Source organism: uncultured Nocardioides sp. (assembly GCF_947488025.1).
In the GTDB taxonomy this organism is placed as follows: Bacteria; Actinomycetota; Actinomycetes; order Propionibacteriales; family Nocardioidaceae; genus Nocardioides.
The window spans coordinates 115,344-170,240 of the sequence record NZ_CANKYS010000009.1 but is presented as its reverse complement, the minus strand read 5'-3'; the positions used below and the strand labels follow the sequence as shown (position 1 = coordinate 170,240).

The window sequence follows — 54,897 nt, the reverse complement described above, 5'->3', positions numbered from 1 at the left end:
CCGGCACCGTCATCGGCGCCGGCCACAACACGCGCGAGGCCCACCACGACCCGACCGGCCACGCCGAGGTCGTCGCCCTCCGCGCCGCCGCCGCTGCCCGCGGCGAGTGGCGGCTCTCCGGCTGCACGCTCGTCGTCACCCTCGAGCCGTGCACGATGTGCGCCGGTGCCGTGGTGCTCGCCCGGGTCGACCGCCTCGTCTTCGGGGCGTACGACGACAAGCTGGGCGCCGTGGGCTCGCTGTGGGACGTCGTGCGCGACCGTCGGCTCAACCACCGGCCCGAGGTCGTCGCCGGGGTGCTGGCCGCCGAGTCCACCGCCCTCCTCGACGGCTTCTTCGCCCGCCACCGCACCTCGGTCCCCCAACCCGGTATCTAGGGACGAAACGGTAGGTGTCTGGGCCCCAGCGCCACCGTTTCGTCCCTAGATACCGCCGGCGAGCGGCCGTACCCTCGCACGGTGAGCACCGTCCGCCGCGCCACGGTCGAGGACGCGGCCGTCCTGGGCCGGCTGCTGTGGGACTTCAACACCGAGTTCGACACCGAGACCGACGAGGCGGACGTGCTCGCCCGTCGGTTCGCCCGGCTGATGGGCCTCGACGGGGTGCTCGCGGTGCTGGCGGAGGACGACGGGGCGGCGGTGGGCTTCGCCCTGGTCACGCTGCGCCCGGCCATCTGGTTCGACGGCCCCGTCTCGCAGCTCGAGGAGCTCTACGTCGTGCCTACCCTCCGCTCGGGTGGCATCGGTACGCAGGTCCTCGGCCTCTGCCGCAGCCTGGTGCGCGACCTGGGGTCGCCGGAGATGCACATCAACGTCGACGAGGTCGACACCGACACCCGCCGCTTCTACGAGCGCCACGGCTTCCGCAACATCGAGGACGGCACCGACTACCGGACGCTCTGCTACATCGGCCCGACCGCCTGACCCGCTGACACCATCTCCTCGACGCCCTCCGCGAGGCACTCCTCGAGCGCGACGAGGTCGGCGACCGCGCTGCCGTCGACGTTGACGCCGATGCACGCGGTGTCGCCGCAGGTGACCAGGCAGACGGTCAGCGCCGCGCCCGGCAGCGGCCCCAGGACGTACATCCCCTGCACCTGCGCACCCGCCATGTAGCGCCGGCGTGGCGGCCCGGGGAGCGTGAGGACGAAGGCGTCCGGCGCTGCAGCGGTGCGCAGCGCGGACGCGCCGACGAAGGACGGCATCCGGTTCATCAGCGGGGCGGCGGCGTCGAGCACCTCGAGGGCGCGCTCGGTGTGCAGCGACAACACCTCCCCCCGCACGGCGGCGACCCGGTCCACGGGGTCCTCGATGGCGAGCGGTCCGGAGATCAGCGCGCCGGCGAAGCGGTTGCCGAGGTCGTCGGCGCGGTCGAGCGAGACGCGCACCCCGACGGGGATCTCGGCGACCGTGCTGCCGCGGCGCGCGTGGTAGCGGCGCAGCCCGCCGAGGACCAGCGCGACGGCCGCGTCGTCGAGGGTGCCGCCGCCGAGGCGGGCGACCTCGCGCATCGGGTCGATCGGCGCGTGGAGGGTGAGGAACGACCACATCCGGCCGGTGCGCGGTGACAGCTCCGGCGAGGGCGGGGCCGTCCGGGTGAGCAGGCGCCGCACGGAGGCGCCGTAGCGCAGCGCGGAGGCGAGAACGACCTGCGGGCGGGCAGCCGCGGTGCCGACGCGCCGCGCGCTCGCGAGCGTCGACGCGGGGAGCGACGCGATGTCGGCGCGCAGTCCCGTCACGGCCAGGTCGACCGGACCCGGCTCCGGCAGCGCGTCGACCTCCTCGTGGACCGGCTTGCGCGGGGTGTGGTCGCGCCGGCCCGACTGGAGCATCGAGAGCAGCTGGACCATGCCGAGGGGGTCGGCGAGCGCGTGGTGGATCTTGAGGACGTACGCCGCCCCGTCCGGCATGCCCTCGAAGAGCACTCCCTCCCACAGCGGCCGCGTGCGGTCGAAGGGGCGCAGTGCCATCTGCGCCGCGTGGACCAGCATCTCCTCGCGGTCGGCGACCCGCTCGCGGCGCAGGTGGTAGGCGAGGTCGAAGGTCGGGTCGTCGGCCCACGTCGGCGCCGCGGTCGGCACGGCCGGCTCGACGACGCGCTGGCGCAGGCGGCGTACGAGCCGGGTGCCCCACTCGGTGGCGGCGACGAAGCGGTCCCAGTCGGGCGCCCGGTCGAGGTCGATCACGACGGTCGAGGTCGAGGACTGCACGGGGTGGCGCTCGGCGCGCCACAGCAGCGTCTGCATCGGCGTCAGCTCGGGCGTGGCCGACCACCCGGTCACGGAGGCCCAGCGCGCGAGGTCGTCGGTGTCCATCGAGGAGTCACTCATGTCGGGGTCCCCGCGGCGTTGTTCGGGGGAGCGAAGCGGAGGAGAAGAAGGGCGTGGGGTGACTTCACTTTGGCCACCTCGCGAGGGTCTCCTCGAACTTCGCGCGCAGCGCCGCGATGCGCTCGCTCATGTCGTCCACGCTCCAGTCGGTCTCGGGCTCCAGCACGCACACGTCCACGACGCCGGGGTTGAGCACGAGCGAGCTGCGGCGCATCAGCTCGCCGGTGTTGCGCAGCACGATCGGCACGACCGGCACCCCCGCCTGCGCGGCGAGGTGGAACGCGCCCTTGCGGAAGGGGCCCAGGACCGGCGTCGCGGACCGGGTGCCCTCGGGGAAGATCATCAGGGACGTGCCGGAGCGGATCCGCTCCACGACCCCGTCGAGCGTCGCGCGGGCCGACGCCGAGTCGGAGCGGTCGATCCAGGCGGGGTCGATGACGACCGAGCCGACAACGGCCCGCGGGTCCCAGCGCGCCTCCTTCTTGGCGACGATGGTGAAGTCGCGCTCGAGGAGCCGGCCGAGGACCGGGATGTCGAGCGCGCTCTGGTGGTTGGCCACGAAGATCGCCGGCCGGTGGGTCCAGAGCCGCTCCTGGTGGAGCACGTCCATCGACACCCCGGCCAGCGCCATCGGCAGCTGGGTGGCGAGGCGGATCGCGGCGTTGCGCCCTTCCTTCAGGTCGCCGCGCGCCATCCCGTAGGCGAGGCCGAGGCCGACACCGGCGTTCATGCCGGCGAGCGCGGCCGCCGTACGACCGGCGGCGATCAGCGAGCCGCCGACCGGGTCGCTGAGGTCGAGCACGGGCCAGCCCAGGCGCGCCGCGGCGGCGCGCAGGTCGCGGTGCGGGTTGAGGGCGGTGGGGTGGCCGACGGAGGACAGGAAGGCGACGTCCTCGTAGCCGTTGCCGTAAGCGTAGGACCGCGCGAGGTCGACCGCGTGCTCGCGCGCGAAGGTGCGTACGCCGCTGGCCTTGTGCCGTCCCCACAGCATCGGGCCGTCGGTGGCGCCGGTGAACTGGCCGTCCTCGACGACGAGCCGGGTGCAGACGAGGTGCTCGACGCCGAGGTCGCGGGCGACGGGCGCGATCTGGTACTTCGTGGCCGCCGAGGCGACCGCGACCGTGTGGCCGGCGCGCTGGTGCGCCATCACGAGGGCGCGGGACTCCCGGCGGATGGTGCCGGCGATCTTGGATCGGAACAACCGCTCGCCGAGGTCGGCGAAGGCCTCCTCGGACTCGCCGCGCATGGCGGCGAAGGCGACGTGGGCGATGCGGGTCGGGTCGCCACCGAGCTCGCCGTCCACGGCGGTCACGACGGTGCGCAGGAACTCCGCCGGCGAGACGTCGCGGCCCTTGAGCCGGTCGCCGTAGAAGGTGGCGGCGGTGTAGCCCGCGACGAGCGTGCCGTCGAGGTCGAAGAACGCACCGACCGCGGGCCCCTGGGGCCCCGCCTCGATGGCCTCGATCGCCTCGGTGACCGCGGCGGAGAGCCCGCTCACGCGTTCTCCCGCTTCGACGACTGGGGCTGCGGGACGGGCGGCGGGACGACCTGCACCGGCTCACCGGCGATCTCGCCGATGATGGTGACCCGGCGCACGGAGTCGCGCAGCTCGGCGGCGAACGCCTCGCGCGCCGACCCGACGCCCTCGCCGCCCTCGAGCAGGCCCTTGTGGCGCGCGAGCGCCAGGGCCGTGCGGAACAGCTCCAACGAGATGGACTCCTCGCTCGCGACCCGGCGCTGGAGCGCCCACTGCTGGCCGACGGCCAGCGAGTCGGCGAGCAGGTCGGCCTCGTCGACCGGCCCGTCACCGTGGTCGGCGAGCCGGTCGGCGACGACGAGGTAGGCGTCGAGGAAGGGGCGCAGCACGAGGTGGGCGAGGTGGGGCCGCGCGCCGACGAGCAGCTCGCGCGCCTTGACCGGCGACATCTCCGTCACGCCCTCGCCGACCAGCAGCCGCAGCTCGGTGCGCAGGTCGTCCTCGAAACCCGCACGGGAGGGGAAGAAGAACTCGAACTTCAGCAGGTCGCGCATCCGCTTCGCCTCCTCCCAGCCCACCTGCAGCTCGCCGCCGGGCGGCAGCTCGGTGCCCGGCTCGAGCTCGCTGACGGTCAGCAGGGCGAGCTCACCGATGGCGCGCTCGACGAGGATGTGGATCACGGTGTTGCGGTAGAACGCGGCGACGAGGTGCTGGTCGTCGCCGATCTTCCACACCGGCTCGGTGCCCTGGTCGTACGCCGTCAGCACCCCGCTGCGGGTCAGCTCGGCCAGCGCCCGGCGGATGGTCGCGCGGTCCCGCAGGTCGGCGGCACCGGCGACGGGCCAGCGACGAGCGTCGATGTAGGCGGCCAGTGGCTCGACGGTGTCGAGCACCTCGTCGACGGTCAGTGCGCGGTCGGCTCCCAGCAGGGCGAGCGAGACGATCGCGGTGGTGGTGACCGGGGTGGCGCGGTTGATGCGGTGGGAGATGTCGAGCGCGACCCGCTCGACGGCCTGGTGTCCGGTCACGCCCTCGGCAGCGAGCTCGGCCATCCGCTCCCGCAGCGAGAACGGCTCGCCGACGGTGAGGTAGGCCCGCCCGAGCCGGTTGCGCTGCAGCCGCGCAAAGCGCACCAGCCAGCGCCAGTCCTCCGGCGTCTTGTTGGCGCCGCGCGCCTCCTCGGTCATCAGCGAGACCTCGTGCAGCTGGTCGTAGACGACCGACAGCGGGACCACCTGCACGTCGGGGGCGTCCGGGTCGAAGGCGTCACCCTCGCCCTGCACGGTGTCGGTGAGGTACTTCAGGATGCCGTGGACCGGCGGGCGCAGCTTGCCGGTGCGGGTGCGGCCTCCCTCGATCGACCAGGCCAGGTTGCGCTTGTTGGTGACCATCTGCCGGATGTAGGACCGGAGCGCGAGGCGGTAGACCGGGATCTCCTGGGTCGCCCGCCGGATGAAGATGAGGCCCGTGCGGCTGGCCACCGTGCCGATGATCGGCAGGTTCAGGTTGGCGCCGCCGAAGGTGTAGGTCGGCGAGAAGCGCCGCGACGACAGGGCGTTGGGGATGACCATGCCGTCGAGGTAGGACCGGTGGCTGAAGGCCAGCGCCAGGCTGTGGGAGCGGTCGAGGCGCCGCAGCTCCTGCATGTCGTCCTCGTCCACCAGGACGTCGTACGCCCTCAGGAACCAGTCGCCCATCCGCGCCCACCCCTGGGCGGTGCGGTCGTCGTGGGCGGCGGCCATCTCGTGGAGGTAGCCCTTGACCTCGCTCCAGACCTCCTCCTCGTCGCGACCCTGCTCCTCGGCCGCCGCGGCGACTGCGCGTTGGAAGCGCTTGTCGTGGAGCAGCTCGGTGACCTCGCGCGGCGGCGCGGCGGGCAGCCGCTCCCCCACGCTCCGGGGCAGGGCGGCACGGGCGAGGTCCCGCACACGACGGACGGCGGTCACGGTCCCTCCTTCCCGCCGCGGCTCGGCGCGAGCAGAGGCGTGCGCCGAAAGTTACCGTCGTACGCCTCCGCTGGCCATGGCTCACCCGTCACTGCTGGACCACCGCCGGTTTTCGGCTCGCGCGTCTCCTCCGGTAACGTTCCGCCCGGTGGCGTGTCCGAGCGGCCGAAGGTGCATCACTCGAAATGATGTGTGGGGTCAAACCCACCGTGGGTTCAAATCCCACCGCCACCGCCAGGAGGTCCTGGCGAAATTCAGGACCGTCTAGTGACGAAATCCCGCCCAGGGTTCACTTGGGCGGGATTTCGTGCGTCTGTGGGGGCCTCGCGGGCTGCCCCGAGGGCGACCTATCCGACCCGATACTTCGCCGAAGTGTCGGAAGTGGACCCCTCTGCGAGTCCGCCCGATCCGACCACCGCTGGAAGCACGTCGAGCCTGACAGCGGGGTGCTGTCAGGCTCGAACGGTGGCGCTAGGTACAGACGGGGTCAGGCTGTCGGCCCCCCAGGTGGACCGGTCGCGGCGAGGGGATGCCCGTCGTCGTCCAGCTCGACGAAGCCACGGCTGGCGACGTCCATCGTGGTGAGCGGGTCCCGGGTGTCGCGGGTTCGACGCGCCCAGCTCAGGAGGATGCGCAGGTTGGAGGCGGCGACGGCGATGGCGAGCAGGAGGGTGGTCTTCACCAGGCCGTGCTGGCGGGTCCAGCCGCGCTGGATGCCGCCACCGTCGGCGGTCTTGAGAAGTCCGAAGGAGCGTTCGACGTCGCTGCGGCGGTTGTAGGACAGCTGCCATTCAGGGCTGCCCCAGTACTCGCGCTGGCGGAGCTTGGGTTCGACGGTGGGCTTGAGCGTGATGGTGGTCTGGGCGCAAGCCTTGGGCAGCTCGCCGGCCTCGTTGACCGGCGGGGCGACCTCGGGCACGTCGTCGTAGTCGGCGGAGAGCGGGCAGCCGCCGCACTTGAGCTTGCCGGCGCGGGAGGGGCAGGTGAAGCGCTCGTTGCCGCCCGCGGTGCGTCCGGCTCGCTCGAACCGGTAGACGCGACGCTCGGCGATGAGCCTGTTGAACTCGTCGACCTCGGCGCGGCGCCCAGCGGCATCCAGGCGCTCTTCGCGGGTCGCGTCCTTCTTGTCCTGACCCACGGACAGTCGGTTGGGCTTCGCGATGCGGATGAGGTGGTCGGGGATGGAGGGACAGTGGGCCCACCCGTCCACCATGACGTAGCCGTCCTTGTGGGCTCGTGCGCCGTTGTCGTTCGGGTGGAGGTCGAGGACCTGGTCGATGCCCATCGCTCGGAGCTTGTCTGCCCAGCGTTCGGGGAGCTTGTAGCTGAAGCCTCGGTCGGCCAGGACCTCGACCACCGAAACGCCCTCGTCGCGCATCCGGGCGAGCCCGGAGATGGTCGCGTCGATGCCGTCGCAGTTCGCTGCGACGACGCTGATTCGTTCCATCAAGAGAGGCCGTGGGGCGCCACCGACGGGGGCGACGCCGGTGAACCCGACCATCTGGTAGCCGAAGACCTGGTTGGTCCGGTTGTGGTAGGTCTTCGTGCGGTAGCCCCACCTGGCATCGATGTCGGCGGAGCGTCCGTAGCGGTCCTCGGGTTCGTCCGCGTCCTGGTCCTCCGACCCTGGGGTGTTGGAGTCGCGTCGGGGACGACCTTTTCCGCGTGCGGGCGAGTCGATGGCCGACTCGTCCACGGCGTAGCGCCCGGCGGCGCCGATGTGGAGCGTCGCCGAGGCAAGGAGCTGGTCGATGAGGTGCTGGAGCTTCCCGGAGCGTTCGACCCGCTCACCCAGTGGGAGGTCGGGGCGGCGGGCTTCGGTGTGCTCGTACAGGTCGGTGATGCAGTTCCACAGGTAGCGGACCTGCCGAACCGTCAGCGGTCCGCGAGCGCCGCGAATGCCGAGGCGCCGCTGGTAGTCGGTGGCTAGCTCGCCAACAAGCGTCCTGTGCACGGCGACGAGCGTGAGGTTCTTGTCGCGGGTCGCGGTGGCGACCATGGCGGCGAGGAGGACGTCGCAGGTCAGGGCGCGCTTGCGGCCTTGCGGGGCACCGGCGAGGGCGGCTTCGAGGACGGCATGGACGTCGCTGCGGCGCACGAAGGCCAGGTAGCGCTCGAACTCCCGGTAGCCAATCACGCGGCACCGTCCGCTCCAGCAAGGGCCGAGACGATGCGTTCCACGGCGGCCTCGTCTGCCGGGGGGCAGTAGCTGATGAGCTCGGTGACGGTTCGCGCCGAGGCAAGACCCGCGACCGGGAGGAGGTCGGCGAGGGAGATGGGTGCGCAGAGCTGGGCGACGAGCCAGGTGTTGCGCAGGCGGCTCATCCGCAGCTCGAGCGACGCCGAGCCTGCCGTCTTGGCGCGACTGGTGACGGGGCCTACGACGTTGTTGCGGTCGCGGACCTTGCCGATGACCAGCGCAGAGGGCTTCTTAGTCTTGGCGTGCAGGTCGAGGCCGCGTTGGACCAGGGGCGCGTAGTGGGTGCGGATGGGGACGGTGCGGGCCTTGACGCCGTCTCCGGGCACCCGGACGGTAAGGATGGTCTGCTCGCCGTAGGCGACGACGGTGGTGAAGCACTCGGGCGTGAGGGCGCGCAGGTCGGTGGCGTCGAGGCCGGCGCCGAGCCCGAGGCCGACGATGAGGCACATGTCTCGGGTGAGCGCGACTGTGGGCTGGTGCCAGGCGGCGCGGACGTACCAGTCGCATTCCTCGCGGGTGTACGGGGCAGCGACCTTGTGGTGCTCGAGCCGCGCGGGAGCTGTGGAGGGGTCGATGGCCCGCAGTGCGCGGCGCAGCAGCGACCGGGCAGAGGCCTTGGACCGGTCGGACCAGTGGCACTGGTCGAGCCACTCGTCGAGCAGTCCGGGCGCGTACAGGTCGTCGAGCGTCAACGGCTCGGCTGCGTCACGACCGTGGCGAGCGGCGACGTAGGTGAGCAACAGGGCGACGTAGGAGCAGGCGCTCTGGGCGACGCGCGGGTTGTACGGCGCCGTCGCGAAGACCAGCCCGGCGCCGAGCTCAGCGTTGCGGTTCCAGGCCTGCCGGGTGGCCTTCTGGGGCGTGAACGAAGCGACCCGGGCACGCACCTCGTCGGGGAGGTCAGTACCGGTGGGGAGCACGCGGACAATGCCAGTTCTTGGCGCCCCGGCTTGCTCGGCGCGGACCTTCTGGGCGGCCTTTGCGGCTGCGATGCGGGCGCGCCGCGAGGTGGGCTTGGCCGGTGTGGCTGCCTGCTTGCCCGTCTGCACGGGGGACCCGGGGGTCTGGGTGGAGGACACGTTCGGCTCTCGGTTGGGTGCCTCGGTCAGCGTCCGGATGACATCTGACGGCATCACCGTGCGGGTGTTCTCGATGTGACCATTGGGAACCTGCCGTGTCAGGGCGGGAAGAAGAGGGCGCAGCCACTCCTTGATGGGCGCGGGTGCCTGGGTGCGGCGTGCCTGGAGGAGGTGAGCGGCCGGTATCGGCTGGCTGGCGCCGGCCAGGAAGAAGGCGTCCGGGGCGCCGCGGCGGACTGGGCGCGGGGCAACCGGGTCGAGGTTTCCGGCGGTGCGAGCGAGCTTGTACAGCGTGTCGCGGTGGGTGGCTTTGGTTCGCGGGCTGGAGAAGGTGGTCCGGGTCAGATGGGCGTTGATGGTCTCGACCCGAAGGAGCTCTCGGAGCGTCGGCGCCTGGGCGGCGTCCCAGACGTCGGGGTCGGCGAGGTACCCCGCGAGGTGGGAGAGCAGGAGGCGGGCGTGGGCGATGCTGACTGGCTGCGCGCGACGGACGAGGGACTTGCTGGCAGGGCCGGCGAGTGACCAAGCTGCTTGGTCGAGCCGGGTGGGGGTGAAGTTGCGGATGTAGCCCGCGATAGCGGTCGGGGTGCCGCGGCGTGGGCGGTCGGCGGTCATGGGTGGTCCTCGTGGATGGCAGCTTGCCCGCGCGACACCCGGCCGGAGCGGGGTATCGCGGGTCTGGCGCTGTCCGGCGGAGAGCGCGGCCGCCGTGAGGGCGGGCTGTGGGTGGGAGTTGTGACGGGCGTCAGTTCCAGATGTCGTCGTCCGGGAGGCGCGTGGCTGGTGTCCTGGGCGGAAGGGTCGGTCGTCTCAGCAGCCGTAGAAGGCGGCTGACAGCTGGCCGGCACTGTGTGCCTCGGGGTGGGCTGGCGCCTCGTTGAAGCCCGAGTCGGGGAGGTCGTAGAGGTCGTGCCAGGCTCCGTGCCAGCCGCACTGGCAGTTGTGGCTGACCTCGATGAGGCCGCTCATGCCGGTTGCCGTGGGGCCGACGCGGAGGGTGAGCGACACGTTGTCGTTGATGCTGTGAGCGGTGGGCGCCTGCGTGACGATGCCGGCGATGACGGTGCGGAGGGTGAGGCCGCATTCGGGGCAGGTGGGTCGGATGGCGCTGTTCGGGGTCATGGGTGTCTCCGGTTTCGGTCGGTGGCCCGTCCTTCGTTGGGCCGTGCGCCGTCCTTGGTGCTCGCCGCCGTGAGCGGGTTGATCGGTTTTCCGAACACTGGGCGCCGGCTCGTGGCACCGTGTCCTTGTGGTGAAGAGCTACCCCGATGACGTCGTTGGCTGGCCGGCACCGCGAGGCGGCAAGGACGAGTCCGGGTCCTGGCTCTATGCCCTACCGGACAGGCCTGCCGAGGACTGCGAGGGAAGCGTCGAGGTGTCGGCAGTGGCGAACTACCAGGCGCTCGCCAGCGAGCTCGAGCGGCTGCGGGCAACCAGGGGTTGGTCGTTGCGGGATCTCGCGCGCGAGGCAGGGGTGTCACTCAGCGTTGCCGCCGGCGCCCTGTCCGGGTCGGGCTGGCCCCGCTGGACGACGCTGGAAGCCTGCGCCTCAGCGCTTGGGTACGTACTCTCCGTTGCCGGCAGCAAGGGTGGTGTTGTATCGGCGCTGCTGGAGCTGCTGTACGGCGAGCCCAAGCTCGCTGTTTCACCGATCGCCGCCGAGGTCGTTGTTCGGCCGAACACTCTCTACGACCTACGAAAACTCGGCAGGACTCCGTCATCCTCGACTGTGTTTGCCTTGGTGGCGTCGCTGGCGAGCGAGGTCCAGCTGGTTCCTCAGACGTGACGAGTCCCGCGCCACCTTCGTGGAAGGTCATCGTTGATCAAGGACAACGGCGTGGCCCCGGATTCGTCTGTGTCAGTGACAGCATCCGAACGAAACACTGGAGCAGCGATGGACCTCATGGACCGCTTTGAGCAGGCCACGTCCGGCGGGCCGGCGCATCGACCCCTCGAGGACCGGCTCGTTGCCGGCCGCCGTGCGCAGGCACGACGGCGGATCACCCGCACCGTCAGCGCGGTGGCTGCAACGACTGCTGTCGTAGGCGTCGCATGGGCGCTCCAACCCGGCGCCGATCCGTCCTCCGGCGACGGCATCGTTGCTTCCGACGCGAGCGCGACCCCAGACCCAGTCGTGAATAGCGACCTGAGCGACGGTGTCGTGCCACCCCCGCCCACCGTGCTGTTCGGGTACGACCTGAACACCGCAAGGCTGGAAATCGCCCCCGGCGTCACCGTCGTGCGCCAGGTCGACGACCCGGTTCCGAACGACGCCGTGACCTCGGCCGCTGCGGTGGTGACCTACGAGGGCGAGCGGAAGTGGGTGATGGCCGCCGTCGTGCGAGGCCAGTCCGGATGGGCCTCCGACCTGGTCGCCACATCAGGGCGCTCGTTCGAACAGTGGGTGCGCGAGCTCACCGTGCTCAACACGAGAGGAATGTTCAGCAACGGCCCGTATGAACCCGGCTGGGTGACTCTCGACGCCGCAGGCATGCTCACCGCCAACGACGGCGTGACCATTGTCGAACAATCGAGCCCGGCCCGCATCGACCAGGCACCCGCCAACGCTCCCAGTGCGGCCGGCACCATCGAAGTCGACGGAGCCCGGCTGTGCGTCGTGGCACGCAAGCTCCCCGGCGAGGACGCCGACATCACCTACCTTGCGGAGACCGAGCACCGCGGCTGTGGAGACGCCGTCCCCGGCATCGACTACCCGGGCGCCCCGGACGCCTCATGAAGCGTGCTGAACACGAGGCCTCCTACTCTGCGTTCGTCGTCTCACGACAAGACCACCTCCGGCGCATCGCGTACGCGCTGTGCGGCAGTTGGCACGACGCCGACGACCTCCTGCAGGTCGCATTGACGAAGCTGTACACCGCCTGGCCCCGTGTCGTCGACGGGAATCCCGAGGCGTACGTTCGTAGCATCCTGATGCGCGCCAACATCGACGCCTACCGTCTGCGCGGCCGCCGAGTCCGCACCGCTCGCCTCGACGCAGCCGGCGATCCAGCTGCCGCCACGGGGCTGCCGGTCGATGAACGCGACGCACTCGTCCAAGGCGTTCAGCGACTTCCCGAGATGCAACGCAAGGTCGTCGTCCTCCGCCACTGGCTCGGCCTCGACGTCCACGAGACCGCGCGTGAGCTCGGCATCTCCGAAGGTACCGTGAAGAGCCACTCATCCCGAGGCCTAGCAGCGCTCCGCCGCCTGCTCGAACCTGACTGTGACGAGGGCCGGCCAGCTGGCCCTGCACGCGCCGACCGTGAACGCGCTGGAGTGACTCACCCCTCCTCATGAGGACCGCAGGGTCCACAGGTCCGACCCGGGCCCATCACAAGCACGTCGTTCTGCCGGTAGCCCATTGGCCTTGCAGAAGTGTTGGTCACGGCGGCGAAATCGTGCTGGGCGGGGTCCAACGAGCACGCCTCGGGATCACTTTGACCTGCCGTTTCCTCTTTTCGTCACCACCTCGCCAGCCAACCGATCGGGCCGGTCCTCTGCGGACCGGCCCGATCGTCGTTCCCGGGCCGCGCGGGGCGTCGTACGCTCCTCGCGTGGACGAGGACAACCCCGCGCTCCGCGCGCTGGCCGCATCGGGGATCGCGCACGAGGTCACCCGGCACGGACGGGTGGGCTCGCTCGCCGAGGCGGCAGCCGCGCGCGGGGTGGAGCCGTCCGCGGTCGTGAAGACGATGGTCGTACGCCGCGGCGAGGGCGACCACCTCTTCGTGCTCGTGCCCGGTGACCGGGAGATCTCCTGGCCCAAGCTGCGCGGGCTCCTCGGCGTGAACCGGATCTCGATGCCCGCGGCCGAGGCCGCCCGGGAGGTGACCGGCTACGAGCGCGGCACCATCACCCCGTTCGGCTCGCGGACCACGCTGCCCGTGGTCGCCGACGAGCGCATCGTCGGGCGGGCGATCTCCCTCGGAGCCGGTGCGCACGGGGTCGCGGCGACCGTCTCCGCCGACGACGTCATCGCCCACCTCGGCGCGCAGGTCGCCGACGTCACCGACCCCGCCTGATCAAGCTTCGTCCATCTTGAAGCCTGCTGACGGGATTGGGCAGAATCGCCCCATGGGACGTGGGCCGGACCGCCGCTTCAGGGCCTCGGGTGCTGCTCTGGTCGGTCGCTACACCTACCGGCCCGACAGCGACGAGTGGTGGTGGTCGGACACGATGTTCGAGATCCACGGGTTCGAGCCGGGGACCGTCGTCCCCACGACCGAGCTCGTGATGCGGCACGTGCACCCCGAGGACGTCCCGGCGGCGTGGGAGTCGCGGGAGGCGCTGCTCCTGCGGAGCGAACCCTTCTCCTTCCTGCACCGCATCCGCACCGCGCGGAACGCCGTCCGCGTGGTCCTCGCCGCCGGACACCTCGAGGACGACGACGGCACGCGGGTCGTGCACGGGCACCTCGTCGACATCACGGACGTGCGGCAGGACGCCGTGGACACCGAGGTGGACACGGCGGTCGTGGACTTCGTCGAGCACCGCGCCGCGATCGAGCAGGCCAAGGGCGTGCTCGTGCAGCTCTACAGCGTCGACGCCGACACCGCGTGGGCGTTGCTGCGGGCCTTCTCGGCCGACACCAACCGCAAGGTGCGTGACATCGCGCAGGTCCTGCTGGAGGCGGCGACCAGCGACCGCACCCCCACCAAGGTCGGCCCGGTGTCGGCCCACCAGATGCTCGCGCGGCTCTACGAGGTCCCCGACCGCGATTCCGTGACCGGCTGACGACGCCGGAGAACCGGCGACGACTGCTTCACCGTTCTGTGGGTGTGGCGTGTACTTCGGTTGTACCGTGGGCGCGTGCCCACCGTGCTGATCGTCGAGGACGAGCCCGACCTCGCACAGGTGATGGAGCTCGCGCTCGGCCGGGCCGGCTTCGACGTCCTCGCCGTCGACACCGGCAGTGAGGCCCGCGCGGTCATCGGGAGCCGCCAGATCGACGTGGTGGTGATGGACCGCGGCCTGCCCGACATGGACGGCCTGGAGGCCACCGCCTTCCTCCGCGCGGCCGGCTTCCTCGGCGCCGTCCTGGTGACCTCCGGCCACGCCGGGACCGACCACGTCGCCGCCAGCCTGGGCGCGGGTGCCGATGACGTGCTGGGCAAGCCGTTCACCCTCGCCGAGCTCGTCGAACGCGTCCGCGGGTCGGTCCGGCCGGCCACGGTCGCCGAGGCGGGCTGAGGCAGAAAACTCCGTGGCCGAACCGCGTCATGGGTCGCGGCACGTCCCGTCTCACCAGCGGTAGGGCCAGGCGGTCGCGTTCCGTCGGGCTCGTCCACCGCCCCCGTACGTCGTCCTCCCGCCGGCGTCCGGTCCCCCCAGTGGCGGTGGGGCCACGCACCACCGACGCGGCTACGGCACGGCCCTCGCAGGGGCCGTGCCGTTGGTCCGTCCGGCCTCTTGGAGGGGTGGTCCGACACTTGGAGGGGGTTGTACGGGCCTCCAGGTGACGGACTCCCCGCTCGAGCGGGGAGTCCGCAGAGGAACCACGTTCCCGACTGTATTTGCACTGAGTGCAACAATGAGCGGGTGACCACGACCCCACCGGCCGACGGCCGCAGCGCGCTGCGCGAGGAGCGGCGTCGCGCCATCCTCGACGCCGCCCGGGCGCTGGCCACCGAGCACGGGGCCGACGGGTTCACCGTCGAGCAGGTCGCCGCCCGGGCAGGGGTGTCGCGGCGGACCGTCTTCAACCACGTCGCCGGCCTCGACCAGCTGCTGGTGGCGGTGTGCGAGCAGATCCTCGCCGAGGCGACGGCCGAGCTCCTCGCCGACATCGACCGCCGTACGACCGAGCTCCCCGCGGGCGAGGCCGGCGGCCGGGCGGCGCTCGACGCCGTGGCCGAGGCCACCCGGGGCGTCGACCTGCCCACCGCGATCGCGACGATCCACCGCGTCCTCGGTGCGCCCGAGATGGGCGACGAGCGCGCCCAGGGGATCTCCCGGACCGCCTTCGAGCACGTCGGCGGCCGACTGCGCCAGCAGCTCGTACGCCGCGCGCCCGGCCTCGACCCGGTCGACCTCGAGATCGGCCTGGCGCTGCTCTTCAGCGGCATCGTGACGATCGCCGGCCTGTGGCTCGAGCAGCACCCCGACCTGGCCCCCGACGTGCCGTCCGACGCGCGCACCGACTGGGACGCACTGCTCGACCGCGTGCTCCAGCGGCTCCGCATCGGCCACGACGGCTGACCCACCCGACTCCCTCCTTCCCTGCACCGCAACCGAAAGGCCCGCCGCCACCATGGCTGAGCTCCTCTACCGCATCGGTCGCTTCGCGGCCCGCCGCCACTGGGCCGTCATCGGCGCCTGGCTGGCGGTCCTGGCCGTCACGGCGGTGACGTACGTGTCCTTCGCCGGCGCGCTGTCGTCCAACATCACGCTGCCCGACACCCCGACGACCCGGGTCTCCCAGCAGCTCGAGCGCGACTTCGAGGGCGCCGGGGGCGGCAACGGCTCGATCGTCGCCCAGACCACCGACGGCACCGCCTTCACCGACGCGCAGCAACGCGAGATGGTCGCCCTGTTCGACCGGCTCGCGGAGGTCGACTCCGTCGCGGAGGTGTCCGACCCGTTCGCCACCCAGGACCAGCTGGACTCGTCGGCGAAGCGGGTCGCCGAGGGCCGTGAGCAGCTCGACGACGGGCTCGCCCAGCTCCGCGAGGGTCAGGCGCAGATCGACGCCGGCCGTCAGCTGCTCGACCAGCAGCGCGCCCAGGCGCGCGAGGACGGCACGCTCGCCGCCATCCGCCCGCAGCTCGAGGCTGCAGAGCAGCAGCTCGACGACGGCCAGGCCGAGATCGACCGGCAGCAGGCCAAGGTCGACGAGCAGGCGCCGCAGCTCCAGCAGGGCGCCACCCTGTCGCGGCTGTCGGCGCCCTTCCGCACGGTGTCCGAGGACGGCAGCGCCGCGGTCGCCAACGTCACCTTCGACGTCTCGACCAACGAGGTCACCACCGAGGTGAAGACCGAGATCGAGGAGCTCGTCGCCGACGCGGGCATCGACGGGGTCGACCTCTACCCCTCGCAGGACATCGCGCAGACCGTCCCGTCCATCCTCGGCCCGGGTGAGATCGCCGGCGTCGTCATCGCCGCGGTCGTCCTGTTCGTGATGCTCGGGACCGTGATCGGCGCCGCCCTGCCGCTCGTCACGGCGCTGCTCGGGGTCGGGGTCGCGTCGCTGGCCTCGCTGTCGTTCTCGGGCGTCGTCGACTTCGTCTCCGTGACCCCGGTGCTGGGCGTGATGCTCGGCCTGGCGGTCGGCATCGACTACTCGCTCTTCATCATCAACCGCCACCGCCGCCAGCTCATGCAGGGAGCCGACCTCCACGAGTCGATCGGGCTGGCCAACGGCACCTCGGGCAACGCGGTCGTCTTCGCCGGCGTCACCGTCATCGTCGCGCTGCTCGCCCTCAACGTCACCGGCGTCGGGTTCCTCGGCCTGATGGGCACCGTCGGCGCCGTCGCCGTCCTGGTCGCCATCCTGATGGCCGTCACCCTCACCCCCGCGATCCTCTCCCTCGTGGGCATGCGCGTGCTGCGCCGCCGCGAGCGGACGCGGCTGGACGCCGGCGAGCGCACCCACGACGAGCAGATCACCGACCGCGACCGGCCGATGAGCAACAGGCGCGCCTGGACGGTCCTCGGGCTGGGTGTCGTCGGCCTGCTCGTCGTGGCCGCACCCGCGACCCAGATGCGGCTCGGCCTGCCCGACGGCTCCACCCAGCCGCCGGAGTCCGCCGCGTTCAAGGCGTACGACGTCCAGGCGGAGAGGTTCGGTGACGGGTCCAACGGCCCGCTGCTGGTCGTCGCCGACCTGCCCGGGGCCATCGCCGAGGACGACGTCGTCGCCGAGCAGGCAGCCGTGGGCGAGCAGCTCGGCCAGGTCTGGAACGTCGAGGCGGTCGTGCCGATCGGCGCGTCGCAGGACCGGTCCGCCCTGGCCTTCCAGGTCGTCCCGAAGGGGTCGCCGTCGAGCGAGTCGACCGCGGAGCTGGTCCAGAACCTCCGGACGCTCACCCCGACCACCGCCTCCGGGGGCGAGGCCACCCTCGGCGTGGCCGGCAACGCCAGCGCCGGGATCGACATCTCCGACAAGCTCGCCGACGTGCTGCCGACCTACCTGTTCCTGGTCGTCGGGCTGTCCCTGGTGATCCTGGTGCTGGTGTTCCGCTCGATCCTGGTGCCGCTCACCGCGACCCTCGGGTTCGTGCTGTCGCTGCTCGCTGCGTTCGGCGGCATCACCGCGATCTTCCAGATCGGCTTCCTGTCCGACCTGTTCGGCGTCCACGCGCCCGGACCGGTGCTGAGCTTCCTGCCGATCATCGCGACCGGCATCCTCTTCGGCCTGGCGATGGACTACCAGCTGTTCCTGGTCTCCGGGATGCGCGAGGCCTACGCCCACGGCGCGCCGGCGCGGGTCGCCGTGCAGCACGGCCTGCTCGCCGGGCGCTCGGTCGTCACCGCCGCCGCGATCATCATGATCTCGGTGTTCGCCGGCTTCATCTTCAGCCACGACGCGACCATCAAGCCGATCGGCTTCGGCCTGGCCTTCGGCGTGCTGCTGGACGCGTTCGTCGTCCGGATGCTGCTGATCCCGGCCGCGATGCACCTGCTCGGCGAGTCGGCCTGGTGGCTGCCGCGGTGGCTCGACCGGATCCTGCCCGACGTCGACGTCGAGGGTGCCAAGCTCGAGCGCAGCCACCCGGTGCACTGACCCTGCTGACGCGGACGTCATGGGAACCGCCGGTCCGAACCGGAGGTTCCCATGACGTCGTGGCCGTGCACCACAATGGTCTCGTGACCGAACCCCGCGCCGTCCACACCTGGCTCACCGACATGGACGGCGTCCTCGTGCGCGAGGAGGACCCGATCCCCGGCGCCAAGGAGTTCATCGCCGCGCTGCGTGAGCAGGGCGTGCCCTTCCTGGTCCTCACCAACAACTCGATCTTCACCCCGCGGGACCTGCGGGTGCGGCTGCTGCGCAGCAGCGGCATCGACGTACCCGAGCAGTCGATCTGGACGTCGGCGCTCGCGACCGCGCAGTTCCTCGACGACCAGCGCCCGGGCGGGTCGGCGTACGTCGTGGGCGAGACGGGGCTGACCGCGGCGGTCCACGACATCGGCTACGTGATGACCGACCAGGACCCCGACTACGTCGTGCTCGGCGAGACGCGCACCTACTCGTTCGAGGCGATCACGCGCGCGATCCGGCTGATCAACGACGGCGCTCGGTTCATCGCGACCAACCCCGACCCCAGCGGGCCCAGCGCCCAGGGCATGCTCCCGGCGACGGGGTCGGTCGCGGCGCTCATCAGCACGGCGACGGGACGCCAGCCCTACTTCATCGGCAAGCCCAACCCGCTGATGATGCGCAGCGCGCTCAACCGCATCGACGCCCACTCCGAGACCACCGTGATGATCGGTGACCGGATGGACACCGACATCATCAGCGGCCTGGAGGCGGGCATGCGCACCGTGCTCGTGGCGACCGGCGCCACCGAGCGCCACCAGGTGCAGGACTTCCCCTACCGCCCCACGCTGGTCGTGGACTCGATCGCCGACGTGGTGCCCTACGTCGCGCAGCGGTGCCTGCCCGAGGACACGACGCCCTGATCCGCCAGGTCAGCCCGGTCATCCCGCTTGGCCGTACGGCGTCAGCAGCTGGTCGACCGGCGCGAAGTCGTCGGTGAGGAGCGGGGCGTCGTCGACCCAGGCGGCCAGCTCGGCACCGGCCAGCACCCCCCAGTCGAGCTCCCGCTCCTCGAACCCGGCCGCCACGGCCTCGAGGTCGAGCGGCTCGCGGGAGGCGACCACCACGAGGTTGCCACCGTCCTCCCCGGCGAGCACGTCGGGTGCGGCGAGCAGCGCGACCTCGTCGAACACCTCGCTGGTCGTGCGCACGTAGGCGCGGGCGAAGGCGAGCGGACCGTGGTCGATGACGTTGGCGACGTGGACGCCGCCCTCGCCCAGGCCCGCCTCGAGGCCCTCGATCGCCTCGCGGGTCGCGAGGTGCCACGGCACGCTGACGCCGCCGAAGGCGTCCCCGACGACGAGGTCGAGGCTGTCGGGGGCGAGGTCGTCGATGGCGAGGCGGCCGTCCTCGACGGCGACGTCGACGCCGTCGGGCAGCTCGCCCCCCAGCAGCCGGACGTCGGCCTCGACGACGCCGGCGTCGATCTCCGAGACCCGGCTGCTCGTGCCGGGCCGGGTGGCCGCGAGCCAGCGCGGCAGCGTCAGCCCGCCCGCACCGAGGTGGTACGCCGCCAGCGGCTCGCCGGCGGGGAAGGCCGCGTCGACCACCGACGCCATCGCCCGGACGTACGCGAAGTCGAGGTAGGTGGGGTCCGCGAGGTCGACGTAGGAGTGGCGCAGCCCGTCGAGCACCAGCACCCGACCGTCGGGCCGGTCGGGGTCGGCCGTGACGGCGAGGCAGTGGTAGGTCGTCTCGACGTCGCAGCCGCTCGGCGCCGCCGCGGCTCCCAGTCCGGCCAGCGCCACCACCACGCCCAGCACCGCGTCGCTGCGCCCGCGGCGTCCGGCCACCTGCACCACGACCGAGGTCACCAGGAGCACGACGCCGAGGCCGACCAGGATGCCGCTGACCGGCACCCGCGAGACGAGCACGAAGCCGGTGACGACGGTCCCGACGATGGCCCCCACCGTGCCCAGGCCCGAGAGGTGGCCCACGACCGTGCCGGTCTCAGCGAGGCTGGTGAGGCGGAGCTTGATCACCACCGGGCTGACCGCCGACAGCAGGACGCCCGGGACGAGGATCGACAGCGTGGCCGCGAGGAGCAGCAGCCCGGGGTCACCCGCGGCCGCGGCCCCGCGGACCACGGCGGGCGTCAGGGCGACGGCCGCGCCGGAGATGCCGAGCAGCGGCCCCAGCAGGGGGCGCGGGGCGACGCGGTCGGCGCTCCAGCCGCCCGCCCACGTGCCCGCGGCGATGGCGGTGAGCGCCAGCCCGATCACGAGGGTGTTGGTCTCGAGCGTCAGCCCGTAGTGCGGCGCGAGCAGCCGCAGCGCCACCAGCTCGACGACCAGCACCGCCGCCGAGGAGCCGAACACCAGCGCTGCCGCGGCCCAGGGGGACAGGTCGTGCCCGTGCGCCGCCTCGTCTGCCATGCCGACGATCCTGTCAGCCACCTCCACGCGCCGACGGTGCCGGCCGCTCACCCGCCCGAGCGACGCCTGGGCCGGGGCGTCGCCGGCGCCCGCACCCGGGCAAGGGGTCCTTCGGCCCTGCCGCACGGCTCCCCGTCGCGCGACCATCGGAGGAGGTGAGGGAGGTGGCGCCATGAGACGCATGATCGTCGTGGTGGTCGCCGCGCTGGCGCTCGTGGCCCTGGGTGCGTCCGGGGCGGTCCTGGCCCAACAGGACGACCATCCTCGATGGGGCCACAGTGGCATGGCCGGAGGGATGGCCGGAGGGATGGCCGGAGGGATCGGCGGAGGAATGGGCGGCCCCATGGGCGGCGTCCGGGCGGCGGACGAGGCGGCCTGGCTGCGCGAGATGATCGCCCACCACCAGGAGGCCGTGGCCGCGGCGGGTGAGCTCAGCCGGTCGGAGGAGCCTGCGATGCGGGCCTTCGGGCGGCGGATCGTGGCTGACCAGTCCGCCCAGATCCGCCTCATGGAGGGGTGGCTGGAGCGCTGGTACGCCGGCGAGCCGGCGGAGTCGACCTACGAGCCGATGATGCGGGACCTCACGGACCTCACCGGCGAGGAGCTCGACCAGGCCTTCCTCGAGGACATGATCGGCCACCACATGGCCGCAGTGATGATGTCGCAGCAGCTGCTGGTGCGTGGCCTCGAGGAGCATGAAGAGGTCGCCGACCTGGCCCGCACGATCCGGACCGACCAGATGCGCGAGATCCGGTGGATGCGGGCACGGTCGGGCGCGGGCGCGTGGCCGGGCTGCCCGGCCGGGCTCAGGTGAGCGGTCGCGGGTCGAGCAGGTGACCGCGGCGCCAGGCGCGGTGCAGCACGACGGCGGCCAGCACGGCTCCGGCGGTGCCGAGGGACAGGTCGCCCAGCGTGTCGGCGTAGGCGAACTCGCGCTCGGTCGAGCGGCTGATGAAGGCGAAGTACTCCCCGACCTCCCACGCGATCGCGGCGGTGGCCCCGAAGGCGAGGGCGCGCTCGAGGACGCGCCCGAACCCCACCTCGCGGGGCAGGGTGAGCAGGACGAACGCCGCGGCGAGCAGTCCGGTGTTCATGACGTGCATCCAGTCGTCGAACCACACGACCGTGTCGTAGAGGTCCATCCGGTTGCCGAGGATGTCGGTGAAGCAGGTGATCGTGATGAGCAGGTCGGGCAGCCAGGGGAACGAGATGCGGTCGCGCCACAGCGCCCACCACAGGACCGGCACGGTGAAGGCCATCAGCGGGTAGCCGATGGCGCGCATGCCGGCGGCCTTGTCGCGCAGGTTGGCCTGGTCGGGGTGCAGGACCGCGAAGAGCAGGAGCAGCAGCAGGGCTGCCTTGGCGAGGACGTTGGCCGTCTTGGCCAGCGTCGGCGTCAACGGGTGCTCGATCGTTGTCGTTGCCGCCTCGGTCACCCGGTCCCCCATCATCGAGCGCCACGACGATCGGGCGTCCGGCCCCAGTGTGTCAGCACCCTCCGGTGCGCTCACCACGTGGCTGCGTGGCACTCCTGCGCGGGCAGCGCCTCCACCTGCAACGTCGCGTGCTCGATGCCTTCGCCTTCGCGCAGCACGGCGCCATCACTCAGCCCATCGTCGTCGGTCCGTATCGACCGACGGCGATGCCGGGTCAAACCCGGCGCCCGCCGCGGTTGGCCGATGCCGGAGGATGGGACCGACCCGACCTGCCCCGAGGAGACCGCCCCGCATGAGCACCCCTCTCACCGTCGACGCGCCCACCACCGTGGGCGAGCCGCAGGAGCGACCGCTCGCGATCGGGCTGCTGGTCGGTGGCCTGGTCGGCCTCGTCGCCTCGGCGGTCCTGCTCATCGAGCGCGTCCGCCTCGCCGAGGACAGCGACTACGTGCCGACGTGCAGCATCAACCCGGTCCTCAGCTGCGGCAACGTAATGGAGTCCGCGCAGGCCGCCCTCCTGGGCTTCCCCAACCCGATCATCGGCGTGGCGGCCTTCCCGGTGGTCATCGCGACCGGTGCCGCGCTGCTCGCCGGGGGCCGGTTGGCGCCGTGGTACTGGCGCGGCCTGCAGGCCGGTGTCACGGTGGCCTTCGCGTTCGTGTGCTGGCTCGCCTTCCAGAGTCTCTACCGCATCGGCGCCCTGTGCCCCTACTGCATGGTCGTGTGGGCGGTGGTGATCCCGCTGTTCTGGTACGTCACCGCGCGCAACGTCGCCGCGGGGGCGCTCGGCGCTGCCCCGGACGGTCGACTCGCGGACGGCCTGCGCGACTGGCGGGGGCCGCTGGTGTTCGGCACCTTCCTCGTGGTCGTGCTGCTCATCCTCGAGCGCTTCTGGTCCTACTGGTCCTCGCTCCTCTGAGGACCGGGCGTGCCTGGATCCACGGTTCCGGGGCCATCTCCGCCGCACGTGCGGTCGGCGCGTGGACGAGCCGCGGTCAGCCCTGGTCGTCACCAGCGCCGCGGCAGCCGCCTTCTCCCACCGGTCCCGGGTGCGCGGGCAGTCCCGGTAACGGGCCGACAGTGACGCTCCCGCCCCCACTGGTGGGGGCGGGAGTGCACATACGGACCCGTTACCGGGACGAAGGCGGGGCTGGGGGGCTCAGACCACGCGGGTCTTCGGCATTCCCTCTGCGGTCTTCGCCGGGTCGCGTACGACGACGGAGCCGAGCGCGTCGTCGATGCGGGACATCACGTCTGCGTCGAGCTTCACGCCGGCGGCCTTGACGTTGTCGGCGACCTGCTCGGGGCGGGAGGCGCCGACGAGGGCGGCCGCGACGTTGTCGTTCTGCAGCACCCAGGCAATGGCGAGCTGGGCCATGGTCAGGCCGCAGTCCTTCGCGACGGGCTCGAGGTCCTGCACCGCGGTCAGCACCTCGTCACGCATGAAGCGCGAGATCATGTCGGCGCCGCCCTTGGTGTCGGTCGCGCGCGAGCCGGCCGGCGGCTCGGCGCCGGGCTTGTACTTGCCGGTGAGCACGCCCTGGGCGATGGGGCTCCACACGATCTGCGAGACGCCGAGCTCACGCGAGGTCGGCACGACCTCGTCCTCGATGACGCGCCAGAGCATGGAGTACTGCGGCTGGCTCGAGATCAGCTGGAAGCCGAGCCCCTTCGAGAGCTCCACGCCGGCGCGGATCTGGTCGGCGGTCCACTCGCTGACGCCGATGTAGAGAGCCTTGCCCTGCCGGACGATGTCGGCGAAGGCCTGCATCGTCTCCTCGAGCGGGGTCTCCACGTCGTAGCGGTGCGCCTGGTAGAGGTCGACGTAACCGGTCTGGAGGCGCTGCAGCGATCCGTCGATCGACTCCATGACGTGCTTGCGCGACAGGCCGGTGTCGTTCTTGCCCTTCGGGCCGGTCGGCCAGTAGACCTTCGTGAAGATCTCGAGCGACTCCCGGCGCTCACCCTTCAGGGCCTCACCGAGGACGGTCTCCGCCGCGGTGTTGGCGTAGACGTCCGCGGTGTCGAAGGTCGAGATGCCCTCGTCGAGCGCGGCACGCACGCACTGCGTGGCGACGTCGTTCTCGACCTGGGAGCCGTGGGTGAGCCAGTTGCCGTAGGTGATCTCGGAGATCTTCAGTCCGCTGTTGCCGAGGTATCGGAATTCCATTTCTCCGACACTAGCGAGGCGCCGGTGGCAGCCTCCGGTCGAGCCAGTGGACCAGCGCGAAGAGCGCGACGAACAGCGCCGTGATCGCGCCGCACGCGAGCGCGACCGCGCCCCATCCGCCCTCGTCGGGGTCGAGGAACGGATAGGGCACCCACCCGTCGACCTGCCCGACCGCGATCGTCCAGGCGAGCCACGCCACCGGCCAGGCGAGGGCGTACGCCGTGTCGCGGGTGTCGACCCGCGGACGGGGTCCCACCCAGGCCCAGGCCGCGGCGGCGAGGACCGGCACGACGACGTGCAGCAGCTTGTCGGCGACCCAGTCGGCGCCGTCCAGGTCGAGCAGGGGACGGAGCAGGACGACGTGCACCAGCCCGGTGACCGTGATCCCGACCACCCCCGCGAGCCGGGCCACGCGCCAACCGGGGCGGTCCAGGAACGGGTCGCGGGCCAGCACCGTCGAGGTGATCGCGACGAGGAGGTTGCTCTGGATCGTGAAGTAGGCGAAGAAGCGGTAGATCCGGGCCGGCAGCCCCGGCGGGTCCTCCTCGACGAGGATCACCGTGCCCCTGAGGACCAGCACGAGCTGCAGCACCAGCGCCGCCCACGCGACGGCGGCCACCACCAGGTGCGACGCCCGGGCGCGCTCCGGGGTCATCGCGAGGCGAGCTCAGTCGAGGACGACGAGGACGTCGCCGTCCTGCACCACGTCGCCCGCGGTCACCTTGATCGCGGTGACGGTGCCGCCGCGCTCGGCGAGCATCGGGATCTCCATCTTCATCGACTCCAGCAGCACGACGGTGTCGCCGGCCTCGACGCGGTCGCCCTCGGCGACCTCGATGGTGAGGACGTTGGCGACCAGCTCGGAGACGATCTCGAGGGAGGTGGGGCGGGCCATGGCGTCGACGCTAGCGGTTACCCGGGCGTACGCACGGATCGAGCGGGACTCAGAGCTCCGCGAAGCGGCGCGGCTCGGGACGGTGCGGCCCGGCCTCCTCGGCGCGGCGCCCGCCGCGACCCTTCGGCCCCGTCAGGGCGAGGTCGGCACGGATCACCAGCCAGCCGAGGACCAGGCCGAGGACCAGGGAGTACGCCGCGCGCAGGCCGGCCTCGAGGTAGGAGGTGTCCGGGGAGACGAGCCCCGTCGCGAGCGGGACGGTGGCGGCGACGCCGAAGGCGCAGAACCACCAGCCCTGGCGCCGGCGCGCGCGGACGTGGGTGCCCCACACCAGCGCCGGGATGCCGAGCAGCACCACCAGCGGGCGCGGGAACGCGCCGATGCGGGCCGAGGTCCAGTCGGCGAAGTCGAGGACCGAGGAGACGAAGCTCTGGGCTCCGTAGCGCCGCAGCAGCTCGGCGTACGCCAGGGTCGCGAAGAGGACGCCGAGGCCGATGGCGACGACGATCATCCCGCGTCGGCCGAGGCCGTGGAGGCCGGCGCCGAGGCGGTAGACGATCGCCAGCACGAGGGCGAGGGCGAGGAGCAGGGCGACGATCTCGAACCGCTCGGTCGCGACGGTGGGCTCGAAGCCGACGGCCGCGAAGGCCGCGACCGCCGCGACGAGGGCCGCAATCAGCGCCTCACGGACCGCCTTCAGCCCGGTGATGGCCGGGACCGTCACCATGACGGCGTACACGCTGCCGACCACGCAGGTCATCACCGCGGCGCCCGTGGGCAGCACACGGCCGCCGACCAGCAGGCTGGCGACGCCGAGGACGAGCGCGAGGCCCGCGGACACGAGTGCGCGGCCGGCAGTCCGGGTCGCCAGCAGCCACGACAGGGAGGTGATCACGGCGACCGCACCCGCCCCGTCGAGCCACCCGGGCGCGGCACCGGCCTCGCCCACGGCCGCGACGTCGGTGAGCGCGCCGCTCACCGCCGACCAGCCGAGGGCGGCGGTGCCGAGGACCAGCACGCCGAACCAGAAGGCGAGCAGGGAGCGCCGCGGGCCGTCATGGAGGGTCGTCCCCGTCCCGGCGGGGGCGGTCGACGCCGGGGCCGCGGGGGCCGGAGCGGGTGGTGCCTCCGGCGCCGGCTCGGCGGGTTCCGACGTCACCGTGGGCGGCGGGGGCGCCGGCGGTGCGGCCGGTGGTGGCGCGGCCACGCTCGCGGGCTCGGCCTTCCGGGTCCGCCGCAGCCGCGAGGGCGGCCGCTCGGCAGCCCGTTTGCCGCGGGAGGACCCGCGGGGGCTGTCGGAGGTGGGGGAAGGCACGACCGAGGAGGTTACAGCCGACGATTGGCGAGCGACGGATTGGTGCGGCGGGCCTCGTCGAGGTCGGCGCGGTCGAGGACCGCGTCGAGGACCTGTTCGCGGCCGTCGGCCTCGGCGAGGACGTCGCCCAGCGGGCCGATCACGGCGGAGTGACCGACGTAGCGGGGCTCGGGCTGCCCCGCGCCGACGACGAAGCAGGTGTTCTCGATGGCCCGGGCGGTGAGCAGCGTGCGCCAGTGCGCGACCTTGCGGTCACCGGGGAGCCACGCCGCCGGCACCACGAGGACCTCCGCCCCGGCGTCGACCAAGCGGCGCGCGAGCTCGGGGAAGCGCAGGTCGTAGCAGGTCATCAGACCGACCTGCCAGCCCGCCACCTCGACGACCACCGGCTCGATCCCACCGCCGGTGAGGCGGTCGGACTCGCGGTAGCCGAAGGAGTCGTAGAGGTGGATCTTGCGGTACGTCGCCGGGTGGGCACCGCCGGCGACGAGGGTGTTGAAGGGCCGGGCCGGGTCGTCCGCGACCTCGAACATCCCGGCCACCACGGTGGACGACGTCGCCTCGGCGACGCGGGCGACCTCGCGGGCGAACGGCCCGTCGACCGGCTCCGCGAAGGCGCTGACGTCGGACCCGGCCTGGCCGAAGTCGCGGGCGAAGGCCTCGGGCAGGACGACCAGGTCGGCGCCCGGCTCGACCTCGGCGAGGCGGGCGCGGTTGGCGTCGGGGTCGAGCGCGCTCGCCCACTGGTGGACGCGCACGCGCAGCTGGTCGGGCCGGTCGGACATGGCCCCAGCGTAGGACTGCGAGGATGAGGGGATGAACCCTCACCACCCCTCGCCCGCGACCGGCGGGTTCGCTGGCGTGGTGCTGGCGGGCGGCACGGCCGCACGGATGGACGGGGTCGACAAGGCGTCGGTCGAGCTGGCCGGCCGGTCCCTGCTGGACCACGCCGTCGACGCGTTCGTCGACGCCGACGAGGTCGTGGTCGTGGGACCGGACACCGTGCGGACCGCCCGGCCGGTGACCTTCGTCGTCGAGGACCCGCCCCGCGGTGGCCCGGTCGCCGGGCTGCTCACCGGGGTCGACACCCTGCTGCGGGTGCCGCACCTGGTCGGCGTGCTGGCGGTCGACATGCCGCGTGTGACCGCGGCGACGATGCGGCGCCTGCGCGAGGCGGCGGCCGGCCGGGACGGGGCGTTCCTCGTCGACGGCGACGGACGACGGCAGCTGGCCGGGGTGCTCGACACGGCCCGGCTGGACGTCGTACGACCCGGGCGGGAGGCGCAGCACGGGATGGCGCTGCACCGCCTGCTCGCACCCCTCGACCTCGCCGGGGTCGCGGCGAGCGGCGAGGAGGCCGTCGACGTCGACACCTGGTCCGACCTGCGCGACCTGCGCGGCTGAGCGCGGCTCCCTTGCCGCACCCGGGTGGGGTGCGAGACATTGGGCTCGTGAACCTCCACGACTGGATCGACGAGCTCGCCGACGTGCTCGACGTCGAGACCGAGGTCGACGAAGGCCTGGTCCTCGACCTCGCCCGCGTGGCCGCGCAGAACGTGCAGAAGACCGCAGCGCCCATCACCGCCTACCTGCTCGGCTTCGCTGCCGGCGCGAGCGACGCGAACCCGGAGCAGGTCGAACGCCTCGCCGCCCGCGCGCAGCAGCTCGCGGAGAGCTGGGACCGGCCCGCGGACGCGCCCGACCCCGACGACGTCGACGACGAGGTCCCCGACGACTCCTCGGTCGACCACTCCAGCGACCTCTACGAGGACTGATCGCGTGCGCGCTGCCGTCACCAGCGGGGCCGGTGGCCCCGACGTGCTGTCCGTCGGCGAGGTCGACGACCCGCGCCCCGGCGTCGGCGAGGTCCTCCTCGACGTCGCCGCCACGGCCGTCAACCGGGCCGACACCCTGCAGCGGCAGGGCTTCTACCCACCGCCGCCCGGGGCCTCGGAGGTCCTGGGCCTCGAGTGCAGCGGCCGGATCGCCGAGCTCGGCGAGGGGGTCGAGGGCTGGAAGGTCGGCGACGAGGTCTGCGCCCTGCTCGCCGGCGGCGGGTACGCCGAGCGCGTGGCGGTGCCGGTCGGCCAGGTCATGCCCGTCCCGGCCGGCGTCTCCCTCGTCGAGGCGGCCTGCCTGCCCGAGGTCGCCGCGACGGTCTGGTCCAACGTCTTCATGACCGCCCACCTCGACCGGGGGGAGCGGTTCCTCGTCCACGGCGGCGGTGGCGGCATCGGCACGATGGCCATCCAGCTCGCGGCCGCCCGCGGCGCCGAGGTCTACACCACCGCCGGTTCCGCGGAGACCCTCGAGCTGTGCCGCTCGCTCGGCGCGACCCGGGCGATCAGCTATCGCGACGAGGACTTCGTCGAGGTGCTCACCGAGGCCGGGGGCGCCGACGTCATCCTCGACAACATGGGCGCGAAGTACCTCGGCCGCAACGTCACCGCCCTCGCCGCCGGCGGCCGCCTCGTCATCATCGGGATGCAGGGCGGCTCGAAGGGCGAGCTCGACATCAACGCCCTGCTCCGCAAGCGCGCCTCGGTCACGGCGACCTCGCTCCGCTCCCGACCCCTCGTCGAGAAGGCCAAGATCTGCTGCGAGGTCGTGGAGAACGTCTGGCCGCTCGTCACCGCCGGCCGGGTCCGCCCGATCGTCGAGACCACCCTCCCCCTCGACGAGGTCGCCCGCGCCCACCAGCTGATGGACGACGGCGGGCGCGCGGGCAAGATCGTCCTCACCCTCTGACGTACTCCCTCTGTCGCGCTCCTCGAGCGGTGGGTGAGGCACGTTCTCGGTCCCCGGAACCTGCGCCACGCACCGCTCCGAACGGGCGCCGGCCGGGGCCCAGGTGGACTTCGGGGCGCCGGACTAGGGTGGCGGCCATGACCGAGCAGCAGCAGCCCGAGCCCACCGGCGGCCCCAGCGGCCAGGGGGCGGACGAGGACCAGGTCGTGGTCCTCGGCCCCGACGGCCAGCCCATCGGCACCATCCCGGCGAGCGCACTCCCGGCGATGACCCAGGTGGCGGGTGCCGGAGACGACGAGGACGGCGACGGCGAGCGCCACATCACCGAGCTGGTCGAGCAGCCGGCCAAGGTGATGCGGATCGGCAGCATGATCCGCCAGCTCCTCGAGGAGGTGAAGGCCGCGCCGCTCGACGAGGCCAGCCGCAACCGGCTCAAGGACATCCACGCCGCGTCGATCAAGGAGCTCGAGACCGGTCTCGCGCCCGAGCTGGTCGAGGAGCTCGAGCGGCTGTCGCTGCCGTTCACCGAGGACGGCACCCCGTCCGAGGGCGAGCTGCGGATCGCCCAGGCCCAGCTCGTCGGCTGGCTCGAAGGCCTCTTCCACGGCATCCAGACCGCGATCTACGCCCAGCAGATGGCCTCACGGGCTCAGCTCGAGCAGATGCGCCGCGCGCTCCCGGCCGGGCACGGCGGGCACCCCGCCCAGGGTCCGCACCAGCCCACCGGCATGCCGACGATGCCGGGCAGCGGTGAGCCGGACGACTCGGCCGGCAGCCGCGGCGGCATGTACCTCTGAGGCCTCAGCCCCGACCAGACGAGCGCGCGAGGCGTCGTACGACGACCAGGCCGAGCGCGCCGACGACGCCGATCGCCAGGGCGGACCACAGCAGGTCCGGCATGGCGGTGCCCTCGGCCTCGACCTCCGACCGACCGGGCAGCGGCGGGGTCCCCGGGCCGAGGACCGCGGTCAGCTTGCCGGCGAAGGCGCCCTCGGCGTCCCATCCGGCGTCCTGGCAGTCCTGAAGTGACAGCCGACCGCGCGCATCGACGCTGGCCAGCACGAGCAGATCGCGATCGAGCGGCAGCCGCTGGTCGCACGTGCCGCCGGTCCGCGGCGCGACGACGTCCTGGGTGCGGCTCACCCGCCCGGCGTGCACGGTGTCGACGGTGAAGCGGTAGACCAGCGCCCCGTCCGCCGCCCGCTCGCTCGTCGCGGTCCCGACGAAGGCCACGTCGGCCCGGTCGGCGTACTGCTGCGGCGACAGGCGGACGCAGCTGCACGCCGCGGCCGGGGCCGCCGACCCCAGCACCAGCCCACCCGCGAGCACCGCCAGGACGGCGAACAGGCGGGCGACCACGTCAGCGCGCGAGGCGGCGTACGACGACGAGGCCGAGGAGGCCGATGATCGCGGCCGCCGCGCCGGGTGCCGCCGCGCGGGCGAACCCGGCGGGTGGCGAGTCCTCCACCAGCGTGCGCTGGGCGGTCGGGGGCGGGGGCGGCTCGACCGAGGTGCCCTCGCCGAGGAGCGCCTCGATCTTGGCGACCTTGGTCGGGTTGGCCTCGCTGGTGCCGCTGCAGCTGTCGGCCTCGAAGGGGGCGCCGGTGCCGGTCGCGATGAAGACGTAGGACGTGCCGACGGCCAGCTCGCCGAGGCCGCAGGCGTTCTTCCCACCGGCCGAGAACACCTGGGTGGAGCGCTCCGGCGTGCCCTGGTAGGCCCGCGAGGCGGTGACGTCGTAGGTGTGGTCGTTGCCGGCGACCTCCACGTTGTCGACGGTGCCGATGAAGACGGCGTCGGCGCGCTGGACCTGCTGCTCGAGCCCGCCGGTCCGGTTGCGGCAGGTGCAGTCGGCTGCGGCGGCCGGGGCCTGGACCGTCACCACGAGGCCGAGGCACGCGAGGAGCAGTGCGGCAGCGAGTCGGGCGGCGTGGATCATGGCGGGCAGCCTAGCGAGGGAGGCCGGAGGAGAGGCCGAAGAGGTCGGCGAGCACCGTGGCCACCCCGTCCTCGTCGTGGTGGGGCGCGAGGTGGTCGGCCAGCTCGCGCACCGTCGGGTGGGCGTTGGCCATCGCGTAGGACGTTCCCGCCCACTCCAGCATCGGCAGGTCGTTGGGCATGTCGCCGAAGGCCACCACGTCGGCGGGCCCGAGCCCCATGCCGGCCGCGACGGTGGCCAGCGTGGACGCCTTGGTCACGCCGGCCGCGCTGATCTCCACGAGCGTGCCCACCGACGACCAGGTGGTGACGACCTGCTCGCCGAGGGCGCCGGCCACGAGCTCCCAGTAGGGCTCGGGCTCGTGGTCCTCGTGGCGGGCGAGCAGCTTGACCACGTCGCCGTCGACGAGCTCCTCCAGCGGAGCGGTCGGCACGTCGGGCGTGAGGTTGACCGCCAGCCGTGGCATGAAGTCGGGCTCCTTCGCGAACCCGGTGGTCTTCTCGAGTGCGAAGACGGTGCCGGGCAGGTCGGCGCGCAGCCGCGCCGCGACCTCGAGCAGCACCTCGGCCGGGATGGTCCGGGCGGTGCGCACCTCCCGGCGCGCGACGTCGTACACGATCCCCCCGTTGCTGCAGATCGCGAGCCCGTGCCCGCCGACGGCCTCCCACAGCTCCTCCATCCAGCGGATCGGACGACCTGTGGTGAAGACGACGGGTACGCCGGTGGCGTCGAGCTCGTCGAGGACCGCGCGGGTGCGTGCCGAGACCCGCCCCTCGGAGCCGAGCAGCGTGCCGTCGAGGTCGGTGGCGACCAGCCGAGGCGCCGTCACGAGCCGTCCCGGACGGACAGGGTGACGGTCAGCAGGTCGCCCTCGGTCACGCCCGCGGCCGTGCGCACCGCCTTCTTGACCGGGAGCACGAAGCTGCCGGAGCCGGCGTCGGGGAAGACGCTGGTGTCCCAGGTGGTCGATCCGACCCGGGCGCGCACCCGCACCGAGCCGAAGCCGCGCGGTTCGCCGGCGCGCTCGCGGATCTCGTCGGCGAGGTCGACCGGCAGGGTCACGAAGCACCACGCGCCCGCGTCGGTGGACGCCTTGCGCGCGGTCCACCGCCACAGCTCGGCGGTGAAGGTGACGCCCTCGTCCACGCCTCAGGTGCCCCGCGGGAACCAGCGCGTCATCTCGACCGCGGCGCCCTCGTCGTGGACGGTGGCGGTGACGTCGTCGGCCGCCGCCTTGACCTCGTCGACGGCCTGCCCCATCGCCACGCCGCGACCGGCCCAGCGGAGCATCTCGATGTCGTTGCGCCCGTCGCCGATCGCGAGCACGTCGGCCGCGGACAGCCCCACCTTGTCGCAGACGTGCTGCAGGCCCGACGCCTTCGAGACCCCGACCGGGGAGAGGTCGAGCCACGCGGTCCAGCCGACGACGTAGTCGGTGCCGTGCAGGCCGAGCCTGGCCGCCAGCTCGATGAAGTCGTCGGCGGTCGCCTCGGGGTCGCGGACGATCACACGGCTGACCGGCTCGCCGACGATGTCATCGACGTGGGTGATCACCTGCTCACCCGACAGCTCACCCTCGGGGAAGACCCGGTTGACGCGGTAGCCGCCGACCTCGCGCTCCTCGACCGCGACCAGCGCGTGCGGGTGGTGCTCCAGCACCGCGGCGACGGCCGGGGCGGCGTCGAAGGTCTCCTCGTGGACGACCTCCATGGGCGGGTAGCGGAAGACGACGGCACCGTTGGACGCCACGACCCACAGCTGGTCGGCTTCCTCGCGCGGGATGTCGAGCAGGTCGGCGATGGTCGTCATGCCGTGCGGCGAGCGGCCGCTGGCCAGCACGATGTGGGCGCCGGCGTCGAGCGCGCGGTGCACGGCGTCGTAGACCTCGGGCGTGATGGTCTCGTAGTCCTCGGTCTGCCCGTCGACCCACTTGAGCAGCGTGCCGTCGATGTCGAGCGCGACGACACGGGGAGTCCAGTCAGCCAAGGGGTTTCATCACTTCCAGGCCGCCGAGGTAGGGGCGCAGCGCCTCCGGCACGGTGACCGAGCCGTCCTCGTTCTGGTGGGTCTCCAGGATCGCCACGATGGTGCGCGTGATCGCGGTGAGGGTGCCGTTGAGGGTCGCGACCGGGACGGTCTGGCCCTTCTCGTCGCGGGTGCGGATGTCGAGGCGGCGCGCCTGGAAGTCGGTGCAGTTGGAGGTCGAGGTGAGCTCGCGGTACTTGCCCTGCGTCGGGATCCACGCCTCGCAGTCGAACTTGCGCTGCGCGCTCAGCCCGAGGTCGCCAGCGGCGACGTCGATGACGCGGTAGGCGAGACCCAGCTTGTCGAGGAACTCCTTCTCCCACGCCAGCAGCCGCTCGTGCTCGGCGTAGGACTCCTCGACCGTCGTGTGGACGAACATCTCCACCTTGTCGAACCAGTGCACGCGGATGATGCCCTTGGTGTCCTTGCCGTGGCTGCCGGCCTCCTTGCGGAAGCACGGGCTGAAGGCGGCGTAGCGACGCGGCAGCGAGGCGGCGTCGAGGATCTCGTCGGAGTGGTAGGCCGCCATCGCGACCTCGCTCGTGCCGACGAGGTAGAGGTCCTCGCCCTCGATCCGGTAGACGTCGTCGGCGGCCTGGCCGAGGAAGCCGGTGCCCTCCATGGCCCGCGGCTTGACCAGCGACGGGGCGATGACCTGCGTGAAGCCGGCGTTGCGGGCCTGGTCCATCGCCATGCTGACCAGCGCGAGCTCGAGCTGAGCCCCGATGCCGGTGAGGAAGTAGAAGCGCGAGCCGCTGACCTTGGCGCCGCGCTCGAGGTCGATGGCCCCGAGCATCCTGCCGAGCTCGATGTGGTCGCGCGGCTCGAAGTCGAACTCCCGCGGCGTGCCGACGTGCTCGAGCACGACGAAGTCGTCCTCGCCGCCGGCAGGCGCCTCGTCGGCGGCCGGGTTGGGGATCGCCTTGACGGCCTCGTCCCACTCCGCCTCGGCGGCGTTGCGCGCGGCCTCGGCCTGCTTGACGCTCGCGGCGAGGTCCTTGACCTGCGCGAGCAGGGCCTGCTTCTCCTCGCCCTGCGCCTTCGCGACGAGCGCACCGCTGGCCTTCTGCTCCGACCGCTTGGCCTCGAAGTCGGCGATCGCCTTCCGCCGAGCGGAGTCGGCCGCCAGCGCCCGGTCCACCACGTCGTCGGACAGCCCGCGCTTGGCCTGGGCGGCGCGCACGCGGTCGGGGTCGTCACGGAGCAGGCGGGGATCGATCACAAGTGAAAGGCTATCCGTCCGGGCGTGGGGAGGCCCGTCCGGTGTGGGCATACTTCGCGGGTGACTCCCGCCTCTCGCAACCGCGCCCTCGGTGGGGCAGCCCTCGCGGCAGCCCTGTTCGCGGTCCTCGGCTTCTTCGTGACCCGTGACCGGGCTCCGCTCGACACCTTCGACGTGGAGGGCCGCCGCCTCGAGGACTGGGCCGACGACCAGGCGCTGCTCATCGACGTCCTGCGGTTCGTGGAGGTCGCCTTCGGGACGATCGGGATGACCGTCCTCACCGTCCTGCTGGCGCTCTGGCTGCTCCTGCGACGCCACCGCTGGGCGGCACTCCTGGTCGTCGTGGTGATGCTGGTGACCTCGCTCGCGACCACGGGCCTGAAGCACTGGCTCGGCCGCGACCGCCCGGACTGGCAGGACACCCTCGGCCTGCACGCAAACTTCAGCTTCCCCTCGGGCCACGCGTCGTCCACGGCAGCCTTCGCGGCGCTCCTCGTCATGCTGCTCGCCCTGTTCGTACGCCGTACGTCGCTGCGCCGCCTCGGCATCGCCGCCGTCGTCGCGTGGTGGCTCGTCGTGGCGCTGGACCGCGTGCTCCTGGGACGGCACTTCCCCAGCGACGTCATCGGCGGCCTGCTGCTGGGCCTCGCGGTCTTCCTGCTCGCGCTGGCCTTCATCGACCCGCGGCCGCGCTCGATCGCGACGAAGAGCGAGCCGCTGCCGGAGGTCTACGCCTCGGAGAAGCGGCTGGCGGTGATCCTCAACCCCATCAAGGTCGAGGACGTCGGCCAGTTCCGCTCCCTCGTCGCCGGGATGGCCCAGGAGTCCGGCTGGTCCGAGCCGGCCTGGCAGTACACGACCGTCGAGGACCCCGGCACCGGCATGGCCGAGCGCGCCGCCGTCGCCGGGGCCGACCTGGTCATCGTCTGCGGCGGCGACGGCACCGTGCGCGAGGTGTGCGCCGAGCTCGCCGGCACCGGCATCCCGGTGGGCATCGTCCCGGCCGGCACGGGCAACCTCCTCGCCCGCAACCTCGGCATCCCGCTCTACATCCGCTCCGCGGTCGACATCGCGCTCAACGGCCAGGACCGGGCCATCGACATGGTCGAGGTCGGCGGCGACGGCATCGAGGACACCCACTTCATGGTGATGGCCGGGATGGGCTTCGACGCCGCGATCATGGAGGGCGTCAACGAGGACATCAAGAAGAAGATCGGCTGGGTCGCCTACGTCATCTCGGGCCTGAAGTCGCTGATGTTCCCGGCGGTCCGGGTCGAGATCCAGATCGACGACGACGAGCCCACCATCCACCGGGCCCGCACGGTCCTCGTCGGCAACGTCGGCTTCCTCCAGGCCGGCATGCCGCTGCTGCCCGACGCCACCATCGACGACGGCGTGCTCGACGTGGTGATCCTGCACCCCCGCAAGTTCCTGTCGTGGATCCCCCTCGCCGTGCGGGTGCTCGCGAAGAGCCAGACCGTCGACGAGCTGATCGACCGGCGCACCGGCTCGCGGGTCCGGATCACGGCCGCCACCGACACCCCCCGCCAGCTCGACGGCGACTCCATCGGCGAGGGCCGCGAGCTCCGGATGGAGTGCATCCACGGCCGCCTGCTGGTGCGCGTGCCACGCTGAACCTCTGCTGCAACGCCTCAGGGACGGGCGTGCTCGATCGCCTCCTCCTCCTCGGGCGAGAGCTGCTGCTCGCACGACCAGGAGGAGATCGACTTGGCGTAGGTGCGGGCCTCGCTGCGGCCGTGGATCGAGGTCAGCACGACCCCGTGGCCGGCGTCGTCGAGCACGGCGAGGCTCCAGCTGAGGTGGCCGCCGACGTCGCCGAACGCGTCGTAGCGCACCACCGACAGGTGCCGCAGCGCGTCGGCGCTCTCCGCCTTGAGGGCAGCGACCTCCTGCCGCAGGCCGTGCACGTCCTCGGGCAGCGCGTCGACGCCTTCCCCACCGGTGCGGGTCGTCGTACGACGGAGGGCGAGCGCGGCGAGCGCGCAGGCAACGGCGGCGAGGACGACGGCGACGACATCGAGCATGCGCTGACCCTATGTTCGGGGGGCGGTCACGGCCCGTCGGACACCCCCGGAGGTGACACACTCGCCGACGTGACCCGTCGCATCGCCTACCAGGGAGAACCCGGCGCCAACTCCCACCTGGTGTGCCAGCAGGCCTATCCCGACTGGGAGCCGCTCGCGTGCGCGTCGTTCGAGGACGCCTTCGCCGCCGTGGAGACGGGCGAGGCCGACCTCGCGATGATCCCGATCGACAACTCGATCGCCGGCCGGGTGGCCGACATCCACCACTTCCTGCCGACCTCCGACCTGCACATCGTGGGCGAGCGGTTTTTGCGCATCCAGTTCTCCCTGATGGCCTTGCCGGAGGCGAGCATCGAGTCGTTGCGCACCGTGCACAGCCACGTCCACGCGCTCGGCCAGTGCCGCGGGGTGATCCGCGAGCTCGGCCTCACGCCCGTCGTGGCCGGCGACACCGCGGGGGCCGCCCGCGAGGTCGCGGAGTCCGGTGACCCGACCCAGGCCGCGATCGCGCCCCCGCTGGCCGCGGAGATCTACGGCCTGCAGGTGCTGCGCGAGGAGATCGAGGACGAGGACCACAACACCACGCGCTTCGTGGTCCTCTCGCGCGACTTCGAGCAGGCGCCGTCCGGCAACGGACCGGTCGTGACGACGTTCATCTTCAACGTGCGCAACCTCCCGGCCGCGCTCTACAAGGCACTCGGCGGCTTCGCGACCAACGGCGTCAACATGACCAAGCTGGAGAGCTACATGGTCGGGGGCCACTTCACCGCCACCCAGTTCCTGGCCGAGGTCGACGGCCACCCCGACGACCCGGGGGTGCGCAACGCGCTGGAGGAGCTGGCGTTCTTCACCACCGAGGTCAAGGTGCTCGGCGTCTACCCCGCCGATGCCTTCCGTGCCGAATAGCTGGTCGCGCCGAGCGGCTGACACACTCCCCCGGTGATCGATCCCCTGGTGGTGGCGCTCGCCTTCGGAGCCATCTTCGTCGTCGAGCTGCCCGACAAGACCTTCATCGCCACGCTGGTGATGTCGACCAAGATGCGCCCGCTGTTCGTGTGGATCGGCGTCGCGCTCGCCTTCCTCGTGCAGACCGGGGTCGCGGTCGGCATCGGCAAGGCCGCGTCGTTCCTGCCGGAGCAGCTGATCCACACCGTCGCCGCACTGATGTTCGTGATCGGCGCGATCATCCTCTTCCGGGCCGCGCGCACCGCCGACGCCGACGAGGGCGCCCAGGAGGACGAGTACGCCGCCAGGGCCGACTCGGGCGCCCACGGGTTCAAGGTCGTCGTGACGTCCTTCCTGGTCCTCTTCGCCGCCGAGTGGGGCGACCTCTCGCAGCTGCTGACGATCTCGCTCGTCGCCAAGTACGACGACCCGGTGTCGGTCTTCCTCGGCGCCTGGGGTGCGCTGCTGGCGGTCTCCGGCCTCGCGGTCATCGTCGGCCGGTTGCTCCTCCAGCGGGTGCGGCTCTCGGTGCTGCACTACGTGGGTGCGGCCGTCTGCGTGCTCATGGCAGCCTTGACGGTGTGGGAGATGACGCGCTGAGCGACCCGCTGGTCGCAGCTGTCCGGGACCGCTTCGTCGCCGTCAACGGGGACCACCCGATGACCGACGAGGACGACGCCTACGTCCGCGAGCACTTCGTCGCGGCCACGCCCGCGGCGATGGAGCAGATGCTGGCCGGTCGCCTGCCGCTGCCGTCGTACGTGCTCGGTGACGGGACGCCGATGGTGCCCGCCGACCACGGTGCCCTCGCCGAGCTCGCCGGTGGTGTCGACCGGCTGCGCGACTGGTTCCTCGCGTTCTGGGCCGACGACCCGGCCACCGGTGAGGACGAGTGGGGTCACTACCTGTCCGGGCAGTACGTCTGCCTGCGCGAGGTGACGCCGATCCGGATCCGGATGAAGACCGCGCGCGTCGCCGAGGCGTCGGCGGCGGTCGAGGTCCTGCGCCGCGACCCGCACGACCCGGTCGGTCGCGGCCTGCTCGGCCAGGCCGTCGACGGCGTGCTGGCCGTGCCCGGGCTCGACGCGCTCCTACTGCCGATGACGGCGTACGACCGGCTCCGCTTCGGTGGCCCCACGGTCCGGGAGAGGTGGGTCGACGCCCCGCGCGCGGAGTTCCTCACCCCCGTCCCGCCGGTCTGGCCGCTGCACACCGAACGTCTCGTGCTGCGTCCCTTCGAGCCCGCCGACGCCGACGCGTTCGCCGTGGGGTGGGCCTCGGAGGAGTGGACCAGCCTGCTGCTGAGCCGGCCGATGAACCGTGCCGAGGTCGGCGAGATGGTCCGGCGGCGCATGGACCCCGGCGACGGCACGTTCATCGGCCTCGTCGTCGCCACCCACGACGGCACCGTGGTCGGAGACTCGATGCTGCACCTCCAGGGCACCGGCCTCACCGAGGGCGAGATCGGCTGGACGATCCTCCCGGGGCTCGGCGGCCGCGGGTACGCCACCGAGGCCGCCCGCGCCGTGCTGCGCCTCGGCTTCGAGCACTTCGGCCTCCGGCGGGTCGTCGCCAACCTCGACGCCCGCAACGACCGCTCCGCCGCCCTCTGCGAGCGCCTCGGCATGCGCCGCGAGGTGCACCGTCTCGGGGACTTCTGGTCCAAGGGCGCCTGGACCGGCTCCTACGAGTACGCCCTCCTCCGCGAGGAGTGGCGGGCGCTGGGCTGACCGCCCGCGGTCGGGTCCGGCCCCAGCTGCCGCCGCCAAGCCGTCGCACGTGCGGCGGATGTGGCCCTCAGATCGGCGTTTGCGGGGCCAGAACCGCCGCGCGCGGTGCTGTGGATGACGCCCGCGGTCCGCGCCGAGATCCGGGCACCATCCGGGGATGGACTTCGACCCGAGGAGACCCTTCCAGCGTGGCACCGCACTCGCGGCTGGCGTGAGCGCCAAGGAGCTGCGCCGGCCGGGCTACCGGCTGGTGCTGCCGGGCACCTACGTCGCCGAGACGACGGTCGTCACGCCCCGTGTCCGCGCCCGGGCCGCCCTGGTGCCGTACGACGGCGTGGCGTGGGCGAGCCATGCCTCGGCAGCTCGGGTGTACGACCTCCCGATCCCGACGATCGGCGACGAGCACGTGAGCGTCCCCCGGGCGGGACTCCGCCGCCGGCACCGAGGCGTGAAGGTCCACGTCGGTCGGCACACCGCCACCCGCGTGGTCGACGGCGTACGGGTGACCGAGCCGCTGATGCTGTTCGTCGAGATGGCGGAGCGGCTGACGCTGGTCGACCTCGTCGTCCTCGGGGACGCGATGGTCCGGCGACGGCTCGTCACGCCCGAGGCCCTGGTCCGGTTCTGTGCAGAGGTCCGGCACAAGGCCTCCTCATCGGCGGCACGGGCGGCCGCCTTCGTCCGGCGTGAGGTCGACTCACCGATGGAGACGCGGCTGCGCATGCTCATCGTGCTTGCCGGACTGCCCGAGCCGGTGGTCAACCTCAAGGTGCGCGACGAGGTGGGCGACGTGATCCGCAAGTACGACCTGAGCTACCCGTCGATCAAGGTCGCGGTCGAGTTCAACGGCAAGCTCCATGTGCTCGTCCCGGGGGCGTGGGAGGCCGATCTCGAGCGCCGCGACGCGGTCGACGACTCGCACTGGCGACTGCTGCCCGTCATCAGCTCCGGCATCTACGCCACACCTGATCACACCCTCCGCCGCATCCACCGCGTGCTCCTCGCCCGCGGCCTGCCCGGCGTACCCCTCCGCCTGGGAGACGGCTGGCGGCCCCACTTCCCGAGCCACGCCGACGCCGCGTGAGCACGTGCGGCGGATCTGGCCCTCGATTCGCCCGTTTCGGGGCCAGATCCGCCGCACGTGCGCGGCGGGTGAGCGCCGCTTCCGCGCACGACGCCCGCGCACGGCAGCGCTAGAGTCCCGCCTATGGTCACCACCCCGCACGGAGCCGACAGCGAGGTCGGCCGCCTGGCCACCGTCATGCTCCACCGCCCCGGCAACGAGCTCAAGCGCCTCACGCCCCGCAACAACGACCGGCTGCTGTTCGACGGCATCCCGTGGGTGAGCCGGGCGCAGGAGGAGCACGACGCGTTCGCGGAGACGCTGCGCCACCGCGGCGTGGAGGTGCTCTACCTGACCGAGCTGCTCACCGAGACGCTCGAGAGCGAGATGGCCCGCAACCACGCCATCACGAGCGCACTGTCGGGGCTGCACCTCGGCGACACCATGCGCCGCTACCTCGCGCAGGCGCTGCGCGACCTCGCGCCGGCCGAGCTGACCGACGTCCTGACCGCGGGCATCCGCAACGACGAGGTCAAGGGCGGGCACGGGCTCGTCACCAGCCTGCTCGACCCCCACGACTTCCTCATCGACCCGCTGCCCAACCTGCTCTTCACCCGCGACTCGAGCGTGTGGGTGCGCGACCGGGTGGCCGTCACCAGCCTCGCGATGCCGGCCCGCAAGCGCGAGACGCAGCTGACCGAGCTGATCTACACCGAGCACCCGCGCTTCGCCGGCACCCGCAAGATCCACGGCTGGCACAACGAGCACGTCGAGGGCGGCGACGTCCTGCTCCTGGCGCCGGGCGTGATCGCCGTCGGCGTCGGGGAGCGTACGACGCCCGCCGGGGTCGAGCGGCTCGCCCGCCAGGTCTTCCACGCCGACCTCGCCCACACCGTGCTGGCCGTGCCGATCGCGCAGGAGCGCGCGACGATGCACCTCGACACCGTCTGCACGATGGTCGACGTCGACAAGGTCGTGATGTACCCCAACGTCGCCGACACGCTCCGCGCCGTGACCGTCACCCTCGACGACCCGGGCTCGGGCGAGTCCGACCTCAGCCTGAGCGTCAGCGACTACGAGCCCTTCCTCGTCGCCGCGGCCAAGGCCATGCAGATCGACACCCTCCACCAGATCGACACCGGCCTCGACCCGGTCACCGCCGAGCGCGAGCAGTGGGACGACGGCAACAACACCCTGGCCCTCGCGCCGCGGGTGGCGGTCGCCTACGAGCGCAACGACGAGACCAACGACCGGCTCGAGGACGCCGGGATCGAGGTCGTCCGGATCGCCGGGTCGGAGCTCGGCTCGGGGCGTGGCGGCCCGCGCTGCATGAGCTGCCCGATCTCCCGCGAGCCCCTGCACGCGGACTGACGCCGGACTGACGCCGACCGGACCGGACCGGCGCGTCACGTTCGCCGGTGTGCTTCGTTGACGAGGCATGACTGACTCGATCCTGGACGGGCTCGGGCCCGCCGACGTCGAACGCGTGCTGGCAGCCGGTCGTCCGCTCACGCTGCCGCAGGGCTGGTCGCCCATCGCCGAGAGCACCCCGGCCGACAAGGCGTACCTCATCACCGAGGGCGAGGTGTCGGTCCGCAGGGGTGGTGTCGAGATCGCCACCCTCGGACCCGGCTCCGTCGTCGGCGAGGCGGCCATCGTCAACCGCACCCTGCGATCGGCGACCGTCGTCGCCCTGACACCGCTCCGGGTCGTCCACTTCACGAGCGACACGATCCATCAGCTGGTCGAGCAGGTGCCGGCCTTCGGCGCCGCCCTCCGCGCGGCGGCAGCCCGGCGCCTCGAGGGGAGCTGAGGCGGATGGGCGGGGCCGGGCCCGACGACACCCGGGCGCTGGGCGCCCTCCTCCTCGGCGAGGAGCCGAGCCTGACCCGCGTCGAGGTGGCCGAGCGCGCCGGGGTGCCGCTCGACCTCGCCGTCACCCTGTGGCACCAGCTCGGGTTCCCCCACCGCACCGACGAAGACGTCGCGTTCGCCGAGAGCGACGTCGAGGCCCTGCGCCTCTCCGCCGAGCTGGTGCGGATCGGGATCCTGCCACCGGAGTCGCAGGCAGCGCTGGTGCGGACCTGGGGCCGCAGCTACGCCCGCCTCGCCGAGTGGCAGACGACGTTGCTCGCCGGGCTGGCCGTCGACGACAGCGACCCGAGCGCCGGTCCGGCCGGCCTCACCGAGCTGGTGAGCGAGGTGCTCCCCCGCGTCGAGGCCCTGCAGGGCTACGTCTGGCGGCGCCACCTGGCCAGCGCGGCCGAGCACCTGCTCGAGGACGCCAGCACCCTGACCACCACCGAGTCGCAGCTGTCGGTGGGCTTCGTCGACATCGTCGGCTACACCACGCAGAGCCGCAGCCTCGACGGGCCCGAGCTGGTGCGGTGGGTCGACGGCTTCGAGCAGGACACGACGACGCTCGTGGTCGACCACGGCGGCCAGGTGATCAAGACGATCGGCGACGAGGTGCTGTTCACCGTCGCCGACCCGGCCGCCGCGGTGGAGGTGGCCCTCGCGCTGACCGCGCGCGGGGCGGACGCCGAGGACCCCTTTCCGGCCGTGCGGGCCGGCATCGCGCACGGGTCCGTCGTACGACGCCTCGGTGACGTCTTCGGCTCGACGGTCAACGCCGCCTCCCGCCTGACGTCGGCCGCGCGGCCCGGCAGCGTGCTGGTCGACGCGGGGTGCACGAGGCGTTGGCGAGCGACGAGGGGGACGCGTGGCGGTTCCGGCGTGCGCGCCGGATCTCGGCCAAGGGGTTCACCCACCTCGAGGCCTGGCGCGTCAGGGCGACGGAGACGTGAAAGCCCGGTCGTTGTTGACGGGGGAAACAACAACGACCGGGCAGTGACGAATCTACTCCGCCCCGGACGGCCCGCACAACCGTTGGATCCGTTGTGTTCGAGCCGTGGTCAGATGGTGGACCCGGCCTTACCGGATCGTCACCTGGCGGTTGGCGAGTCCGGCCCGCGCGGACCGCTCCTCGGCGCTCAGGTCTCCGCCCTGCAGGGCCTTCTCCAGGTCGGCCGCGAACCGCGCCGCCGGCTCCTCGAGGACCTCGGCGCCCGTACCGACCGGCAGGTCCCAGACCGGGGCCAGCAGGCCGTGGGCACGGAACATCCCGACGAACCGGGACCCCTCGGCCACGGAATCCTTGCCGGCAGCGTGCAGTCGGGCGAGCGCGTCGAGGAGCTCGTCCTCGGGGTGCGGCATGACCCAGCGCAGGTGCTCCTTGGTCCCGACGTTGGTCCAGTACGCCGCCTCGACCGAGGTCAGCCGGCTGGTCGGCATCACGCCGCTGTTGGCCTGCTCGAGCGCGGCCTCCATGCTCGCGTCGCGCTCGGGGATGTCGTCGATCCAGTACTCGAAGCCGTCGTGCACCGTGATGTCGAGGCTGGTGTCGCTGATCAGGTCCTGGATGCTCGGGCCGTCGCCGGGCGCGCTCATCAGCCCGACGATGCCGGGCTCCTCGGTGGCCAGCGCGGCCTCGAGGACGGCGCCGAGGTCGCGGGCCGGGTTGCCGTAGGAGTGCTGGACCTGCAGGCCCAGCCAGATGTCGCCCGAGTCGCGCACCATCGCCGGGGCGGCCCCGGGCAGGAGCGTCGCGAGGCGGACGGTGCGCTCGCCCTCCTTGAGGGTCAGCGGCGCCGTCGCGGCCGGGACCAGCTCGCGCAGGGCGATGACGTCGCACTCGCTCGGCATGCCCTCGAACGGGCGCGCGACGAAGGTCGGCGCGGCACCGCCGGCTGCACCGTGGCAGGCCTTGTAGCGCTTGCCCGAGCCGCAGGGGCAGGGCTGGCGGGGGCCGACCTCGCCGGCGGCGGGTGCGGACGGGGCGCTCTTGCGGGACTTCTTGGCCATAGCCCAGAACCTATCCGCCCAGCAGCTCCAGCATGTAGGCCGGCCGGTCGGTGATGACCGCGGTGACGCCGAGGTCGAGGCACAGGTCGAGGTCCTCGGCGGTGTTCACCGTCCACACGTGGATCTCGCGACCCTCCTTGCGCAGGTGCCGACCGAGCCCGGGGTGGTCGCGCAGCTCCTTGATCCCGGGGCCGACGATCCAGTCGTCGCCGACCACGGGCCGCAGCACCGGCCAGTGGTGCGCCTTCTCGACCAGGATCACGACGTCGAGCCCGGGCGCGAGACGGCGTACGCGGTTGACGGCGCTGAGCGAGAAGCTCATCACGCGGGCGGGCGACCCGGCGCGGTCCCACCCGAAGTCGCCCAGCAGCTCGACCAGGCGCCGCTCGACCAACCCGCCGAAGCGGGTGGGGTGCTTGGTCTCCACGGCGAGCTCGACGTGGCGGTCGTAGTCGGCGACGGTCTGGAGCAGCTTGCGGAGGGTGAGCACCTTGCCGGCGTCCGGGTCGCGGGCCGGCGCCTCGTCGTCGAGGTCGGACCACGGGTTCTTCCACGAGGCGAAGTCGAGCTCGTCGAGCTCGGCGAGGTTCATCGTCGACACGATCCCGGGCGTGGACGTCGTACGCCGCAGGTCGCGGTCGTGCACGCACACGAGGTGCCCGTCGGCCGTCAGCCGGACGTCGCACTCCAGCGCGTCGGCGCCCTCGTCGAGGGCCTTCACGTAGGCGGCGAGCGTGTGCTCGGCGGTCTCGTGGCTGCTGCCACGGTGGGCCACGACCTGGGGCCGGTCACCCGACGTCCGGTCAGGGGGCGTCCGGTCGCGGCGCGTGCGCGGCGTACGTCGCATGGCCTGAGCATGGCACGCAGACCGCGCGCGACACGTCACCCCTGCAGGCGTCAGTGGACGTGGTCGCGCCAGTCGTCAGGCACCCGGTCGGCCGGGCCGGGGACGGTCTGGTCGTCGGGCCGGCTCTGCGGGTCGGCCAGCCGGGGCCCCTCCACCCCGACGGAGCGGCTGTAGTCCCAGAACCAGTCCTCGCCGGGCTCGAAGCTCTGCACCACCGGGTGGCCGGTCGCCTCGTGGTGGGCGGTCGCGTGCTGGGCGGGGCTGGAGTCGCAGCAGCCGACGTGCCCGCACTGGGCGCACCGGCGCAGGTGGACCCACCAGCCGCCGTCCTGCTCGCACTCCACGCACCCGGTGCCCGACGGGGTCGCTGCGGGATCGATGCCTGCCGTCATGCCCCCCAGCCTGCACCGTCACCGCCCGCGGCGGAAGGCCCCGGCTCCCTCTCCGGAGAGGAAGCCGGGCAGCCAGTGAGCCTCCCAGGCCGGGATCTCCTGCCGCTCGACCGCCGTGCGGGGCGGTGCCTGCGAGGCCGTGCGGTAGCGGCCGTCCCCACGCTCGAGGTAGTGGTAGTTCACCAGCTCGCGGCGCAGGTAGGCGAAGTCCTCGTGCACCCCGAGGAGCACCTCGTTGACCTCGGGCTCGGAGTAGTCGCGGCCCGGCTCGAAGCGGCTGAGCACCTCGAGCAGCACCCCCGCGCGTACCTTGCGCTTCGCCGGCACCCGCTCGATGCGGCCGCCGGTGAAGAGCCGGCCGACGAGACGCTGCTGCTCGGCACGGGCGGCGTCGTACGCCTCCCGCTCGAGCGCGGCCCGCGCAGCGGTGTAGCCCTCGCCGGTCGCGGCCATCCGGGCGCGGACGACCTGCTTGAAGTCACTGTTCCTGGTCACGGTCGATCACCTTCGGCTGCGCTGCGCCCCCAGTACGCCGCTGCAGCGGGCGTCGACGAACCTGACTCACGGATGCGTCCGAGGATCTGCTCCCCTTCGCCGTGTGCGCGGACTGGGGCCGGCGCGTCGGGCTGGGCGGCGGACGTCGCCCTCGGCGGTGAGTCTCCCAGGGACCCACCGTCGACGGCAAAGCACTTTCCGGCGGCGTCAGCGGGTCTCGACGACCTCCGGCTCGTCGACCGGGGTGCCGGCCGCCTGCCGCTTGTCGGCCCGCTTGTTGGCCCACAGGCTGGTGGCGATGGTGACGCCCAGGATGCCGAGGATCACGAAGAGCGACATCAGCGTCGGCACGTCGGGGACCGACGGCCAGACCAGGTGGGCCCAGTGCAGCACGAGCTTGAAGCCGATGAAGCCCAGGATCGCGGCGAGGCCGTAGCTGAGGTGCCGCAGCGCGCCGAGCGCACCCTCGAGCACGAAGTAGAGCGCACGCAGGCCGAGGAGGGCGAAGGCGTTGGTGACGAAGACCAGGTAGGGGTCGCCGGTGATGCCGTAGACCGCGGGCACCGAGTCGACGGCGAAGACGACGTCGGTCGCGAGCACCGCGACGGTGACGAGGGCGAACGGCGTCAGGGCACGGCGGCCCTTCTGCAGGACGGTGAAGCGGGTGCCCTCGTAGTCGTCGGAGACCGGCATGAAGCGGCGCATCACCTTGACCACGCGCATCTCGGCGACGTCGACCTCGTGCTCCTGGCCGCGGATCGCGTCGCGCAGCAGCTTGACGCCGGTGAGCAGCAGGATCGCGCCGAAGATCAGGAAGACCCAGTCGAAGCGGGACAGCGCGGCCGCGCCGAGGGCGATGAAGATGCCGCGCAGCACGAGCGCGCCGATGATGCCGTAGAGCAGCACCCGCTGCTTGAGCACCTCCGGCACCGCGAACGCGGCGAGCAGCAGCATGAAGACGAACAGGTTGTCGACGCTCAACGTCTTCTCGACGAGGTAGCCGGTGTAGTACTCCAGTCCACGGTCGCCGCCGTGGACGTTCCAGACGTAGAGGCCGAAGGCCAGCGGCAGCGCGACGTAGAACGCCGACCAGCCGATGGCCTCCTTCATCTTCACCTCGTGCGGGCGCCGGGTGGCGATGAAGTCGACGACGAGCAGGGCGAGCACCACTCCGATGGTGATGAACCACAGGGTGGGGGACGCGATGGACGACATGGGTCTCCTCAGGATGGGTGTCCTGAGGTCTCCCCCGCCGCCCGCTGTGCTGGGACGGCCGCTCGCCGGGGCGCCTGCTGAGGCGCCGTAGTGACCGACGAGCGTTGGTGGGGTACTCCCCTCGCCGCGTAGTTTAGTTGAACGGGCAAGCGGACCTCCCATCCACTGGCGCCCCGTATCGTCCCCGGCATGGAGACAGTCGAGTACGACGTCGTGGTCATCGGGGCCGGCCCCGCCGGGGAGAACGCCGCGCAGTACGCCGTGGAGGGCACCGGCATGACGGCCGTCCTCGTCGAGCGCGAGCTGCTCGGCGGCGAGTGCAGCTACTGGGCGTGCATGCCGAGCAAGGCGCTGCTGCGCCCGGTGGCGGTGGCTGCCGTGACGGCCGACCTGCCGGGAGTCTCGACGGCGCACGTCGCCGCCAAGGCGCTGCTCGAGCGCCGCGACACGTGGGTCTCCCACTACGACGACTCCGGCCAGGCGGACTGGGCGAAGGGCGCCGGCCTCGACGTCGTACGCGGTGACGCGCGGCTCGTCGGCGAGCGGGACGTGCGCGTCTCGTCGACCGATGGCGACGACGTGCTCCTCCGGGCGCGACGGGCCGTGGTGATCGCCACGGGCAGCGCGGCGCACGTCCCCGAGGAGTACGCCGACGCGCTGCCGTGGGACTCCCGCGACGCCACCGGCGTGGTGGAGGTGCCTGACCGGCTGGTCGTCGTCGGCGGCGGCGTCGTCGCGTGCGAGGCGGCGACCTGGATGGCCGCGCTCGGCTCGTCGGTGACGCTCGTCGTCCGCGGCCCGCGACTGCTGAGCCGGACCGAGCCCTTCGCCGGCGAGGCCGTGCTGGCCGGCCTGCGCGAGCGCGGCGTGAGCGTCCGGCTCGGCACCTCCGTGGAGGACGTACGCCGCTCGGCCCCCGAGGCCACCGGCACCGGACGCATCCACGGCGGCCCCGTCACGCTGACCACCACCCGCGGCGAGCTCGAGGCCGACGAGGTGCTGCTCGCGATCGGCCGGAGCCCGCGGCTCGACGACCTGGGCCTGTCGTCGGTGGGCCTGACGGCGGACGACGTCACCGGGGGCCGGCTGCCCGAGTGGCTGCACGTCGTCGGCGACGCCTCGGGCGGACCGCCCCTCACCCACTGGGGCAAGCACCAGGCGCGCGTCGTCGGTGCCCGGATCGCGGCCGCCGCGGCGGGCGAGGTGGCCTGGGAGCCCGACCGCGAGGCTCCGGTCCCGCAGGTCGTCTTCACCGAGCCCGAGGTCGCGAGCGTCGGGCTCACCGAGGCCCAGGCGCGCGACTCCGGTCACGAGGTGGTGGTGACCCGGGTGCCGACCTCCTCGGCGTCCGGCACGGCGCTCCTGCGCGACCACGTCGCCGGCGACGCCCAGCTCGTCGTCGACGCCCACACCCGCCTGCTGCTCGGCGCGACCTTCGTCGGCCCCGAGTCGGGGGAGATGATCCACGCGGCGACGGTCGCCATCACCGGCGGCGTCCCGGTGCACGTGCTGCGCCACGCCGTGCCGTCGTACCCCACCGCCTCGGAGCTCTGGCTCCGGCTCCTCGAGGAGCTGCCGCCCTCCTTCCGCACGCCGCCGCCGTCCGCCTGACCGCCCACCGTTGGTCGAGGAAGGCGCCTTGGCGCCTGTCACGAGACCCGGACCGACCGGCGACCAAGGCTGAGGGGTCTCGTGACGGTCGCTGCGCGACCTCCTCGACCAACAGGCTGGGCTCAGCCGCGCTCGCGGAGGTAGCGCCCGAAGTGCGGGACGGTGAAGGCGATGCGGCCGCGCTCGCCGGAGTAGACGAGGCCCTTCTTGAGCAGCGAGTCGCGCGCCGGGGAGAGCGACTGCGGCTTCTTGCCGAGCGCGGCGGCGACGTCGGCGCTCGGGACCGAGTCGGGCTCGTCGAGGGCGACGGCGACGTCGGCCATCGCCATCAGGTAGTCGCGCTCCCCCGGGGTGGCGCGCTCGTAGCGCGAGCCGAAGAAGCCGACCGCGAGCTCCGACTCGGCCTCGGGCGCGGCGACGGCGACGTCGGCGGCCGTGATCGGTGAGCGCGGCGCGAGGTCCCACACGGCCTTGCCGTAGGCCTGGATGAAGTAGGGGTAGCCGCCGGTCGCGTCGTACATCGCCGCGAGCGCGTCGGGGTCGTACGCCGCGTCCTCGTCGGCGGCGGGCGCCTCGAGCGCGCGGTCGGCGGCCTCGCGGGAGAGCCGGTCGATGCGCTGGTAGCGGAAGAGCCGCTCGCTGTAGGACTTGCTCGCGCTCAGCACGGCTGGCAGGTGCGGCAGGCCGGCGCCGACGACGATCACCGGCAGGCCGGACTGGCTGAGCTCGTGGCAGGCGGCACACAGTGCCGACACGTCGTCGGGACCGAGGTCCTGCATCTCGTCGATGAAGATGCCGATGCCCTTGCCGACGTCGGCCGCCAGCCCGCCGAGGTCGGTGAAGAGCTCGACCAGGTCGATCTCGATGTCGCCGGAGTCGGCCCGGCCGCGTACGGCGGCGGCGTCGATGCCCGGGCTCCACTGGTCCTTCAGCCTGGCCCCTGCGCCCGCGTCGCGGTGCGCGAAGGACTTGATCACGCCGAGGACGTGGTCGACCGACTCCTCGTCGCGGTGACCCAGCTCGCGGACGGCCTGGTGCAGCGCGCTGCTCAGGGGCCGGCGCAGCCCCTGGCCGGGACGGGCCTCGAGCTTGCCGGTGCCCCAGCCCTTGCGCACGGCCGCACCGCGCAGGGCGTTGAGGAGGACGGTCTTGCCGACCCCGCGCAGTCCGGTGAGCACGAGGCTGCGCTCGGGGCGGCCGTTGGCCACCCGCTCCAGGACGACACCGAACGCGGCGAGCTGCTCGTCACGACCGGCGAGCTCGGGCGGGCGCTGACCTGCGCCGGGGGCGTAGGGGTTCCGGATCGGGTCCACGATCAGACCCTATTCGGCAATCTAGTCCGATCCCTAGATCGCCGGATAGTCGGCGAGTCAGCCGGCCTCGCTGGGCCGGTCGAGCCGCCCGACACGCTCGCGGGCGGCGTCGTACGCCTCGTCGAGCCCCCGGCGCAGCATCGCGATCAGGTCGGGCACCTCGTCGGCCGCGAGCCGGAAGGTGCCGGCACAGACGTTGTCGCGCCACAGCGACAGCACCACGAGCTGCCGGTCGTGGTGCCACGTCACGCGCAGCGAGCGGTCCTCACCGCGGGGGTCGAGGAAGACCGTCCGGGTGCGAGGCGTGCGCTGCTGGGCCATGTTCCATTGTGACCCGTCCCACAAGCGGTTGCCTAGACTGGCGTCCGTGCCCGAGCTGCCCGAGGTCGAAGCCCTCGCCCAGGACCTGCGCCGTCGCCTGGTCGGCCGGGCGATCAGCCGCATCGACCTCGCCGCCTTCAGCGCGCTCAAGACCTTCGACCCGCCGCTCCACGCGCTGCACGGCACGCTCGTCGACGACGTCACCCGGCACGGGAAGTTCCTCGACATCGACGCGAGTGGGGTGCACCTCGTCATCCACCTCGCGCGCGCCGGCTGGATCCGGTGGCGCGACGAGGTGCCCGCCCTTCCGGCCAGGCCCAACTCCAAGAACCCGCTCGCCGCCCGCATCGTCATCGACGACCCCGAGCTCGAGACCCAGCCCGGCCTCGACGTCACCGAGGCCGGGACCCGCAAGGGTCTCGCGATCTACGTCGTCCGCGACCCGCAGGAGGTCGAGGGCATCGCCCGACTCGGGCCCGACCCGCTCTCCGACGACTTCACCATCGAGGTGCTGCAGCAGATCCTCGAGGCCGAGGGCCGCAAGCAGGTCAAGGGCGTCCTGCGCATGCAGTCCATCGTCGCCGGCATCGGCAACGCCTACTCCGACGAGATCCTCCACGCCGCGCGGATGTCCCCGTTCAAGCCGGCCAACAGCCTCGACGAGGCCGAGCTGCAGACGTTGTACGACGCCGTGCGCACGACCCTGGGCGACGCGGTCCAGCGCTCGAGCGGGCTCGCGGCAGCCGAGCTCAAGGGCGAGAAGAAGAGCAACCTCGCCGTCCACGGCCGCACCGGGCAGGCCTGTCCGGTCTGCGGGGACGTGGTGCGCGAGGTGTCGTTCGCCGACTCGAGCCTGCAGTACTGCGCGACCTGCCAGACGGGCGGGAAGCCACTCGCCGACCGGCGCCTGTCCAAGCTGCTCAAGTAGCAGCAGAGGCGTCGGCCGGGCTCACCCCCGTGACAGCCCGGCCGACGCCTCGCTCGTCAAGGATACCCTGACGTCGACCGAATGCTCTCACGCAGTGGCGTGCTTGTCGCCCGACCGGCGCGAGAATCTTTCCCAGGCGGCCTGCCGGGACACCCCGAGGGCCCGCCCGATCTCCGCCCAGGAGATGTTGCGGCTGCGGAGCAGGTCGACCCACTCGTGGGCGAACGCGGTGTTCTGCTCGGCGGAGGCGAGGATCTGCGGCAGCGTCGCCAGCAGCTCGGCGTCGTCCATCCGCTCCCACGGGAAGGGACCGCTCACCGCCGCGATGGCCTTCTCGTCGTGGATGATCGCGTGGAAGTCGTCCACGCACGACGCGCACACCTGGGCGCCGAGACCGCCGATCAGGCGCAGGTCGGTGCCGGGGCCTCCGGGCTCGCCACAGAAGGAGCAGATCCTGCCCTCGCGCGTGATCGCCATGGCACGTCCTCCCTCTGCGTCACCGGTGGCAATCGTACGTCGAGTGCCGGCACCACGCCGTACGGGCGCGGCGGCGCTCACTCGGTCGTCTCGGGGATCTCGGGCAGCTCGGGCATCTCGATGTCGTCCATCGGGTTGCCGCACGTCTCGGTCAGGTAGTCGCCGAAGGCGTCGGCCTGCTCCTCGACCTCCTGCGAGGCGTCGGCGCCGCCCTTCTCGAGGTCCTCGAGGTTCTCCATCGAGAAGTCGGCGGCGTCGATCTCCTTGGCCTGGTCGACGACCGCCTCGAAGCCCTTCCGTGCGTCGTCGGGGATGTCCTCGGGGGTCCCGACCTCCTCCATCCGCGAGGCCCAGTCCTTGACCGCCTGGGCCATGTCCTCGTCGCTGGGCAGCTCCGGGGTGGTCGTGTCCTCGGGCGCCAGGTCGGACATCAGGCTGTTGGCCGCCTCGCAGAAGCCGTCCGTGCTCGCGTCGCTGGGGGCGCCGCTCCCCCCTCCCCCGCAGGCGGAGGTGACGGTGCCGACCAGCAGCACGGCGCTGGTCAGGGTCAGGCGGGCTCGGACGCTCATGGACTCCCCCTCGGGTGGGACGCGTCCCACGCCGGGTCGCGTCACGATCGGCCCACCCTCCCGTGGCCGGTCACTCGTCGTCCACTCGGAACGGTCTGGGCAGCGGGACGTCGAGGCTCCGCCTGAGCGAGTCGAGGTAGTCCGCGCGCGGACGTCGTACGACGCCCAGGGACGCGAGGTGCGGGGTCTGCCACTGCACGTCGAGCACGCGACGCTCGGCGTGGTCGTCGCGCAGCAGGTCGACGAGCGCCAGCAGCGCGACCTTGGACGCGTCCCGCTCGCGGTGGAACATCGACTCGCCGGCGAACAGCCCGCCGATGCTGACGCCGTAGAGCCCGCCCACCAGCCGGTCGTCGCGCCAGGCCTCCACCGAGTGGGCCCAGCCCAGCCGGTGGAGGCGGCCGTAGGCGTGCCGGAACTCCGGCGTGATCCAGCCGTCGGCGCGGTCCGGGCTCCCGCACGCGTCCACCACGTCGTCGAAGGCGGTGTCGATGCGGATCTCGAGGTCGCGCGCCGAACGCCGCAGGGACCTCGACACCCGCAGCCCCTCGAGCGGCAGCACGCCCCGCTCCACGGGCGAGAACCAGCCGAGGTGCTCCTCGCCGTCCAGGGTCACCGGCATCGGGAACAGCCCCAGCCCGTAGGCGGTGACGAGCGTGCCCGGCTCGAGGTCGGCGCCCAGCGCGACCAGGTCGTCGTCGGGGTCCCACGTCGAGCTCGGCGGGAAGGCCCACGGCGTCGGAGCGGGGGCGATGGGCACGCTTCGCACGCTAGCGAACGGGCAAACCCTCCCGGGACCGGACACGTGTCCGAGATCTTGCCCCCGCGCCCCCGGATCCGGGGCGACATCGCGGACACGTGTCCGCACGTGCGGCGGTCGTGGCCCCCGAGACGCCTGATCCGGGGCCACACCCGCAGCACGTGCGGCAGCTCGGCGACCTCCCGCCACGCCCCGTGCTGGGCCGCCGACCGTACGATCGGGCCATGGGCCTGAAGCAGACCGTCGGGCGGCAGCTCGCCCCCCGGATCACCGACCTCGCACCGGGGGTGACCGGCGGCTTCGTGCGCGAGGCCCTCAACCGGGCGATCGACGGCATCGGACCGCTCGCGCCGGCGGCCGACGCGGCCGACAAGCAGCTGAGCGAGCAGCGCGGCGACGTCGAGCGGGCGATCCACGAGGTCATCGAGAACAACGTACGCATCGCCGGCGCCCAGGGCTTCGCCACCAACGTCGGCGGACTGGTCACGATGGCGGTCGCGATCCCCGCCAACGTGACCGGGCTGGCGATCATCCAGTGCCGGATGGTCGCGGGCATCGCCCACCTGCGCGGTCACGACCTGACCGACCCGCGCGTGCGCAACGCCGTCCTGGCCACCATGCTCGGCGAGGACCAGGTCGGCGAGCTGGTGAAGAAGCGCAAGCTGCCCAGCACGCCGATGGCGATCGCCACCGCACCGGTCCACGACCCCACCATCGACGGCACCATCTCGGCGACCGTCGCGAGCGACATCGTCGCGCGCGTGGCCGGCAAGCGGCTGGCGACCACCGTGGCCCGGCGGGTGCCGATCGTCGGCGGCGTGGTCGGCATGGGCGCCGACGGCTTCATGACCTGGCGCATCGGCCGCTACGCCGATCGGGAGCTGCTGCCGCGGAGGCGCTGACGCGTCGTCGTACGCCGGCTGAACGGCCGTCCGGCCCCGGAACCGCCCACTGGTAGTGGTAGTCCGACACCTGGAGGGGGTTGCAACGGCCTCGAAGTGGCGGAGTCCCCGCTCGAGCGGGGAGTCCCCGACGAGGGCGGGCGCCGCCCCGGAGTCGTCTGTTCAGCCCTTGCGGCCGCGCAGGCGCCGGTAGGCGTCGAGCGAGCCCCGGCCGGCGGGGCTGCCCTCCAGGGTTGTCACCACCTTGCGCCGGGCCCGGTAGGCCGTGGTCGCCCGGGTGCGTTCGAGCTCCTCGTGCGCCTCGCGCAGCTCGCGGTGCAGCCGTTCCTCGACCGCCCGCAGGCGTGCGCCCTCCACGAGCAGGGCGCTGATCGCGTCGAGGGCGGGGGGCAGCAGCTCTTCGGCCGTCGCGGTGTCGGGATCGGCGAAGGTGCCGGCGTCGGGACCCAGCAGGTCGTCGAGCGAACCGACGACGTCGTAGCCGCGCTCGTCGAGCACCTCGATCCAGCGCTGCGAGAGCTCGCGCGCCCACGCGTGGTCGGCCGGCGCGAGGCCGAGCCGGGCCGAGGCCACGCTCCGCGACAGCGTCTGGTGGGCGAGCGTCTCGCGGACCAGGGGGCGGTAGTCGGGCGGCGCGATGATCGAGGTGACGCGCTCGTTGATGGTGCGCAGCAGGGAGGTCTCGGGGACGCCGAGGGACGGGTTCTCCCGCTCGGCGGTGAGGTCGAGCGGCAGCCCGTCGAGCCCGAACGTCCGGGAGAAGCGGCGCCACAGCTCGCCACGGTCCGCTCCCGGCGGGGGCAGCGTGACCAGGTGCACGTGCTCGGGCGGCAGCGAGGAGCCCCACCGCTCGAGGATGTCGGGGAGCTCCTGGACCGCCCAGAACCACGATCCGATGCGGGAGTCGCGGGCGGGGTCGCGGATGGTGCGCAGGAACTCGGCGTACGTGATGTGGCTGCGGTGCTTGACGTTCTCCTGCCACTCGGCCGGGACCTGGCGCACCAGGTCGCGCGCCGACAGCACGAGGTGGACCTCGGCGTCGCCGAGCGAGGCCAGCGCCCGCTCCACCTGCGTCGGGGTCGCCCGCGCGAAGATCTCGTGGCTGACGATCGAGGTGCCGTGCCACTCGCGCACCGCGGCGGCGAGCCGGTCCCACGCGCCGACGGCCTCGGTCTCGATGCCGCCCCACGGCAGCGTCATCAGGTCGAGCGCGGCGAGGAAGTGGGCGTCGAACCGGTCGGCGGGGTAGAGGATGTCGTGCTCGCGCAGGACCTCCTGGTTGCGGAAGAGGACGTCCTGGAGGTAGGACGTGCCGGTCTTCGGGCAGCCCACGTGCAGCAGCACCCGCCTGCTCACCGCTCCACGCTCCTCTCCCGGCCCGCGCGCCAGCCGGTGTCGACGATCATCCGGATCGCCAGGTCCAGCACCTGCCGGTCGTCGGCGCCGCCGTGCCGGGACAGGCCGGTGAGGCCCGGCGCACGGGGTGCGAGGTCGGCGAGGTCGCCG

At 72.6% G+C, this 54,897-nt stretch carries 59 protein-coding genes, 1 tRNA gene and 1 pseudogene (2 of these 61 running past the window's edge); 29 read left to right on the top strand and 32 right to left on the bottom strand.

Features of this window, described 5'->3' with window-relative positions; translation table 11 throughout:
* Positions 1 to 377, top strand: the 3' portion of a protein-coding gene (tadA, locus tag Q1B24_RS15640) for a tRNA adenosine(34) deaminase TadA (RefSeq protein WP_299930843.1). It extends 79 nt beyond the left edge of the window; the window shows 377 of its 456 coding nt (coding positions 80–456); the start codon falls outside the window, past its left edge; its stop codon occupies positions 375 to 377.
* A gap of 18 nt (positions 378 to 395) precedes the next feature.
* The gene (locus Q1B24_RS15635) at positions 396 to 923 is read left to right on the top strand and encodes a GNAT family N-acetyltransferase (protein ID WP_299930841.1); all 528 of its coding nucleotides are present in this window, start codon (positions 396 to 398) and stop codon (positions 921 to 923) included.
* Here Q1B24_RS15635 and Q1B24_RS15630 read toward each other — a convergent pair.
* The 3 genes from Q1B24_RS15630 to Q1B24_RS15620 form a co-directional block, all read right to left on the bottom strand.
* The gene (locus Q1B24_RS15630; protein WP_299930653.1) at positions 902 to 2,329 is read right to left on the bottom strand and encodes a wax ester/triacylglycerol synthase domain-containing protein; all 1,428 of its coding nucleotides are present in this window, start codon (positions 2,327 to 2,329) and stop codon (positions 902 to 904) included. The genes Q1B24_RS15635 and Q1B24_RS15630 overlap by 22 nt on opposite strands.
* Positions 2,330 to 2,393: 64 nt before the next feature.
* Complete coding sequence (locus Q1B24_RS15625; protein WP_299930650.1) at positions 2,394 to 3,827, bottom strand: HAD-IB family hydrolase; 1,434 nt, start codon at positions 3,825 to 3,827, stop codon at positions 2,394 to 2,396.
* A complete protein-coding gene (locus Q1B24_RS15620; RefSeq protein ID WP_299930647.1) occupies positions 3,824 to 5,752 on the bottom strand; it encodes a lysophospholipid acyltransferase in 1,929 nt (642 codons plus the stop codon). The genes Q1B24_RS15625 and Q1B24_RS15620 overlap by 4 nt, the downstream gene beginning before the upstream one ends.
* Before the next feature lie 147 nt (positions 5,753 to 5,899).
* Between Q1B24_RS15620 and Q1B24_RS15615 the strand changes: the two genes are divergently transcribed.
* Positions 5,900 to 5,989 (top strand) — tRNA-Ser (locus Q1B24_RS15615).
* 250 nt (positions 5,990 to 6,239) lie between these two features.
* Here the strand turns inward: Q1B24_RS15615 and Q1B24_RS15610 are convergent.
* From Q1B24_RS15610 to Q1B24_RS15600, 3 genes are all read right to left on the bottom strand, one after another.
* Positions 6,240 to 7,889: a hypothetical protein gene (locus tag Q1B24_RS15610; RefSeq protein ID WP_299930644.1), complete on the bottom strand. Its 1,650-nt coding sequence runs from the start codon at positions 7,887 to 7,889 to the stop codon at positions 6,240 to 6,242.
* The gene (locus Q1B24_RS15605) at positions 7,886 to 9,646 is read right to left on the bottom strand and encodes a hypothetical protein (RefSeq protein ID WP_224279634.1); all 1,761 of its coding nucleotides are present in this window, start codon (positions 9,644 to 9,646) and stop codon (positions 7,886 to 7,888) included. The genes Q1B24_RS15610 and Q1B24_RS15605 overlap by 4 nt, the downstream gene beginning before the upstream one ends.
* A 195-nt stretch (positions 9,647 to 9,841) precedes the next feature.
* The gene (locus tag Q1B24_RS15600; RefSeq protein WP_224279636.1) at positions 9,842 to 10,153 is read right to left on the bottom strand and encodes a hypothetical protein; all 312 of its coding nucleotides are present in this window, start codon (positions 10,151 to 10,153) and stop codon (positions 9,842 to 9,844) included.
* Positions 10,154 to 10,280: 127 nt separating this feature from the next.
* Between Q1B24_RS15600 and Q1B24_RS15595 the strand changes: the two genes are divergently transcribed.
* The 9 genes from Q1B24_RS15595 to Q1B24_RS15555 all read left to right on the top strand — a co-directional run bounded on the left by Q1B24_RS15595 (position 10,281) and on the right by Q1B24_RS15555 (position 18,652).
* Positions 10,281 to 10,817 (top strand): helix-turn-helix transcriptional regulator, encoded by a 537-nt coding sequence (locus Q1B24_RS15595; protein WP_224279638.1) that lies wholly within the window; start codon positions 10,281 to 10,283, stop codon positions 10,815 to 10,817.
* Between the two features lie 108 nt (positions 10,818 to 10,925).
* Positions 10,926 to 11,768 (top strand): hypothetical protein, encoded by an 843-nt coding sequence (locus tag Q1B24_RS15590; RefSeq protein ID WP_299930629.1) that lies wholly within the window; start codon positions 10,926 to 10,928, stop codon positions 11,766 to 11,768.
* Positions 11,765 to 12,328 carry a SigE family RNA polymerase sigma factor gene (locus Q1B24_RS15585; RefSeq protein WP_299930626.1) on the top strand — a complete coding sequence of 188 codons (564 nt, stop codon included), beginning with the start codon at positions 11,765 to 11,767 and terminating at the stop codon, positions 12,326 to 12,328. The genes Q1B24_RS15590 and Q1B24_RS15585 overlap by 4 nt, the downstream gene beginning before the upstream one ends.
* A gap of 257 nt (positions 12,329 to 12,585) precedes the next feature.
* Entirely contained in the window at positions 12,586 to 13,053 is a 468-nt protein-coding gene (locus Q1B24_RS15580) for a YbaK/EbsC family protein (RefSeq protein ID WP_299930624.1), read from the top strand.
* A 52-nt stretch (positions 13,054 to 13,105) separates the two neighbouring features.
* Positions 13,106 to 13,765 (top strand): PAS and ANTAR domain-containing protein, encoded by a 660-nt coding sequence (locus Q1B24_RS15575; protein ID WP_299930621.1) that lies wholly within the window; start codon positions 13,106 to 13,108, stop codon positions 13,763 to 13,765.
* 75 nt (positions 13,766 to 13,840) lie between these two features.
* Complete coding sequence (locus Q1B24_RS15570) at positions 13,841 to 14,221, top strand: response regulator transcription factor (RefSeq protein ID WP_299930618.1); 381 nt, start codon at positions 13,841 to 13,843, stop codon at positions 14,219 to 14,221.
* 348 nt (positions 14,222 to 14,569) lie between these two features.
* The gene (locus Q1B24_RS15565; protein ID WP_299930615.1) at positions 14,570 to 15,229 is read left to right on the top strand and encodes a TetR/AcrR family transcriptional regulator; all 660 of its coding nucleotides are present in this window, start codon (positions 14,570 to 14,572) and stop codon (positions 15,227 to 15,229) included.
* 52 nt (positions 15,230 to 15,281) lie between these two features.
* A complete protein-coding gene (locus Q1B24_RS15560; protein WP_299930612.1) occupies positions 15,282 to 17,753 on the top strand; it encodes an MMPL family transporter in 2,472 nt (823 codons plus the stop codon).
* A 122-nt stretch (positions 17,754 to 17,875) separates the two neighbouring features.
* Positions 17,876 to 18,652, top strand: coding sequence for an HAD-IIA family hydrolase (locus Q1B24_RS15555; RefSeq protein WP_299930839.1), 777 nt, complete (start codon positions 17,876 to 17,878; stop codon positions 18,650 to 18,652).
* 18 nt (positions 18,653 to 18,670) lie between these two features.
* Here the strand turns inward: Q1B24_RS15555 and Q1B24_RS15550 are convergent, their stop codons facing one another.
* Entirely contained in the window at positions 18,671 to 20,164 is a 1,494-nt protein-coding gene (locus Q1B24_RS15550) for a fused MFS/spermidine synthase (protein WP_299930609.1), read from the bottom strand.
* A gap of 172 nt (positions 20,165 to 20,336) precedes the next feature.
* Here Q1B24_RS15550 and Q1B24_RS15545 point away from each other — a divergent pair, with 172 nt between their 5' ends.
* A complete protein-coding gene (locus tag Q1B24_RS15545; protein ID WP_299930606.1) occupies positions 20,337 to 20,978 on the top strand; it encodes a DUF305 domain-containing protein in 642 nt (213 codons plus the stop codon).
* Here the strand turns inward: Q1B24_RS15545 and Q1B24_RS15540 are convergent.
* Positions 20,971 to 21,600 (bottom strand): hypothetical protein, encoded by a 630-nt coding sequence (locus Q1B24_RS15540; protein WP_299930603.1) that lies wholly within the window; start codon positions 21,598 to 21,600, stop codon positions 20,971 to 20,973. The genes Q1B24_RS15545 and Q1B24_RS15540 overlap by 8 nt on opposite strands.
* Positions 21,601 to 21,892: 292 nt before the next feature.
* On the opposite strand from Q1B24_RS15540, the gene Q1B24_RS15535 reads away from it, so the two are divergent.
* Positions 21,893 to 22,519, top strand: coding sequence for a vitamin K epoxide reductase family protein (locus Q1B24_RS15535; protein WP_299930600.1), 627 nt, complete (start codon positions 21,893 to 21,895; stop codon positions 22,517 to 22,519).
* A gap of 240 nt (positions 22,520 to 22,759) precedes the next feature.
* Here the strand turns inward: Q1B24_RS15535 and Q1B24_RS15530 are convergent, their stop codons facing one another.
* From Q1B24_RS15530 to Q1B24_RS15510, 5 genes are read right to left on the bottom strand one after another with little or no spacing between them, the layout of a single operon-like run.
* Complete coding sequence (locus Q1B24_RS15530; RefSeq protein WP_299930597.1) at positions 22,760 to 23,770, bottom strand: aldo/keto reductase family protein; 1,011 nt, start codon at positions 23,768 to 23,770, stop codon at positions 22,760 to 22,762.
* 10 nt (positions 23,771 to 23,780) lie between these two features.
* Complete coding sequence (locus Q1B24_RS15525) at positions 23,781 to 24,425, bottom strand: Pr6Pr family membrane protein (RefSeq protein WP_299930594.1); 645 nt, start codon at positions 24,423 to 24,425, stop codon at positions 23,781 to 23,783.
* 12 nt (positions 24,426 to 24,437) lie between these two features.
* On the bottom strand, positions 24,438 to 24,665 hold the full coding sequence (locus Q1B24_RS15520) for a biotin/lipoyl-binding carrier protein (RefSeq protein WP_299930591.1): 228 nt from the start codon (positions 24,663 to 24,665) through the stop codon (positions 24,438 to 24,440).
* 49 nt (positions 24,666 to 24,714) lie between these two features.
* Positions 24,715 to 25,980, bottom strand: a complete 1,266-nt coding sequence (locus Q1B24_RS15515) for a hypothetical protein (protein ID WP_299930588.1) — start codon at positions 25,978 to 25,980, stop codon at positions 24,715 to 24,717.
* Positions 25,981 to 25,991: 11 nt separating this feature from the next.
* Positions 25,992 to 26,765 (bottom strand): carbon-nitrogen hydrolase family protein, encoded by a 774-nt coding sequence (locus Q1B24_RS15510; protein WP_299930585.1) that lies wholly within the window; start codon positions 26,763 to 26,765, stop codon positions 25,992 to 25,994.
* Positions 26,766 to 26,796: 31 nt separating this feature from the next.
* Between Q1B24_RS15510 and Q1B24_RS15505 the strand changes: the two genes are divergently transcribed.
* The 4 genes from Q1B24_RS15505 to Q1B24_RS15490 all read left to right on the top strand — a co-directional run bounded on the left by Q1B24_RS15505 (position 26,797) and on the right by Q1B24_RS15490 (position 29,525).
* Complete coding sequence (locus Q1B24_RS15505; RefSeq protein WP_299930582.1) at positions 26,797 to 27,384, top strand: NTP transferase domain-containing protein; 588 nt, start codon at positions 26,797 to 26,799, stop codon at positions 27,382 to 27,384.
* Between the two features lie 47 nt (positions 27,385 to 27,431).
* Positions 27,432 to 27,755 (top strand): DUF6457 domain-containing protein, encoded by a 324-nt coding sequence (locus Q1B24_RS15500; RefSeq protein WP_172257512.1) that lies wholly within the window; start codon positions 27,432 to 27,434, stop codon positions 27,753 to 27,755.
* Positions 27,756 to 27,759: 4 nt separating this feature from the next.
* Positions 27,760 to 28,728: an NAD(P)H-quinone oxidoreductase gene (locus Q1B24_RS15495; protein ID WP_299930574.1), complete on the top strand. Its 969-nt coding sequence runs from the start codon at positions 27,760 to 27,762 to the stop codon at positions 28,726 to 28,728.
* Between the two features lie 266 nt (positions 28,729 to 28,994).
* The gene (locus tag Q1B24_RS15490) at positions 28,995 to 29,525 is read left to right on the top strand and encodes a bacterial proteasome activator family protein (protein WP_299930837.1); all 531 of its coding nucleotides are present in this window, start codon (positions 28,995 to 28,997) and stop codon (positions 29,523 to 29,525) included.
* Between the two features lie 4 nt (positions 29,526 to 29,529).
* Here the strand turns inward: Q1B24_RS15490 and Q1B24_RS15485 are convergent, their stop codons facing one another.
* The 6 genes from Q1B24_RS15485 to serS are packed head-to-tail and all read right to left on the bottom strand — an operon-like array spanning position 29,530 to position 33,914.
* Positions 29,530 to 30,087 (bottom strand): hypothetical protein, encoded by a 558-nt coding sequence (locus Q1B24_RS15485; RefSeq protein WP_299930572.1) that lies wholly within the window; start codon positions 30,085 to 30,087, stop codon positions 29,530 to 29,532.
* 1 nt (position 30,088) lies between these two features.
* Positions 30,089 to 30,667, bottom strand: a complete 579-nt coding sequence (locus Q1B24_RS15480; protein WP_299930569.1) for a hypothetical protein — start codon at positions 30,665 to 30,667, stop codon at positions 30,089 to 30,091.
* Positions 30,668 to 30,677: 10 nt separating this feature from the next.
* Complete coding sequence (locus Q1B24_RS15475) at positions 30,678 to 31,496, bottom strand: HAD family hydrolase (RefSeq protein WP_299930566.1); 819 nt, start codon at positions 31,494 to 31,496, stop codon at positions 30,678 to 30,680.
* Positions 31,493 to 31,813 (bottom strand): DUF1905 domain-containing protein, encoded by a 321-nt coding sequence (locus tag Q1B24_RS15470; RefSeq protein WP_299930563.1) that lies wholly within the window; start codon positions 31,811 to 31,813, stop codon positions 31,493 to 31,495. Before Q1B24_RS15470 ends, Q1B24_RS15475 begins: the two co-directional genes overlap by 4 nt.
* 3 nt (positions 31,814 to 31,816) lie before the next feature.
* Positions 31,817 to 32,653, bottom strand: a complete 837-nt coding sequence (locus tag Q1B24_RS15465) for an HAD family hydrolase (protein ID WP_299930560.1) — start codon at positions 32,651 to 32,653, stop codon at positions 31,817 to 31,819.
* Positions 32,646 to 33,914, bottom strand: a complete 1,269-nt coding sequence (serS, locus tag Q1B24_RS15460; protein ID WP_299930558.1) for a serine--tRNA ligase — start codon at positions 33,912 to 33,914, stop codon at positions 32,646 to 32,648. The genes Q1B24_RS15465 and serS overlap by 8 nt, the downstream gene beginning before the upstream one ends.
* Positions 33,915 to 33,974: 60 nt before the next feature.
* Between serS and Q1B24_RS15455 the strand changes: the two genes are divergently transcribed.
* On the top strand, positions 33,975 to 35,549 hold the full coding sequence (locus tag Q1B24_RS15455; RefSeq protein WP_299930555.1) for a YegS/Rv2252/BmrU family lipid kinase: 1,575 nt from the start codon (positions 33,975 to 33,977) through the stop codon (positions 35,547 to 35,549).
* Between the two features lie 17 nt (positions 35,550 to 35,566).
* Here Q1B24_RS15455 and Q1B24_RS15450 read toward each other — a convergent pair whose 3' ends face one another.
* Positions 35,567 to 35,959 (bottom strand): DUF4446 family protein, encoded by a 393-nt coding sequence (locus Q1B24_RS15450; RefSeq protein WP_299930552.1) that lies wholly within the window; start codon positions 35,957 to 35,959, stop codon positions 35,567 to 35,569.
* Between the two features lie 69 nt (positions 35,960 to 36,028).
* Here Q1B24_RS15450 and Q1B24_RS15445 point away from each other — a divergent pair, with 69 nt between their 5' ends.
* The 7 genes and pseudogenes from Q1B24_RS15445 to Q1B24_RS15415 all read left to right on the top strand — a co-directional run.
* Positions 36,029 to 36,865 carry a prephenate dehydratase gene (locus tag Q1B24_RS15445; protein ID WP_299930549.1) on the top strand — a complete coding sequence of 279 codons (837 nt, stop codon included), beginning with the start codon at positions 36,029 to 36,031 and terminating at the stop codon, positions 36,863 to 36,865.
* Positions 36,866 to 36,898: 33 nt separating this feature from the next.
* Positions 36,899 to 37,504: a TMEM165/GDT1 family protein gene (locus tag Q1B24_RS15440; RefSeq protein WP_299930546.1), complete on the top strand. Its 606-nt coding sequence runs from the start codon at positions 36,899 to 36,901 to the stop codon at positions 37,502 to 37,504.
* Entirely contained in the window at positions 37,486 to 38,634 is a 1,149-nt protein-coding gene (locus Q1B24_RS15435; protein WP_299930544.1) for a GNAT family N-acetyltransferase, read from the top strand. The genes Q1B24_RS15440 and Q1B24_RS15435 overlap by 19 nt, the downstream gene beginning before the upstream one ends.
* A gap of 157 nt (positions 38,635 to 38,791) precedes the next feature.
* Positions 38,792 to 39,718, top strand: coding sequence for a hypothetical protein (locus Q1B24_RS15430; protein WP_299930541.1), 927 nt, complete (start codon positions 38,792 to 38,794; stop codon positions 39,716 to 39,718).
* 123 nt (positions 39,719 to 39,841) lie between these two features.
* Positions 39,842 to 41,068, top strand: a complete 1,227-nt coding sequence (locus tag Q1B24_RS15425) for an arginine deiminase (RefSeq protein ID WP_299930538.1) — start codon at positions 39,842 to 39,844, stop codon at positions 41,066 to 41,068.
* A gap of 67 nt (positions 41,069 to 41,135) precedes the next feature.
* Entirely contained in the window at positions 41,136 to 41,510 is a 375-nt protein-coding gene (locus Q1B24_RS15420; RefSeq protein WP_299930535.1) for a cyclic nucleotide-binding domain-containing protein, read from the top strand.
* A 5-nt stretch (positions 41,511 to 41,515) separates the two neighbouring features.
* Positions 41,516 to 42,319 (top strand): annotated as a pseudogene (locus Q1B24_RS15415) (adenylate/guanylate cyclase domain-containing protein); the annotation flags it as partial.
* A gap of 312 nt (positions 42,320 to 42,631) precedes the next feature.
* Here Q1B24_RS15415 and Q1B24_RS15410 read toward each other — a convergent pair.
* The 5 genes from Q1B24_RS15410 to Q1B24_RS15390 form a co-directional block, all read right to left on the bottom strand.
* Positions 42,632 to 43,561, bottom strand: coding sequence for a DUF5926 family protein (locus Q1B24_RS15410; RefSeq protein ID WP_299930532.1), 930 nt, complete (start codon positions 43,559 to 43,561; stop codon positions 42,632 to 42,634).
* A 10-nt stretch (positions 43,562 to 43,571) separates the two neighbouring features.
* Positions 43,572 to 44,408: a glycerophosphodiester phosphodiesterase family protein gene (locus Q1B24_RS15405; RefSeq protein WP_299930529.1), complete on the bottom strand. Its 837-nt coding sequence runs from the start codon at positions 44,406 to 44,408 to the stop codon at positions 43,572 to 43,574.
* Positions 44,409 to 44,458: 50 nt separating this feature from the next.
* Positions 44,459 to 44,800, bottom strand: a complete 342-nt coding sequence (locus Q1B24_RS15400; protein ID WP_299930525.1) for a UBP-type zinc finger domain-containing protein — start codon at positions 44,798 to 44,800, stop codon at positions 44,459 to 44,461.
* Positions 44,801 to 44,818: 18 nt separating this feature from the next.
* The gene (locus Q1B24_RS15395; RefSeq protein ID WP_299930522.1) at positions 44,819 to 45,295 is read right to left on the bottom strand and encodes a DUF2087 domain-containing protein; all 477 of its coding nucleotides are present in this window, start codon (positions 45,293 to 45,295) and stop codon (positions 44,819 to 44,821) included.
* Between the two features lie 207 nt (positions 45,296 to 45,502).
* Entirely contained in the window at positions 45,503 to 46,510 is a 1,008-nt protein-coding gene (locus Q1B24_RS15390) for a TerC family protein (protein ID WP_299930519.1), read from the bottom strand.
* 189 nt (positions 46,511 to 46,699) lie between these two features.
* Between Q1B24_RS15390 and Q1B24_RS15385 the strand changes: the two genes are divergently transcribed.
* Positions 46,700 to 48,121 (top strand): NAD(P)/FAD-dependent oxidoreductase, encoded by a 1,422-nt coding sequence (locus Q1B24_RS15385; RefSeq protein WP_299930516.1) that lies wholly within the window; start codon positions 46,700 to 46,702, stop codon positions 48,119 to 48,121.
* 122 nt (positions 48,122 to 48,243) lie between these two features.
* On the opposite strand, the gene Q1B24_RS15380 is transcribed toward Q1B24_RS15385, so the two are convergent.
* Together Q1B24_RS15380 and Q1B24_RS15375 are read right to left on the bottom strand one after the other, a co-directional pair.
* On the bottom strand, positions 48,244 to 49,434 hold the full coding sequence (locus tag Q1B24_RS15380; protein WP_299930513.1) for an ATP-binding protein: 1,191 nt from the start codon (positions 49,432 to 49,434) through the stop codon (positions 48,244 to 48,246).
* A 57-nt stretch (positions 49,435 to 49,491) separates the two neighbouring features.
* Positions 49,492 to 49,755 carry a hypothetical protein gene (locus Q1B24_RS15375; protein WP_299930509.1) on the bottom strand — a complete coding sequence of 88 codons (264 nt, stop codon included), beginning with the start codon at positions 49,753 to 49,755 and terminating at the stop codon, positions 49,492 to 49,494.
* Positions 49,756 to 49,801: 46 nt separating this feature from the next.
* Here Q1B24_RS15375 and Q1B24_RS15370 point away from each other — a divergent pair, with 46 nt between their 5' ends.
* Positions 49,802 to 50,683 (top strand): DNA-formamidopyrimidine glycosylase family protein, encoded by an 882-nt coding sequence (locus Q1B24_RS15370; protein WP_299930506.1) that lies wholly within the window; start codon positions 49,802 to 49,804, stop codon positions 50,681 to 50,683.
* A gap of 87 nt (positions 50,684 to 50,770) precedes the next feature.
* Here Q1B24_RS15370 and Q1B24_RS15365 read toward each other — a convergent pair whose 3' ends face one another.
* From Q1B24_RS15365 to aat, 3 genes are all read right to left on the bottom strand, one after another.
* Entirely contained in the window at positions 50,771 to 51,160 is a 390-nt protein-coding gene (locus Q1B24_RS15365) for a ClpX C4-type zinc finger protein (protein WP_299930503.1), read from the bottom strand.
* A gap of 77 nt (positions 51,161 to 51,237) precedes the next feature.
* Positions 51,238 to 51,729 carry a hypothetical protein gene (locus Q1B24_RS15360; RefSeq protein WP_299930500.1) on the bottom strand — a complete coding sequence of 164 codons (492 nt, stop codon included), beginning with the start codon at positions 51,727 to 51,729 and terminating at the stop codon, positions 51,238 to 51,240.
* A gap of 70 nt (positions 51,730 to 51,799) precedes the next feature.
* Positions 51,800 to 52,489: a leucyl/phenylalanyl-tRNA--protein transferase gene (gene aat / locus Q1B24_RS15355; protein WP_366916516.1), complete on the bottom strand. Its 690-nt coding sequence runs from the start codon at positions 52,487 to 52,489 to the stop codon at positions 51,800 to 51,802.
* Between the two features lie 224 nt (positions 52,490 to 52,713).
* On the opposite strand from aat, the gene Q1B24_RS15350 reads away from it, so the two are divergent.
* Positions 52,714 to 53,391, top strand: coding sequence for an EcsC family protein (locus tag Q1B24_RS15350; protein ID WP_299930496.1), 678 nt, complete (start codon positions 52,714 to 52,716; stop codon positions 53,389 to 53,391).
* A 162-nt stretch (positions 53,392 to 53,553) separates the two neighbouring features.
* Here Q1B24_RS15350 and Q1B24_RS15345 read toward each other — a convergent pair whose 3' ends face one another.
* Entirely contained in the window at positions 53,554 to 54,747 is a 1,194-nt protein-coding gene (locus tag Q1B24_RS15345) for a hypothetical protein (RefSeq protein ID WP_299930493.1), read from the bottom strand.
* Positions 54,744 to 54,897: the 3' portion of a hypothetical protein gene (locus Q1B24_RS15340; protein ID WP_299930490.1), read on the bottom strand. Its footprint extends 989 nt past the window's final position; the window shows 154 of its 1,143 coding nt (coding positions 990–1,143); its start codon lies off the right edge, out of view; its stop codon occupies positions 54,744 to 54,746. The genes Q1B24_RS15345 and Q1B24_RS15340 overlap by 4 nt, the downstream gene beginning before the upstream one ends.

Bases quoted from the DNA above. Each gene is read 5' to 3' on its own strand.
- Q1B24_RS15630 (WP_299930653.1), bottom strand. From the start codon at position 2,329: ATGAGTGACTCCTCGATGGACACCGACGACCTCGCGCGCTGGGCCTCC.
- Q1B24_RS15605 (WP_224279634.1), bottom strand. From the start codon at position 9,646: ATGACCGCCGACCGCCCACGCCGCGGCACCCCGACCGCTATCGCGGGC.
- Q1B24_RS15600 (WP_224279636.1), bottom strand. From the start codon at position 10,153: ATGACCCCGAACAGCGCCATCCGACCCACCTGCCCCGAATGCGGCCTC.
- Q1B24_RS15590 (WP_299930629.1), top strand. From the start codon at position 10,926: ATGGACCTCATGGACCGCTTTGAGCAGGCCACGTCCGGCGGGCCGGCG.
- Q1B24_RS15585 (WP_299930626.1), top strand. From the start codon at position 11,765: ATGAAGCGTGCTGAACACGAGGCCTCCTACTCTGCGTTCGTCGTCTCA.
- Q1B24_RS15575 (WP_299930621.1), top strand. From the start codon at position 13,106: ATGGGACGTGGGCCGGACCGCCGCTTCAGGGCCTCGGGTGCTGCTCTG.
- Q1B24_RS15560 (WP_299930612.1), top strand. From the start codon at position 15,282: ATGGCTGAGCTCCTCTACCGCATCGGTCGCTTCGCGGCCCGCCGCCAC.
- Q1B24_RS15555 (WP_299930839.1), top strand. From the start codon at position 17,876: ATGGACGGCGTCCTCGTGCGCGAGGAGGACCCGATCCCCGGCGCCAAG.
- Q1B24_RS15550 (WP_299930609.1), bottom strand. From the start codon at position 20,164: ATGGCAGACGAGGCGGCGCACGGGCACGACCTGTCCCCCTGGGCCGCG.
- Q1B24_RS15545 (WP_299930606.1), top strand. From the start codon at position 20,337: ATGAGACGCATGATCGTCGTGGTGGTCGCCGCGCTGGCGCTCGTGGCC.
- Q1B24_RS15535 (WP_299930600.1), top strand. From the start codon at position 21,893: ATGAGCACCCCTCTCACCGTCGACGCGCCCACCACCGTGGGCGAGCCG.
- Q1B24_RS15530 (WP_299930597.1), bottom strand. From the start codon at position 23,770: ATGGAATTCCGATACCTCGGCAACAGCGGACTGAAGATCTCCGAGATC.
- Q1B24_RS15525 (WP_299930594.1), bottom strand. From the start codon at position 24,425: ATGACCCCGGAGCGCGCCCGGGCGTCGCACCTGGTGGTGGCCGCCGTC.
- Q1B24_RS15520 (WP_299930591.1), bottom strand. From the start codon at position 24,665: ATGGCCCGCCCCACCTCCCTCGAGATCGTCTCCGAGCTGGTCGCCAAC.
- Q1B24_RS15510 (WP_299930585.1), bottom strand. From the start codon at position 26,765: ATGTCCGACCGGCCCGACCAGCTGCGCGTGCGCGTCCACCAGTGGGCG.
- Q1B24_RS15505 (WP_299930582.1), top strand. From the start codon at position 26,797: ATGAACCCTCACCACCCCTCGCCCGCGACCGGCGGGTTCGCTGGCGTG.
- Q1B24_RS15490 (WP_299930837.1), top strand. From the start codon at position 28,995: ATGACCCAGGTGGCGGGTGCCGGAGACGACGAGGACGGCGACGGCGAG.
- Q1B24_RS15480 (WP_299930569.1), bottom strand. From the start codon at position 30,667: ATGATCCACGCCGCCCGACTCGCTGCCGCACTGCTCCTCGCGTGCCTC.
- Q1B24_RS15450 (WP_299930552.1), bottom strand. From the start codon at position 35,959: ATGCTCGATGTCGTCGCCGTCGTCCTCGCCGCCGTTGCCTGCGCGCTC.
- Q1B24_RS15430 (WP_299930541.1), top strand. From the start codon at position 38,792: ATGGACTTCGACCCGAGGAGACCCTTCCAGCGTGGCACCGCACTCGCG.
- Q1B24_RS15425 (WP_299930538.1), top strand. From the start codon at position 39,842: ATGGTCACCACCCCGCACGGAGCCGACAGCGAGGTCGGCCGCCTGGCC.
- Q1B24_RS15420 (WP_299930535.1), top strand. From the start codon at position 41,136: ATGACTGACTCGATCCTGGACGGGCTCGGGCCCGCCGACGTCGAACGC.
- Q1B24_RS15410 (WP_299930532.1), bottom strand. From the start codon at position 43,561: ATGGCCAAGAAGTCCCGCAAGAGCGCCCCGTCCGCACCCGCCGCCGGC.
- Q1B24_RS15405 (WP_299930529.1), bottom strand. From the start codon at position 44,408: ATGCGACGTACGCCGCGCACGCGCCGCGACCGGACGCCCCCTGACCGG.
- Q1B24_RS15400 (WP_299930525.1), bottom strand. From the start codon at position 44,800: ATGACGGCAGGCATCGATCCCGCAGCGACCCCGTCGGGCACCGGGTGC.
- Q1B24_RS15390 (WP_299930519.1), bottom strand. From the start codon at position 46,510: ATGTCGTCCATCGCGTCCCCCACCCTGTGGTTCATCACCATCGGAGTG.
- Q1B24_RS15385 (WP_299930516.1), top strand. From the start codon at position 46,700: ATGGAGACAGTCGAGTACGACGTCGTGGTCATCGGGGCCGGCCCCGCC.
- Q1B24_RS15375 (WP_299930509.1), bottom strand. From the start codon at position 49,755: ATGGCCCAGCAGCGCACGCCTCGCACCCGGACGGTCTTCCTCGACCCC.
- Q1B24_RS15365 (WP_299930503.1), bottom strand. From the start codon at position 51,160: ATGGCGATCACGCGCGAGGGCAGGATCTGCTCCTTCTGTGGCGAGCCC.
- Q1B24_RS15360 (WP_299930500.1), bottom strand. From the start codon at position 51,729: ATGAGCGTCCGAGCCCGCCTGACCCTGACCAGCGCCGTGCTGCTGGTC.
- Q1B24_RS15350 (WP_299930496.1), top strand. From the start codon at position 52,714: ATGGGCCTGAAGCAGACCGTCGGGCGGCAGCTCGCCCCCCGGATCACC.